Source organism: Polaribacter sp. (assembly GCF_049276715.1).
Taxonomy (GTDB): domain Bacteria; phylum Bacteroidota; class Bacteroidia; order Flavobacteriales; family Flavobacteriaceae; genus Polaribacter.
The window spans coordinates 1-57,671 of record NZ_JBASWY010000026.1 but is presented as its reverse complement, the minus strand read 5'-3'; the positions used below and the strand labels follow the sequence as shown (position 1 = coordinate 57,671).

The 57,671-nt window shown below is 30.9% G+C and carries 66 protein-coding genes, 1 tRNA gene and 1 pseudogene (1 of these 68 running past the window's edge); 16 read left to right on the top strand and 52 right to left on the bottom strand.

What is annotated here, in order from left to right:
* Positions 1–344, bottom strand: partial view of a class I SAM-dependent methyltransferase gene (locus WAO74_RS07040; RefSeq protein WP_422160729.1) — the 5' portion only. The gene continues 322 nt to the left of window position 1, outside the view; the window shows 344 of its 666 coding nt (coding positions 1–344); its start codon is at positions 342–344; its stop codon lies beyond the left edge, outside the window.
* Between the two features lie 122 nt (positions 345–466).
* Positions 467–721 (bottom strand): type B 50S ribosomal protein L31, encoded by a 255-nt coding sequence (locus tag WAO74_RS07035; RefSeq protein ID WP_422160727.1) that lies wholly within the window; start codon positions 719–721, stop codon positions 467–469.
* A gap of 237 nt (positions 722–958) precedes the next feature.
* Between WAO74_RS07035 and WAO74_RS07030 the strand changes: the two genes are divergently transcribed.
* Positions 959–1,996, top strand: a complete 1,038-nt coding sequence (locus WAO74_RS07030; protein ID WP_422160725.1) for a glutaminyl-peptide cyclotransferase — start codon at positions 959–961, stop codon at positions 1,994–1,996.
* Positions 1,997–2,040: 44 nt separating this feature from the next.
* The gene (locus WAO74_RS07025) at positions 2,041–3,549 is read left to right on the top strand and encodes a hypothetical protein (protein ID WP_422160724.1); all 1,509 of its coding nucleotides are present in this window, start codon (positions 2,041–2,043) and stop codon (positions 3,547–3,549) included.
* A 222-nt stretch (positions 3,550–3,771) separates the two neighbouring features.
* Here the strand turns inward: WAO74_RS07025 and WAO74_RS07020 are convergent, their stop codons facing one another.
* On the bottom strand, positions 3,772–5,046 hold the full coding sequence (locus WAO74_RS07020) for an amidohydrolase family protein (RefSeq protein WP_422160722.1): 1,275 nt from the start codon (positions 5,044–5,046) through the stop codon (positions 3,772–3,774).
* Between the two features lie 69 nt (positions 5,047–5,115).
* Between WAO74_RS07020 and WAO74_RS07015 the strand changes: the two genes are divergently transcribed.
* The gene (locus tag WAO74_RS07015) at positions 5,116–5,796 is read left to right on the top strand and encodes an SDR family NAD(P)-dependent oxidoreductase (RefSeq protein WP_422160720.1); all 681 of its coding nucleotides are present in this window, start codon (positions 5,116–5,118) and stop codon (positions 5,794–5,796) included.
* A gap of 67 nt (positions 5,797–5,863) precedes the next feature.
* Positions 5,864–6,454 carry a SprT-like domain-containing protein gene (locus WAO74_RS07010; protein WP_422160718.1) on the top strand — a complete coding sequence of 197 codons (591 nt, stop codon included), beginning with the start codon at positions 5,864–5,866 and terminating at the stop codon, positions 6,452–6,454.
* Between the two features lie 34 nt (positions 6,455–6,488).
* On the opposite strand, the gene WAO74_RS07005 is transcribed toward WAO74_RS07010, so the two are convergent.
* From WAO74_RS07005 to WAO74_RS06985, 5 genes are all read right to left on the bottom strand, one after another.
* On the bottom strand, positions 6,489–7,970 hold the full coding sequence (locus WAO74_RS07005; RefSeq protein ID WP_422160716.1) for a DUF389 domain-containing protein: 1,482 nt from the start codon (positions 7,968–7,970) through the stop codon (positions 6,489–6,491).
* 60 nt (positions 7,971–8,030) lie between these two features.
* Positions 8,031–8,528, bottom strand: a complete 498-nt coding sequence (locus WAO74_RS07000; RefSeq protein ID WP_422160714.1) for a CIA30 family protein — start codon at positions 8,526–8,528, stop codon at positions 8,031–8,033.
* Positions 8,529–8,663: 135 nt separating this feature from the next.
* Positions 8,664–8,736, bottom strand: a tRNA-Lys gene (locus WAO74_RS06995).
* A gap of 58 nt (positions 8,737–8,794) precedes the next feature.
* Positions 8,795–9,559, bottom strand: coding sequence for an ABC transporter ATP-binding protein (locus WAO74_RS06990; protein WP_422160713.1), 765 nt, complete (start codon positions 9,557–9,559; stop codon positions 8,795–8,797).
* Positions 9,560–10,300 carry an MlaE family ABC transporter permease gene (locus WAO74_RS06985; protein WP_422160711.1) on the bottom strand — a complete coding sequence of 247 codons (741 nt, stop codon included), beginning with the start codon at positions 10,298–10,300 and terminating at the stop codon, positions 9,560–9,562.
* Positions 10,301–10,407: 107 nt separating this feature from the next.
* Here WAO74_RS06985 and pafA point away from each other — a divergent pair, with 107 nt between their 5' ends.
* On the top strand, positions 10,408–12,045 hold the full coding sequence (gene pafA, locus WAO74_RS06980) for an alkaline phosphatase PafA (protein ID WP_422160709.1): 1,638 nt from the start codon (positions 10,408–10,410) through the stop codon (positions 12,043–12,045).
* Positions 12,046–12,101: 56 nt separating this feature from the next.
* On the opposite strand, the gene WAO74_RS06975 is transcribed toward pafA, so the two are convergent.
* The 38 genes from WAO74_RS06975 to rpsL form a co-directional block, all read right to left on the bottom strand.
* Complete coding sequence (locus tag WAO74_RS06975; protein WP_422160707.1) at positions 12,102–12,776, bottom strand: PrsW family intramembrane metalloprotease; 675 nt, start codon at positions 12,774–12,776, stop codon at positions 12,102–12,104.
* A 3-nt stretch (positions 12,777–12,779) separates the two neighbouring features.
* Positions 12,780–13,727, bottom strand: coding sequence for a citrulline utilization hydrolase CtlX (gene ctlX / locus WAO74_RS06970; RefSeq protein ID WP_422160705.1), 948 nt, complete (start codon positions 13,725–13,727; stop codon positions 12,780–12,782).
* 152 nt (positions 13,728–13,879) lie between these two features.
* Entirely contained in the window at positions 13,880–14,794 is a 915-nt protein-coding gene (locus tag WAO74_RS06965) for a dimethylarginine dimethylaminohydrolase family protein (RefSeq protein WP_422160704.1), read from the bottom strand.
* Between the two features lie 66 nt (positions 14,795–14,860).
* Positions 14,861–16,147: a citrate synthase gene (locus tag WAO74_RS06960; RefSeq protein ID WP_422160702.1), complete on the bottom strand. Its 1,287-nt coding sequence runs from the start codon at positions 16,145–16,147 to the stop codon at positions 14,861–14,863.
* Between the two features lie 253 nt (positions 16,148–16,400).
* Positions 16,401–17,690, bottom strand: coding sequence for a phosphopyruvate hydratase (gene eno / locus WAO74_RS06955; protein WP_422160700.1), 1,290 nt, complete (start codon positions 17,688–17,690; stop codon positions 16,401–16,403).
* A gap of 272 nt (positions 17,691–17,962) precedes the next feature.
* The gene (carA, locus tag WAO74_RS06950) at positions 17,963–19,081 is read right to left on the bottom strand and encodes a glutamine-hydrolyzing carbamoyl-phosphate synthase small subunit (protein WP_422160698.1); all 1,119 of its coding nucleotides are present in this window, start codon (positions 19,079–19,081) and stop codon (positions 17,963–17,965) included.
* 155 nt (positions 19,082–19,236) lie between these two features.
* Positions 19,237–19,719, bottom strand: a complete 483-nt coding sequence (gene rplQ, locus WAO74_RS06945; protein ID WP_422160697.1) for a 50S ribosomal protein L17 — start codon at positions 19,717–19,719, stop codon at positions 19,237–19,239.
* A 63-nt stretch (positions 19,720–19,782) separates the two neighbouring features.
* Positions 19,783–20,775, bottom strand: a complete 993-nt coding sequence (locus WAO74_RS06940; RefSeq protein ID WP_422160695.1) for a DNA-directed RNA polymerase subunit alpha — start codon at positions 20,773–20,775, stop codon at positions 19,783–19,785.
* A 93-nt stretch (positions 20,776–20,868) separates the two neighbouring features.
* The gene (gene rpsD / locus WAO74_RS06935; RefSeq protein ID WP_422160693.1) at positions 20,869–21,474 is read right to left on the bottom strand and encodes a 30S ribosomal protein S4; all 606 of its coding nucleotides are present in this window, start codon (positions 21,472–21,474) and stop codon (positions 20,869–20,871) included.
* Positions 21,475–21,555: 81 nt separating this feature from the next.
* Positions 21,556–21,939: a 30S ribosomal protein S11 gene (gene rpsK, locus WAO74_RS06930; protein WP_422160692.1), complete on the bottom strand. Its 384-nt coding sequence runs from the start codon at positions 21,937–21,939 to the stop codon at positions 21,556–21,558.
* Positions 21,940–22,026: 87 nt separating this feature from the next.
* Entirely contained in the window at positions 22,027–22,392 is a 366-nt protein-coding gene (gene rpsM, locus WAO74_RS06925) for a 30S ribosomal protein S13 (protein WP_422160690.1), read from the bottom strand.
* On the bottom strand, positions 22,392–22,508 hold the full coding sequence (gene ykgO, locus WAO74_RS06920) for a type B 50S ribosomal protein L36 (RefSeq protein WP_422160688.1): 117 nt from the start codon (positions 22,506–22,508) through the stop codon (positions 22,392–22,394). Before ykgO ends, rpsM begins: the two co-directional genes overlap by 1 nt.
* A 12-nt stretch (positions 22,509–22,520) precedes the next feature.
* Complete coding sequence (gene infA, locus WAO74_RS06915; protein WP_004568721.1) at positions 22,521–22,736, bottom strand: translation initiation factor IF-1; 216 nt, start codon at positions 22,734–22,736, stop codon at positions 22,521–22,523.
* Between the two features lie 3 nt (positions 22,737–22,739).
* Positions 22,740–24,062 carry a preprotein translocase subunit SecY gene (gene secY, locus WAO74_RS06910; protein WP_422160904.1) on the bottom strand — a complete coding sequence of 441 codons (1,323 nt, stop codon included), beginning with the start codon at positions 24,060–24,062 and terminating at the stop codon, positions 22,740–22,742.
* Between the two features lie 13 nt (positions 24,063–24,075).
* Positions 24,076–24,528 (bottom strand): 50S ribosomal protein L15, encoded by a 453-nt coding sequence (rplO, locus tag WAO74_RS06905; RefSeq protein WP_422160686.1) that lies wholly within the window; start codon positions 24,526–24,528, stop codon positions 24,076–24,078.
* A 10-nt stretch (positions 24,529–24,538) separates the two neighbouring features.
* Entirely contained in the window at positions 24,539–24,721 is a 183-nt protein-coding gene (rpmD, locus tag WAO74_RS06900; RefSeq protein ID WP_422160684.1) for a 50S ribosomal protein L30, read from the bottom strand.
* 11 nt (positions 24,722–24,732) lie between these two features.
* A complete protein-coding gene (gene rpsE, locus WAO74_RS06895) occupies positions 24,733–25,257 on the bottom strand; it encodes a 30S ribosomal protein S5 (RefSeq protein ID WP_422160903.1) in 525 nt (174 codons plus the stop codon).
* A 2-nt stretch (positions 25,258–25,259) separates the two neighbouring features.
* On the bottom strand, positions 25,260–25,604 hold the full coding sequence (rplR, locus tag WAO74_RS06890; RefSeq protein WP_422160682.1) for a 50S ribosomal protein L18: 345 nt from the start codon (positions 25,602–25,604) through the stop codon (positions 25,260–25,262).
* A gap of 11 nt (positions 25,605–25,615) precedes the next feature.
* Complete coding sequence (gene rplF / locus WAO74_RS06885) at positions 25,616–26,161, bottom strand: 50S ribosomal protein L6 (RefSeq protein WP_422160681.1); 546 nt, start codon at positions 26,159–26,161, stop codon at positions 25,616–25,618.
* Positions 26,162–26,171: 10 nt separating this feature from the next.
* The gene (gene rpsH, locus WAO74_RS06880) at positions 26,172–26,570 is read right to left on the bottom strand and encodes a 30S ribosomal protein S8 (protein WP_422160679.1); all 399 of its coding nucleotides are present in this window, start codon (positions 26,568–26,570) and stop codon (positions 26,172–26,174) included.
* A 162-nt stretch (positions 26,571–26,732) separates the two neighbouring features.
* Positions 26,733–27,002, bottom strand: coding sequence for a 30S ribosomal protein S14 (gene rpsN / locus WAO74_RS06875; protein WP_422160677.1), 270 nt, complete (start codon positions 27,000–27,002; stop codon positions 26,733–26,735).
* A 3-nt stretch (positions 27,003–27,005) separates the two neighbouring features.
* The gene (gene rplE / locus WAO74_RS06870; RefSeq protein ID WP_422160675.1) at positions 27,006–27,557 is read right to left on the bottom strand and encodes a 50S ribosomal protein L5; all 552 of its coding nucleotides are present in this window, start codon (positions 27,555–27,557) and stop codon (positions 27,006–27,008) included.
* Between the two features lie 8 nt (positions 27,558–27,565).
* Complete coding sequence (rplX, locus tag WAO74_RS06865) at positions 27,566–27,868, bottom strand: 50S ribosomal protein L24 (protein WP_422160673.1); 303 nt, start codon at positions 27,866–27,868, stop codon at positions 27,566–27,568.
* A gap of 14 nt (positions 27,869–27,882) precedes the next feature.
* A complete protein-coding gene (gene rplN, locus WAO74_RS06860; RefSeq protein WP_018943600.1) occupies positions 27,883–28,251 on the bottom strand; it encodes a 50S ribosomal protein L14 in 369 nt (122 codons plus the stop codon).
* A gap of 1 nt (position 28,252) precedes the next feature.
* Positions 28,253–28,510, bottom strand: a complete 258-nt coding sequence (rpsQ, locus tag WAO74_RS06855; protein WP_015482229.1) for a 30S ribosomal protein S17 — start codon at positions 28,508–28,510, stop codon at positions 28,253–28,255.
* Positions 28,511–28,530: 20 nt separating this feature from the next.
* The gene (rpmC, locus tag WAO74_RS06850; RefSeq protein ID WP_299670753.1) at positions 28,531–28,722 is read right to left on the bottom strand and encodes a 50S ribosomal protein L29; all 192 of its coding nucleotides are present in this window, start codon (positions 28,720–28,722) and stop codon (positions 28,531–28,533) included.
* Between the two features lie 11 nt (positions 28,723–28,733).
* The gene (rplP, locus tag WAO74_RS06845; protein ID WP_422160670.1) at positions 28,734–29,165 is read right to left on the bottom strand and encodes a 50S ribosomal protein L16; all 432 of its coding nucleotides are present in this window, start codon (positions 29,163–29,165) and stop codon (positions 28,734–28,736) included.
* Positions 29,166–29,186: 21 nt separating this feature from the next.
* Positions 29,187–29,909: a 30S ribosomal protein S3 gene (gene rpsC, locus WAO74_RS06840; RefSeq protein WP_422160668.1), complete on the bottom strand. Its 723-nt coding sequence runs from the start codon at positions 29,907–29,909 to the stop codon at positions 29,187–29,189.
* Between the two features lie 12 nt (positions 29,910–29,921).
* Positions 29,922–30,326 (bottom strand): 50S ribosomal protein L22, encoded by a 405-nt coding sequence (gene rplV, locus WAO74_RS06835; protein ID WP_422160667.1) that lies wholly within the window; start codon positions 30,324–30,326, stop codon positions 29,922–29,924.
* A 7-nt stretch (positions 30,327–30,333) separates the two neighbouring features.
* The gene (gene rpsS, locus WAO74_RS06830; protein WP_422160666.1) at positions 30,334–30,612 is read right to left on the bottom strand and encodes a 30S ribosomal protein S19; all 279 of its coding nucleotides are present in this window, start codon (positions 30,610–30,612) and stop codon (positions 30,334–30,336) included.
* A 7-nt stretch (positions 30,613–30,619) separates the two neighbouring features.
* Positions 30,620–31,444 carry a 50S ribosomal protein L2 gene (gene rplB / locus WAO74_RS06825; RefSeq protein WP_422160664.1) on the bottom strand — a complete coding sequence of 275 codons (825 nt, stop codon included), beginning with the start codon at positions 31,442–31,444 and terminating at the stop codon, positions 30,620–30,622.
* 11 nt (positions 31,445–31,455) lie between these two features.
* Complete coding sequence (gene rplW, locus WAO74_RS06820; protein WP_422160662.1) at positions 31,456–31,746, bottom strand: 50S ribosomal protein L23; 291 nt, start codon at positions 31,744–31,746, stop codon at positions 31,456–31,458.
* A 9-nt stretch (positions 31,747–31,755) separates the two neighbouring features.
* Entirely contained in the window at positions 31,756–32,385 is a 630-nt protein-coding gene (gene rplD / locus WAO74_RS06815; RefSeq protein WP_422160661.1) for a 50S ribosomal protein L4, read from the bottom strand.
* On the bottom strand, positions 32,385–33,002 hold the full coding sequence (rplC, locus tag WAO74_RS06810; RefSeq protein ID WP_422160659.1) for a 50S ribosomal protein L3: 618 nt from the start codon (positions 33,000–33,002) through the stop codon (positions 32,385–32,387). Before rplC ends, rplD begins: the two co-directional genes overlap by 1 nt.
* Positions 33,003–33,292: 290 nt before the next feature.
* A complete protein-coding gene (gene rpsJ, locus WAO74_RS06805) occupies positions 33,293–33,598 on the bottom strand; it encodes a 30S ribosomal protein S10 (protein WP_004568745.1) in 306 nt (101 codons plus the stop codon).
* Between the two features lie 18 nt (positions 33,599–33,616).
* Positions 33,617–35,734, bottom strand: coding sequence for an elongation factor G (fusA, locus tag WAO74_RS06800; RefSeq protein ID WP_422160657.1), 2,118 nt, complete (start codon positions 35,732–35,734; stop codon positions 33,617–33,619).
* Positions 35,735–35,740: 6 nt separating this feature from the next.
* Positions 35,741–36,220, bottom strand: coding sequence for a 30S ribosomal protein S7 (gene rpsG, locus WAO74_RS06795; RefSeq protein WP_422160655.1), 480 nt, complete (start codon positions 36,218–36,220; stop codon positions 35,741–35,743).
* Positions 36,221–36,246: 26 nt separating this feature from the next.
* Positions 36,247–36,621, bottom strand: coding sequence for a 30S ribosomal protein S12 (gene rpsL / locus WAO74_RS06790; RefSeq protein ID WP_018943587.1), 375 nt, complete (start codon positions 36,619–36,621; stop codon positions 36,247–36,249).
* A gap of 176 nt (positions 36,622–36,797) precedes the next feature.
* Here rpsL and WAO74_RS06785 point away from each other — a divergent pair, with 176 nt between their 5' ends.
* The 5 genes from WAO74_RS06785 (at position 36,798) to rlmB (ending at position 45,068) form a co-directional block, all read left to right on the top strand.
* The gene (locus WAO74_RS06785) at positions 36,798–38,462 is read left to right on the top strand and encodes a POTRA domain-containing protein (RefSeq protein WP_422160652.1); all 1,665 of its coding nucleotides are present in this window, start codon (positions 36,798–36,800) and stop codon (positions 38,460–38,462) included.
* Between the two features lie 142 nt (positions 38,463–38,604).
* Complete coding sequence (locus WAO74_RS06780; protein ID WP_422160651.1) at positions 38,605–41,901, top strand: SusC/RagA family TonB-linked outer membrane protein; 3,297 nt, start codon at positions 38,605–38,607, stop codon at positions 41,899–41,901.
* Between the two features lie 20 nt (positions 41,902–41,921).
* Positions 41,922–43,445 carry a RagB/SusD family nutrient uptake outer membrane protein gene (locus WAO74_RS06775; RefSeq protein WP_422160650.1) on the top strand — a complete coding sequence of 508 codons (1,524 nt, stop codon included), beginning with the start codon at positions 41,922–41,924 and terminating at the stop codon, positions 43,443–43,445.
* Positions 43,446–43,502: 57 nt separating this feature from the next.
* Entirely contained in the window at positions 43,503–44,234 is a 732-nt protein-coding gene (locus WAO74_RS06770; protein WP_422160648.1) for a hypothetical protein, read from the top strand.
* Between the two features lie 75 nt (positions 44,235–44,309).
* A complete protein-coding gene (gene rlmB, locus WAO74_RS06765) occupies positions 44,310–45,068 on the top strand; it encodes a 23S rRNA (guanosine(2251)-2'-O)-methyltransferase RlmB (protein ID WP_422160647.1) in 759 nt (252 codons plus the stop codon).
* A 32-nt stretch (positions 45,069–45,100) separates the two neighbouring features.
* Here rlmB and WAO74_RS06760 read toward each other — a convergent pair whose 3' ends face one another.
* Positions 45,101–45,763: a rhomboid family intramembrane serine protease gene (locus WAO74_RS06760; RefSeq protein WP_422160645.1), complete on the bottom strand. Its 663-nt coding sequence runs from the start codon at positions 45,761–45,763 to the stop codon at positions 45,101–45,103.
* A 76-nt stretch (positions 45,764–45,839) separates the two neighbouring features.
* Here WAO74_RS06760 and WAO74_RS06755 point away from each other — a divergent pair, with 76 nt between their 5' ends.
* The gene (locus WAO74_RS06755) at positions 45,840–47,111 is read left to right on the top strand and encodes a replication-associated recombination protein A (protein WP_422160643.1); all 1,272 of its coding nucleotides are present in this window, start codon (positions 45,840–45,842) and stop codon (positions 47,109–47,111) included.
* On the opposite strand, the gene WAO74_RS06750 is transcribed toward WAO74_RS06755, so the two are convergent.
* The gene (locus WAO74_RS06750; protein WP_422160641.1) at positions 47,108–47,923 is read right to left on the bottom strand and encodes a hypothetical protein; all 816 of its coding nucleotides are present in this window, start codon (positions 47,921–47,923) and stop codon (positions 47,108–47,110) included. The genes WAO74_RS06755 and WAO74_RS06750 overlap by 4 nt on opposite strands.
* 75 nt (positions 47,924–47,998) lie before the next feature.
* Positions 47,999–48,700 carry a YjjG family noncanonical pyrimidine nucleotidase gene (locus WAO74_RS06745; protein WP_422160640.1) on the bottom strand — a complete coding sequence of 234 codons (702 nt, stop codon included), beginning with the start codon at positions 48,698–48,700 and terminating at the stop codon, positions 47,999–48,001.
* Positions 48,701–48,767: 67 nt separating this feature from the next.
* On the opposite strand from WAO74_RS06745, the gene WAO74_RS06740 reads away from it, so the two are divergent.
* Together WAO74_RS06740 and WAO74_RS06735 are read left to right on the top strand one after the other, a co-directional pair.
* Complete coding sequence (locus tag WAO74_RS06740) at positions 48,768–50,027, top strand: oligosaccharide flippase family protein (protein WP_422160638.1); 1,260 nt, start codon at positions 48,768–48,770, stop codon at positions 50,025–50,027.
* Entirely contained in the window at positions 50,020–50,631 is a 612-nt protein-coding gene (locus WAO74_RS06735; RefSeq protein ID WP_422160636.1) for a DapH/DapD/GlmU-related protein, read from the top strand. Before WAO74_RS06740 ends, WAO74_RS06735 begins: the two co-directional genes overlap by 8 nt.
* Here WAO74_RS06735 and WAO74_RS06730 read toward each other — a convergent pair.
* From WAO74_RS06730 to radC, 3 genes are read right to left on the bottom strand one after another with little or no spacing between them, the layout of a single operon-like run.
* A complete protein-coding gene (locus WAO74_RS06730) occupies positions 50,621–51,529 on the bottom strand; it encodes a hypothetical protein (RefSeq protein ID WP_422160634.1) in 909 nt (302 codons plus the stop codon). The two genes, WAO74_RS06735 and WAO74_RS06730, sit on opposite strands and share 11 nt — an antisense overlap.
* A 1-nt stretch (position 51,530) precedes the next feature.
* Complete coding sequence (locus tag WAO74_RS06725) at positions 51,531–52,835, bottom strand: polysaccharide deacetylase family protein (RefSeq protein WP_422160632.1); 1,305 nt, start codon at positions 52,833–52,835, stop codon at positions 51,531–51,533.
* A gap of 38 nt (positions 52,836–52,873) precedes the next feature.
* Entirely contained in the window at positions 52,874–53,560 is a 687-nt protein-coding gene (gene radC / locus WAO74_RS06720; RefSeq protein WP_422160630.1) for a RadC family protein, read from the bottom strand.
* A gap of 175 nt (positions 53,561–53,735) precedes the next feature.
* On the opposite strand from radC, the gene trkA reads away from it, so the two are divergent.
* The 3 genes and pseudogenes from trkA to WAO74_RS06705 all read left to right on the top strand — a co-directional run.
* Complete coding sequence (gene trkA, locus WAO74_RS06715; RefSeq protein WP_422160628.1) at positions 53,736–55,082, top strand: Trk system potassium transporter TrkA; 1,347 nt, start codon at positions 53,736–53,738, stop codon at positions 55,080–55,082.
* Between the two features lies 1 nt (position 55,083).
* The gene (locus WAO74_RS06710) at positions 55,084–56,583 is read left to right on the top strand and encodes a TrkH family potassium uptake protein (protein WP_422160626.1); all 1,500 of its coding nucleotides are present in this window, start codon (positions 55,084–55,086) and stop codon (positions 56,581–56,583) included.
* 194 nt (positions 56,584–56,777) lie between these two features.
* A pseudogene (locus WAO74_RS06705) lies at positions 56,778–57,671 on the top strand (hypothetical protein); the annotation flags it as partial.

The window sequence follows — 57,671 nt, the reverse complement described above, 5'->3', positions numbered from 1 at the left end:
ATGTCTAAACATCGAAATTCTAAATTTTCTGCTTTAAATTTTTCTTTATTGTAAGCAATTAAGTTTTCTACAATATCAACAGCAACAAAGTTTTTGGTATGGATAAAAAGTCGTTTGCCAATATTAAAATCACCACAGCCTAAATCTACAACTGTAATTGGTTCTGCAAACGAAGTTAAAAATTCTTGGACTACCTTTATATAAGGCTCAACCAATTCTGGATAATGAGAACCAGAACCCGAATAAAAATCATCGGAGTTACCTCCCCATAATTTTTGCTCGTAAATCTGCTCCATCGCCTTTTTTGTTGGCCAAGGTTTTTTTAAAGTCTTTTTTTGATTCATTTAAAAGTTTTCAATGATTCTATTATAATTATTATCTTAATAAAAAAGTTGTCCTTTTATCATCATAAAAAAACTCCAACAATTGCTTGTTGGAGTTTCTATTTTTTAAAAAATCAAAGAAATTAGTCTTTCTTAAATTTTGCATATTTGTTTTTAAATTTATCAATACGTCCTGCTGTATCAATTAATTTAGATTTACCAGTGTAAAATGGATGAGATGTTCTAGAAATCTCTAATTTTACTAAAGGATACTCAACACCATCCACTTCTAAAGTTTCTTTAGTGTCTACAGTAGAACGTGTTAAAAATACATCTTCATTAGACATGTCTTTAAAAGCTACCATTCTATAATTTTCTGGATGAATTCCTTTTTTCATTTTATAATATTTTAATACTTTAATGTTATGTTTGCAAAGTAAAATTGGTAAGGCTTTACTTTATCTCTAAAATAATGACTATTACTATTTTGAGGATGCAAATTTAACGATATTTTTTAATTAACAAATAAATAAGTTGCTTTTATTTGTTACAATTAAATTTTAGTACAAAAAATATAATTATATTCAACATATTAAGCCTACGCAAGCGTTAAAGAACTATAAAAATAAAGAACAATGAAGAAAATTGCACTTTTTATAACCCTAATCACATTTTTTCTAATTACTAGTTGTACGAACGATTACAAATTTACGCTAGAGTTATCAAAAAAATCAACTTTAAATGCTGATGTGAACGTTACTATAAAAGAAGAAAACAATAATGCTTTTGAAAAAGTTCAGTTTTTTGTAAATGGTAAAGAAATAACTTCTACTGGAAATTCTGTATCACTAAAAACAAACGATTTTGGAGTGGGTAAACATGTAGTTTCTGCGCTCGTTTTTTATCTTGATAAAACAAAAAAAATAAACAACTCTTTTGAGGTTTTGGCAGACACAGCTCCTTCAATTTACGGCTTCGAAATTATAAATTCGTATCCTCATGATACAAAAGCCTACACACAAGGTTTGGAATATTATAATGGTTTTTTGTATGAAACTACAGGCAGAAGAGGACAGTCATCCTTAAGAAAAGTAGAAATTTCGACAGGTAAAGTGTTGCAAAAAATAGATTTAGATAAACAATATTTTGGTGAGGGAATAACCATTTTAAACAACAAAATTTACTGGTTAACTTGGCAAGCAAAAAAAGGTTTTGTGTATAATTTAGAAACTTTTGAATTGGAAAAAGAATTCAATTACAACAAAAGTAAAGAAGGTTGGGGATTTACAAATAATGGATCAGAATTAATAAAGTCTGATGGAACCAATAAAATTTGGTTTTTAGACCCAGAAACTTTAGAAGAAAAAAGAGCCATACAAGCTTATACTCATGATAGAGCTTTAACTCAGTTAAATGAGTTAGAATTAATAGATGGTAAATTGTATGCAAACTATTATCAAAAACCAATTATCGCTATTATAAACCCTAAAAATGGAGTTGTAGAAGGCTTGATAAACTTAAAAGGTTTAGAAGATGAAATGAAGAAAACGCAAAAATTAGTAAACCAAGATGAAGTTTTAAATGGTATTGCTTATGATAAAGAAAATGACAGAATGTTTGTTACAGGTAAGAATTGGGGAAAATTATTTGAAATCAAATTGATAAAAAAATAATAAACCAACCAATTTAAAGTTCTATTTTTATACAAAATTGACATATGCGTTATTTTATTACCTTTTTAGTTTGTGTTACTCTTATTTCTGTAAGCTCTTGTAGAAAAGATTTCTCTACAATTCCTAGTTTTGGTAGTTTAGAATTCTCTAAAGACACCGTTTTTTTAGATACCGTTTTTACAAACATTGGTTCTGCAACTTATAATTTAAAAGTGTATAACAGAGGCAATAATGCCATTACAATTCCTAGAATTTCTTTAGAAAATGGAACCTCATCTAATTACAGATTAAATGTGGATGGAATTCCTGGTAAAGAATTTAATGATATAGATATCCTTGCAAAAGACAGTATTTTCGTTTTTGTAGAAACCACCATCGATTTTAATTCGGTTACAAATCCTTTATACACAGACAGAATTTTGTTTGATACAGGAACTAATCAGCAAGATGTAGATTTGGTAACTTTAGTACAAGATGCCCATTTTATTTTTCCTGGTAAAGACCCAATTACTATGAAAATTGATAGTTTAACTTTTGATGGACAACCAACTACAATAAAAGGGCGATTTTTAACGGATGCTGAGCTCACAATTACCAATACAAAACCTACTGTAATTTACGGTTATGCAGCAGTTGCAGCCAACAAAACTTTAAATATAAATGCGGGTGCAAAAATTTATTTTCACAACAATTCTGGTTTAATTATAGACGATAAAGCAACTTTAAAAGTAAATGGAACTTTAAGCGAAAAAGTAGTTTTTGAAGGTGATAGATTAGAAAATGGTTTTAGTAAAGTTCCTGGTCAATGGGGAACTATTTGGATGCGTGCAGGAAGTAAAGAAAACGAAATTTATCATGCACAAATTAAAAACGGAATTATTGGTATTTTAGTTGATAGTATTGGGGCTGGTTCTAATCCAACTTTAAAACTTCAAAATACCGAAATTTACAATCATTCTAACTTTGGTATTTTAGCAAGAGAAACTAACATTGAAGCTCATAACATTGTTGTAGGCTCAGCAGGTCAAGCCTCTTTAGCTGCCACTGTTGGTGGTACTTACAACTTTACGCACAGTACTTTTGCCAATTTTTGGAATAACGGAATTAGACAATTACCAGCAGTTTTAGTAAATAATTTCTTTGTTTATAATGATGTTAATAGTAACGAAATTACAGAAACTAGAGAGTTAAAAGCAGCAAATTTTACCAATTGTATTTTTGATGGAAACAATAATATTGAGTTTCTGTTAGACAAAGTAAATGGTAGTAACTTTAATTACAACATTAGCAATTGTATAATTTCATTTACTGATAGCAGCAATTCTTTTGATGGTGTTTTAGAAGTAGATTTTAATAACAATCCAAACTATCAAAATAATATTATAAATGGTATTACTGATTTTAGAAATACCCAAAACGAAGATTTTATTATTGGAGAGAATTCTGAAGCTGTAAATAAAGCAAAAGCAACTTCTTTTTCACAAGATATTTTAGGTGTTGATAGAACTACAAATCCAGATATTGGAGCTTATCAACATATTATTTTTAATTAATTTATTTGTGGTAAAAGACTAAGTATATATTCTTATAAATCAATAGGACATTTTCATATTATTAATAAGTGTCAGTTCGAGTAATTTTGAGGAACGAAAAATTGTATCGAGAACTATTTACAAGCTAAAATTCTTATTCTCGGTACAAATTTTACTCATTTCAATTGTAAAATTCACTCGAAATGACAACATAATATCAAAATATTCAACAGATTTTAATATCTATTTTTTATAAACAACGCCATCTTTCATTACAAAAACAACGTTTTCCATTGTAGCAATATTTTTGGTAGGGTCATCATTTACAGCAATTATATCAGCAAAAAAACCTTTGGAAATTTGCCCAATCTCGTTTTCCATTTTTAATAACATCGCATTTGTAATGGTTGCAGATTGTATACTCTCCATTACTGGCATTCCAGCTTCTACCATAAAACCAAATTCTTTTCCATTATTTCCATGAGCAAAAACTCCAGCATCTGTTCCGAATGCAATTCCTACTCCTTTTTTATAAGCTTTGGCAAAAGTGCCTTGAATTTGTGGCCCAACAGCCAATGCTTTTGGCACTACAATATCTGGGTAAAAACCTGCTATTTTTGCTTTCTCTTCTACTTCTTTTCCTGCAGTGATTGTTGGCACTAAATAAGCATCATATTTCTTCATAAGCTCCATAGTTTCATCGCTCATATAAGTTCCATGTTCAATCGTTTTTACACCACCTATAATGGCTCTTTGCATTCCTTCATCTCCATGTGCATGAGCAGCTACGTGCATTCCATAATCTTTGGCAGTTTCACAAATTGCTTTTATTTCTTCGATGGTAAACTGAGGATTATCACCAGATTTTGCGACACTTAAAACACCTCCAGTAGCCGTAATTTTTATACAATCTGCTCCATTTTTATAACGTTGTCTCACTGCTTTTTTTGCATCATCTAAAGAATTTACAACACCTTCTTTTGGACCAGGATTTCCGATTAATTTTCTACTACTTCCATTTGTAGGATCTGCATGACCACCTGTTGTGGCCAAAGATTTACCAGCAGTAAAAACTCTGGGCCCAGGAATTTTACCTGCATTAATTGCATTTCTAATGGAAATATTTACACCTGTTCCACCTAAATCTCTAACTGTTGTAAAACCATTTAATAAGGTAGTTTTCGCAAAACCTACAGAATTAAAAGCCACATCAGCTTCATTTAAAATAAAACTCTCCAACCTTGTTCTTGCAGAAAATTCTTGTTCTATATGCACATGAAAGTCAATCAAACCTGGCATTACAACTTTATCTCTTAAATCGATTAAAGCCCCTCCTTTTGGCATTATATAACCATCCATAACATCCACAATTTTATTTTCTTTTACCAAAATTGTTTTTTCAGTTTGCACTGTTCCAGATTTTGTATCCACTAATTTTCCACACAAAATATAGGTGGTTTGTGCTATTGTATTCTGCATAAAAATAAATGCTATAAATAGAAATGCTAATTTTTTCATTTGTTTGATTTTATTTCTTAAATGTATGAAAATTTGAGTAGATTGCTGCTGTAAAAATTTTAATTTTAAATGAAAAATATTGTAATTACAGGCACAAGTAGAGGAATTGGTTTTGAATTGGCAAAATTGTTTGCAGATAAAGGACATCATGTTTTGGCTATTTCTAGAAATACCAAACCTTTAGAATCTGTAAATCATAAAAATATTAAAATAATTTCTGTTGATATTTCTAAGGTTTCTGATTTAGAAAAAGTGACGATCTTCATCAAAAACAATTGGAAAAAAGTAGATATTTTGATTAACAATGCAGGTAAATTAATTAACAAACCTTTTACAGATTTAACTTCTAATGATTTTTTAGAAGTATATAAAGTAAATGTTTTTGGAGTTGCAGAATTGACAAAAAATTTAATCCCGTTTTTACAAAAAGGAAGCCATGTGGTTACAATTAGTTCTATGGGTGGTATTCAAGGAAGTATGAAATTTCCTGGTTTAGCAGCATATTCATCAGCAAAAGGAGCTGTTATTACCTTGTCAGAATTATTGGCGGAAGAATATAAAGAACAGCAAATTGCCTTTAACGTTTTGGCAATTGGAGCTGTGCAAACAGAAATGTTAGAAGAAGCTTTTCCTGACTATAAAGCACCTTTATCTGCAATAGAAATGGCAAACTATATTTATGATTTCTCTATTACTGGAAATAAATTTTACAATGGAAAGGTTTTACAGGTTTCATCTACAACACCTTAAAATAGTAGGCAAAACGTCAGTCTTCAGTTGGCAATAAAAAAATATTATTAGAAGGTAAATTATTAAATTGAATTCAGATTATCAAAATTTCGTTCCAATTAAAGCAATTCCTTTTGTTCAGTTTTTAATTGATGTACATTCTTTCGATTTAAAAATAGTAAATCAAAGACAAACAAAACATGGTGATTTTAGAAAATTACCCAATGGACGATTTCAAATTACGGTAAATAATAACTTGAATAAACACCAGTTTTTATTGACTTTAGTTCATGAAATTGCACATCATGTTACACATCAAAAATTTGGGAGAGTTCAACCTCATGGAAAAGAGTGGAAAACAGTTTTTCAACATTTAATGTTGCCTTTTTTACAGCCAGAAATTTATCCTAAAGAAATGCTTTCTTATTTAGCAAACTATTTAAAAAATCCAAAAGCAAGCACAGATGCTGATACGAAATTATCATTGGCTTTAAAAAATGGGGAAGCAGATGATGGAAAATGTTTTGTTTTTGCAATCCCTATTGGCTCTCTTTTTGTTTTTAAAAATAGCGTTTACAAAAGAGGTTATAAACGAAGAACCAGAATAGAGTGTTTACAAATGAGTACCAAAAAAAAATACTTATTCAATCAAAATGCAGAAGTTAAATTATATGAATAATTTAACTTCTGCATTTTGATATGCCTTTAAAAACCTACCTTTCTCTTCTAATAAATAAAGTATCTAATTGCAACTCTTTTTGAAGCCAATTTCTTAGTTCTCGTTCTTTAGGTTTAATGATGCTATCTGTTAATTTTAAGTTCCATTTTATAGTAACTGTAGGTAAAGTATCTATTTTTATAAAATCTTTCGAGTTTAAAATATTTGCAAAACTTATTTCTTGTATATCAAAATATCTTATTTTAGATTCTTTTGCAACCTTGCTAAATGCAATCACTTTTTGATTTTTATTTAATGCATCTTGCTCAATTCTATTATTTAGAGAACTTATTGTTTGTTCTAAATCTGCAATTTGTTTCTGTAAGCCAGAAATAATATTTCTGCTATTTTGCAATTCTTCACGCTTTTCCTTATAGGCAGTAGAAATCATTTCAAAACTTTTTGTATCACTTCCTTTAATGACCAAGTTCATATCAACCAAATTAGGATATACTTTCGTGTTCGATAGTTCGTTTTTTAGATCGTTTTCTGTAGCTTCGGTTATTTCTGTAAAGAAACTTAAAAATATTTCTTTATTATCTTTTATATATTCCCAATCAATAAGCTGTAAAGATTTGTTGCTTTTAATTTCATTTTTTATAAAACTATTAATCTGAGAATTAATTTGATTTTCTTTAAATGCATTTATAAAAGTAAAAATAGCAGGTATCATAACTGCTATTCCAATAACAGTTGCAATTGTTGCGTAACGCTTTCTTTTAGCCGCATTTGCATATTTAAACATTGGAAAACGCAACAGTTTTAAAACCAAAAATGTTGCTAAAGCTATAAAAATTGTATTAATTGTAAACAAATACATAGCTCCTAAAAAATAAGTAAAATTACCTTTTGCCAAACCATAACCTGCTGTACATAATGGAGGCATTAATGCTGTTGCTATGGCAACTCCAAAAATTACAGACGCTATTGTGCCTTTTTTAGTTCTTGCAACCATTAGAGCCAAACCACCAAAAAAAGCAATTAAAACATCTCGAATATCTGGACTAACCCTACCCAATAACTCTGAATTATCTTCACTTAAAGGAAAGAAATAAAAGAATAGAAAAGAGGCAAACAAACTTAAGCCAATCATTATGCCCAAGTTTTTAAGAGATTTTTTAAAAGTTTCTATATCATTTATTGCAAAAGACATACCAATACCTAAAATTGGTCCCATAAGTGGAGAAATTAACATGGCTCCAATAACAACCGCGGTTGAATTTGCATTTAAACCAATTGAGGCTACAAAAACTGCGAATATTAAAATCCAAGCAGTGGCTCCTTTAAAAGAAATATCTGCTTTTATTGCGCTAATAGTTGCTTCATGATCGGTATCATCTCTAAAGTCAAATAAATCTAAAATAAATCTTTTGATGCCAGAAATTAATCCTTGTGCATCTTGTTTAATATTTTCCTTAGAACTTTGTTGACCATCAGAAGTATGAGGCTTTATATTTTTTTGAATGTCTTCTTCCATTATTGAGATTTAACAATTGTGAAAGATACAAAAAATTGACATTTAAAAAAGAATTACACTCTATTGAAGGTATATTTTATCTATCTCCAATTTAAATTTTTCGTTCCTTTTATTTCCGATTAAAATTCTAACCTCTTCTATAAAATTTGATGAAAAATTATCCATTTCTAACTTTCGTCCTCTAAATGTAGGATACATTTCAGATAAGTTAATTTCTATATTCTGCCAAGAGGTGTCCGTAAAAAAATCTTTTACATACGAATAATAGTTCTTTTTTTTGTCCTTAATTCTAAACTGGTATTTTTTTCCATCACCTTTTACTCTTAAAATAATTTTGGAAAATTGTTTTATTTCTATTTTATCAAAATTGTAGCTTAACGAAGAAAATCCTCCGTTATTTTCTAAAGATACTTCACCATAAAAAACACCATTTCCTTTGTCATTCAGAGAGAAATTTCCAATAGATTCTCCTCCCATAACAACATCATCGACAACCTTCCAAGAGGATATATTAGAAACTTTAGTAAAATCGAAAATAATAGTGTCAGAAATATTCATAAAAATTAAAATAAGGAATGAATAACACATTTTGTTTATGAATTAAAAATTATCATGAAACAAAATTAATCAATTTAGGACTTAAGAAGTTATTAAAACCAAAAAACTCTGCAAAATTTGCAGAGTTTTTATTTGTGACCGGGCTGGGGCTCGAACCCAGGACCCTCTCATTAAAAGTGAGATGCTCTGCCAGCTGAGCTACCAGGTCTTTGTTTTTAGCGGGTGCAAATATAGGAGTTTATTTAGAAAAAACAAACCATTTTTTATTAAGTTTCATTTAAATAAGCTTCTCTCACTTTTTTAAATAAATTTGAAGAATAAACAAAATCGACAACTGCCTCATTATCAGTTTTAAATATTTCATCATTGCCTCCTTCCCATGCTTTTATTCCATTTTTTAGAAATAATATTTTTTCACCAATTTCCATCACAGAATTCATGTCATGTGTATTTATGACTGTTGTTATTTTATACTCTTTGGTTATTTCTAGAATCAAATTATCTATAACTGTGGCTGTTTGCGGATCTAAACCAGAGTTTGGCTCATCACAAAAAAGATATTTAGGGTTCATGACTATGGCTCTTGCTATGGCAACTCTTTTTTGCATACCGCCAGATAATTCTGCAGGAAGTTTCTTGTTAGAATTTTTTAAATTTACTCTGTCCAAAACAAAATTCACTCTTTCTAACATTTCCTTTTGAGATTTTTTAGTAAACATTTTCAAAGGAAACATTACATTCTCTTCTACAGTTTGCGAATCAAAAAGAGCTCCTCCTTGAAAAACCATGCCTATTTCTTGTCTCCAAAGTCTTTTTTCTTCGATGGTAAAATTTGTATTAATTCTACCATCAAAAGAAATTGTACCTTTTTCTGGTGTGTAAAGCCCTATCAAAGATTTTAAAAAAACTGTTTTTCCAGATCCACTTTGTCCAATAATTAAACTTGTTTCTCCTGGATGAAAAGTAGTAGAAATACCTTTCAAAACTTCTACATCCCCAAAACCTTTATGTAAATTTATTACCTCTATCATTTAAGTTAACAACATTTGAGTTAAAAAATAATTGGCTATTACTATCAATATTGTTGTCCAAACCACAGACTGTGTACTTGCTTTTCCAACTGCTATCGAACCACCTTTTACATAATACCCATGATAAGATGGCACAGTAGCTATTAAAAAGGCAAAAACCAATGTTTTAATGATTGAATATACAAGTAAAAAAGGCTTAAAATCGGTTTGTAAACCTGTTATATAATCTACACCACTAAATAAACCAGACAATACGCCTGCTAACCAGCCTCCAAAAATGCCTAGAAACATTCCTAGTGTTATTAAAAAAGGATAAAAGAAAACTGTTGCTAAAACTTTTGGAAATACTAGATGGTTTAAGGAATTTATTCCCATAACCTCTAATGCATCTATTTGTTCTGTAACTCTCATTGTACCTATGCTAGACGTAATATAAGAACCTACTTTACCTGCTAAAATAATAGAACAAAAAGTTGGCGCAAATTCTAATATTATAGATCTTTTAGCAGCAAAACCGATTAACGATTTTGGAATAAAAGGACTTTCTAAGTTTAACGCAGTTTGCAGCGCAATTACACCTCCAATAAAAAAGGAAATAAACATAATAATACCCAAAGATTTTAAGCCTAGCTCTTCAATCTCCTTTATCAAAGTATCGTAAAAAACTCTTGATTTTTGAGGCTTTTTAAAAACCTGCTTGAGCATTAAAAAATATTTTCCAATGTGCTCTATGTAATTCATAGAATAAATTTTATGCTAAATTAAGAAATAACATTTACACAATATAAAATAACTGTCATCAAAGTAAAAATTAATTACTTTTGATGTGTCTATAAATATAAAATCTTATGAAAAAAATCATCCTTTTATTATCTGCTTCTTTTCTACTTTTTTTAGGGTTTAGACCTATAGAAAAAATAGAAAGCAAACCAAAATTGGTAATTGGAATCGTAATTGATCAAATGAGGTATGATTATTTAACCAGATTTTATGATAGATACTCAGAGAATGGATTTAAAAAACTACTTAAAAATGGCTTCTCATTAGAAAATGCTCAATATAATTACATCCCTACATACACAGCAGTGGGTCATGCTTCAATTTATACAGGTACAACACCAGATAATCATGGAATAATTTCTAATAATTGGTATGATAAATTCTTAAAAAAATCCATTTATTGTGTGGATGATTCTAATTATAAAACTGTAGGAAATAATTCGAGTGAAGGTGAAAAATCACCTTTTAGAATGTGTACAACTACCATAACAGATCAGCTACGTTTAGCGCAAAACATGAGAAGTAAAACAATTGGAATTGCCATAAAAGATAGGTCTTCTATATTACCTGTTGGGCACACTGCAAACGCAGCTTATTGGTTTGATGGCAAAGACAATGGGCAATGGATTTCTTCTTCTTTTTATATGGATGAATTGCCTAAATGGGCTACTAATTTTAACAACTCTGGTAAAGCGAATGAATATTTAAATTCTTCTTGGAATACTTTGTATGAATTAAAAACATACTCAAATAGCTTGGTTGATGATAATATTTTTGAAGGTAAATTTAAAGGAGAATTAACGCCAACATTTCCACATGATATACCAACTTTAAGAGAAAAAAATGGAAATTTTGATATTCTAAAAGCAATTCCATCTGGTAATTCTTTTACTGCAGATTTTGCAAAAGCAGCTATTTTAGGAGAAAATTTAGGAAAAAGTAACGAAACCGATTTTTTAGCAATTAGTTTTTCATCAACAGATTATGTAGGGCATCAATTTGGACCCAATTCTATTGAAATTGAAGATACTTATTTACGTTTAGACAAAGATCTAGCAGATTTACTAACTTTTTTAGACAAAGAAATAGGTGAAGATAAATATACCATTTTTCTTACTGCAGATCATGCTGCTGTGGAAGTTCCATCATATTTACAATCTTTAAAAATTCCTGCACATTACTTAGATATTAGAAAGTTAAAAGATTCTCTTTCATCAATCACCAAAAAATATTTTAATTCAGAAGAATTGATTGAAAATGTGTCTAATTATCAGATATTTTTAGATAAGGAAAAAATTGAATCCTTAGGGTTAGATAAAAATACAGTAGCAGAAAAACTGGTTGATGAAGTTGTAAACTTAGAAGGAATCTACAAAGCAGTTACTGCGAAAACTTTACAAACTACAAGATTTACAGATGGTATTTTAAATTCCTTGCAAAATGGTTATAATCAAAAATTATCGGGAGATGTAATGCTAATTCCTTATCCAGCAACTTTAACGCAAGGAAGAACAGGAACCTCTCATGGTTCTGCATATTCTTACGATACCCACATACCTATTATTTTTTACGGAAATGGCATTAAACAAGGAGTATCAAAAAAACGCTATAATATTATAGATATAGCTCCAACAATTTCTAACTTGTTAAAAATTGAAACCCCAAATTCTACAACAGGAATAATTATTGAAGAAGTTTTAAAGTAAAAACTAATTTGATTAAAGTTACTTTTAATGATGAGAAAAGCATTTTAAAAAGCTAGTTAAACTCTAAAGTTAGATATTTCTTGATGCTTTCTAATGGCTTTTTTTGCTAAAATAATTCCGATAATTAAGGATAAAATTGCTCCAATAATCATTCCAGGAATAAAATTAATGAACAAAAAGAAATCATAAGCACCATGAAAAATAGTAGCTATTAATAAACCTAACAGATTCAATTTTATTCTATTATTAGAAAACTTTGCCTTTCCCATAAAATAGCCCATTAAAATCCCGAAAGTTGCATGTGCAGGTACTGCAGTAAAAGCTCTCATGATTCCTGTACCAGCTCCAAAATGAAAAACATATAATAAGTTTTCTGAAGCTGCAAAACCCATAGAAATCATTACTGCATAAACAATACCATCAAAAGGCTCATTAAATTCATTATTCTTTTGAGCGTAATATTTTACAATGATATATTTTGAAAACTCTTCTACCAAAGCAACCACAAAAAATGCTTTCACAAACTGCTGAATAACACTTTGTTGCTCTGTTATTGGAAATAAAAAATCTCCTAAAACACCTAAAACCAAAGTAATTAATACGCTAACAAATGCACCTAGTAAAAAATTTTTTAACAAAAAACCTATAGGCTCCTTTTCGAACTTATCTTTTACATAAATAAAGATAATTACTACTAATATTGGAAAAACTGCAATGAATAATAAGCTCATATTTTAAGCAATTTTCATAGTTGCTTTTGGAAGAAAAATTTCAGCCATCATGCATCGTGCACTTCCACCACCACAAGTTTCTATAGTAGTTAAAGAACTAGAAATAATTTTACAGTGATTATTAATTTTTGCTTTTTGGCTAACCGTTAAACAATCGAAAGCAGCTTGACTCATCACTAAAAAAAGCTCGTCGTTTCTACCCTTTACCTGCAGCATATTTCCTGCAAAATTGGTTATTTGTTGTTCTGTAACTTCTATAACTTGTTTTTTATCTTCTTTTAAATGTTTTAAAACATTTTTACGTTCTTGTTTATCATCTATAGAGTCCAAACAAATTACTGCAAATGTTTCTGCAATACACATCATTACATTTGTATGATAAATTGCTTCTCTTGAACCGTTTACGGTTTGGTTGGCTGTAAAAATAACTGGTGTATATTCAAAATCCTCGCAAAATTCGATAAACAATTCTTCATCTGCTCTTGGAGATAATGCACAATATGCTTTTTTGTTTTCTCGATCTAAAATCATACTTCCTGTTCCCTCTAAGAAAACCCCATCTTCTTCTGCAGATGTATAATCTACAATATTTTCTATTAAAAAACCTTTATTTTCTATTGCTTCTAAAATGTCTTCTCGCCTTTCTAAACGTCTGTTTTCTGCAAACATAGGGTACATAGCAACTGTGCCATCTGCATGAAAAGAAATCCAATTATTTGGGAAAATTGAATCTGGAGTATCAAATTCCTCTGTATCAGAAATTACAACAACATATATTCCAAAAGATTCTAAAACAGCCACGTAATCATCAAATTCTTGTTGTGCTTTTTTATTGATTTCAGAGTTTCTTAAATCGATATCTTCTTGATAATAATTATTTACGGCTGTTTGTTCGTTCATCCTGAAATTTATAGGACGAATCATTAAAATAGTATTTGTAGTTTGTTGCATTTTTAATTATTGAGAACTGCAAAATTATGCTTTTTTTTTGATTGCTATAATTAGTTCGTCTTTAAAATAGATTCGTTCGTTTCTGTTTGATAAAAACTTTAAGTTTGTTTTGTTCTAAAATAAAAAATTAAACCAATATAATAAAGTAAGTTTTAATCTCGAATTAAGGGCATTGTAGAGCAGCGCAGCAAACCCTCTTGTTTGGCTATTTCTGCATAAGGAACTTCTTCAACAGTAAAACCTTTTTCTCTTAACCAAACATTTAATCTTATAAAGTTTTTTTCTGATATAATTACTTCTTCAGAAATGGAAAAAACGTTGCTAAACATATTATACATTTCATCTTTCGTAATTTCGAATACATTTTCTTTTCCGAAAAAATTTAAAAGCCATTCATATTCAGATTCTATTAAAAATCCGTTTTTATGTAAAATAGCTTTGTCTTTTCCTATTGGCTGAAAGCAACAGTCCAAATGCAATGCATTTTCTTTTGCATTAGTATTGTGTTTTCTTAACTCAAAAGATTTTACAATTTTATGAGGAAAGAGTTTTTGAAGTTCTTCCACAGCTTCCATATTTGTACGAGCTGTAATAAAATCTGGATAATCATTACCTGAATATGTACCCACAAAAATGAAATTGTTCCAAGGCATTACATCTCCACCTTCTACATGACATTTTTCTGGCAAATGGATTATTTTATCTTTAGAAATGTTATCAAGAACATGTTGTATTGCCAAATATTCTTTTTCTCTATCTGGTAAAATGTTGGCTTTAATAAATTTATCATCAATAACAAACGCAATATCTCTTGCAAAAATTTGATTGTAGTTTTCAAGTACTTTGGGTCTAAAAACTTGAACATCATACTTTTCAAAAATTTTTACGACTTCATCCATTTCAGAAATCATATCCTCTTCTTTTGGATAGGTCCCAGCCAAAACATGTTGTAAACTTTTAGGATCGTAGCAATCTTCTGGTTTTGGAACTGGCCCAATACTTTTTGCAGTTCCTAAAACGACTGCTCTTAATCTGGAAGTTTCATTTTTAATATTTAATTGTATCATATTAAGAGCGCTAAAAAAAGCTTCATAAAATTATGAAGCTTTTATTTTTATACAAAAATACTATTTTTATCTTTTATCTATACTTACAAATGGTCTTTTAGTTTCTCCTACATAAATTTGACGTGGTCTACCAATTGGTTCTTTTGCCAATCTCATTTCTCTCCATTGTGCAATCCAACCTGGTAAACGTCCTAAAGCAAACATTACAGTAAACATATCTACAGGTATTCCCATAGCTCTGTAAATAATTCCTGAATAAAAATCTACATTAGGATATAATTTCCTTTCTACAAAATAAGGATCGTTTAAAGCTTCTTGTTCCAAACCTTTTGCAATTGCTAAAATTGGGTCTTCAACACCTAAATCATTTAAAACTTCATCTGCAGCTTTTTTAATAATTTTTGCTCTTGGATCAAAATTCTTGTATACTCTATGGCCAAAACCCATCAATCTAAAAGGATCGTCTTTATCTTTGGCTTTTGCCATGTATTTTTTAGTATCACCACCATCTGCTTTAATTGCTTCTAACATTTCTAAAACAGCTTGATTTGCTCCTCCATGAAGTGGACCCCAAAGAGCTGAGATCCCTGCAGATAAAGATGCAAATAATCCTGCATGAGAAGAACCCGCAATTCTAACTGTAGATGTAGAACAGTTTTGCTCATGATCTGCATGTAAAATTAATAACTTATTTAAAGCACTTACAACAATATCATTAGTTACAAATTCTTTGTTAGGTTGTTTAAACATCATTTTATACATGTTTTCTACATACCCTAAACTACAATCTCCATAATCTAAAGGTAAACCTTGCTTTTTACGCATTGTCCATGCCACTAATACAGGAAACTTACCTAGTATCTTAACAATTGCTTTGTACATTTCTTCTTCAGAATTAACATTTACAGAAGAAGGGTTAAATGCTGTTAATGCCGAAGTTAATGAAGATATAACACCCATTGGATGTGCAGATTTTGGAAAAGCATCTACAATTTTTCTAACATCTTCATCTAAAATAGACTGCTCACAAATATCTTGCTTAAACTTTTTTAGTTGTTCAGAAGTTGGTAAATTACCAAAAATTAAAGCGTAAGAAACTTCTAAAAAACCTGCTTCTTCTGCTAATTCTTCAATAGGATATCCTCTATATCTTAAAATACCTTTTTCTCCATCTAAAAAAGTAATAGCACTTTCGCAAGAACCCGTGTTTTTAAAACCTGGATCTATGGTAATAATACTATCTGTTTCAGTTCTAAGGTTTTTTATATCAATGGCAATTTCATTTTCAGTTCCTTTAATTAAAGGAAATTCGTACGATTTATTTCCAATTTGCAATTTAGCTACATCTGACATTTACAGTAATTTTATTTATGAATTATATTATTACGAAGATACCAATTTTTACAGTATATTAAAAGAGCTTCTTCATAGATTTTGGATATAAAAAAATAAGAGCATCTTATTTAACAGTTCTTTAATAATAAAAGCATCACAAAAAATTGTGAAGAATATAAATTTATAATTTTTACTAAATATTTATTTATAAAAGAATAAAAAAAAGCCCCACAAAAAATTGTGAGGCTTAATAATTTACTAATCTTTTAAATTATATTTTAAAAGCTTTTTCTTGAGGAAAATAAGCTATTTCTCCTAATTCTTCTTCTATTCTTAATAGTTGGTTGTATTTGGCCATTCTGTCCGAACGTGAAGCAGAACCTGTTTTAATTTGACCACAATTTAAAGCTACTGCTAAATCTGCAATGGTATTGTCTTCTGTTTCTCCAGATCTATGAGACATTACAGAAGTATAACCTGCATTTTTAGCCATATTTACAGCAGCAATTGTTTCTGTTAAAGTACCTATTTGGTTTACTTTAATTAAAATAGAATTCGCGATTCCATTTTTAATACCTCTAGATAAACGCTCTACGTTGGTAACAAATAAATCATCACCCACTAATTGAACTTTATCACCAATTTTATCGGTTAAATATTTCCAACCTTCCCAATCGTTTTCATCCATACCATCTTCAATAGAAATAATTGGATATTTAGCAGCTAATTCTGCTAAATAGTCAGCTTGCTCTTGGCTAGTTCTTACTTTACCAGTTTCACCTTCAAATTTTGAATAATCGTATTTACCATTTACATAAAATTCTGCAGCTGCACAATCTAACGCAATTTTAACCTCGTCACCAAAAGAATAACCTGCATTTTTAACTGCTAAAGCAATTGTTTCTAAAGCATCTTCTGTACCTCCAGCTAAATTCGGCGCAAAACCACCTTCATCTCCAACAGCTGTAGATAAATTTCTGTCGTGTAAAACTTTCTTTAAATTATGAAAAATTTCAGAACCCATTTTCATAGCTTCTGTAAAAGTTTTAGCTTTTACAGGCATTACCATAAATTCTTGAAATGCTATTGGAGCATCTGAATGTGAACCACCATTGATAATATTCATCATTGGTAATGGAAGCGTATTAGCAGAAACACCACCCACATATCTATATAAAGGCATTCCTAATTCGTTTGCAGCCGCTTTTGCTACAGCCAAAGAAACTCCTAAAATTGCATTTGCACCTAAGTTGGATTTATTTGGAGTTCCATCTAAATCGATCATTAATTTATCGATTGTATTTTGTTCGAAAACTGAAACACCTAAAAGTTCTTCTGCAAGAATGGTATTAACATTCTCCACAGCTTTTAAAACCCCTTTACCCATGTAAGCTTTACCTCCATCTCTAAGTTCAACAGCTTCGTGTTCCCCTGTAGAAGCTCCAGATGGAACTGCGGCTCTACCTAAAATTCCACTTTCTGTAGTAACATCTACTTCTACTGTTGGGTTACCTCTTGAATCAAATATTTGACGTGCGTGAACACTAATTATAATACTCATTGTATATAGTTTGTTTAATTAATTAAATTTTAACTAATTGCTAAATTACAAAATGTAATAACCATTTAATAATTTGCATCGTAAAAATTACGAAAACGTTATCTAAAAATAATACTTTAGGCAACAAAAAAACCCACTCAGAAAACTGAGTGGGAAAATTGCTATGAAAAAGAAATGTGATTTTTCAATCACGCTATAAATGTATGATAAATTATTTATTCAAACTATAAAAAAGTTAGATAGTTTAAAATTATAGTTTATTTAACTTAATTTTACGATAATACTTTACTATTCTCTTTAATCATTGAGATAAACTGATCAAATAAATATTCAGAATCATGAGGTCCAGGGCTTGCTTCTGGATGATATTGCACCGAAAATATATTTTTATTTTTTATACGAATCCCTGCTACTGTTTGATCATTTAAATGAACATGGGTAATTTCTACATTTTCATTTTCTTCTGTTTCTTTTTTATTGATTGCAAAACCATGATTTTGGGATGTAATTTCACCTTTTCCTGTTAACAAATTCTTTACAGGATGGTTAATTCCTCTATGTCCATTGTGCATTTTATAGGTTGATATTCCTTGTGATAAAGCAATAACTTGATGCCCTAAGCAAATACCAAATAAAGGCAAATCTCTTTTAATAATCTCTTTCGCAACTTCTTGCGCTTCCATTAAAGGCTCTGGATCTCCAGGACCATTTGAAATAAAATATCCATCAGGACTAAAAGAAGCTAAATCTTCAAACTTAGAATTGTAAGGAAACACTTTTACATAGGCTCCTCTTTTTACTAAATTCCTTAAAATATTTTTTTTGATCCCAATATCTAAGGCAGATATTTTTAATACAGAATTCTCATCTCCAACAAAATAAGGTTCTTTTGTAGAAACCTTTGAAGCCAATTCTAAACCTTCCATGCTTGGCACCTCTGTAAGTTGTTTTTTTAAGGCATCAATATTATTTATATCTGTAGAAATAATTGCATTCATTGCTCCATTATCTCTAATGTAAGAGACCAATGCTCTTGTATCTACATCAGAAATTGCGACTAAATTATGTTTTATAAACCAGTCTTTTAAATTTCCATCAGAATCTACTCTAGAATGTGTAAAACTAAAATTTCTACAAATTAAGCCAGAAATTTTAATTCCATCTGATTCTACTTCTTCATCATTTACTCCATAATTTCCAATATGAGCATTTGTTGCCACCATTAATTGACCATAGTAAGATGGGTCTGTAAAAATTTCTTGATAACCAGTCATACCAGTATTAAAACAAATTTCTCCTGTCGCTGTTCCTTCGATTCCAACAGATTTTCCATAGAAAATAGTTCCATCTGCTAATAATACTAGTGCTTTTTTTCTTTGTTGATATTTCATTGTATTATGATAAGTTTTTTATTGATAAACAAAGTTTTACAAAAATAAGGATTCTTGTCATTTTAAAAGTTATAGAGTTATCAGATTTTATTGACAATAAAAAAGGGATAAACGTAAACGCTTATCCCTTTTTATAATTTATAAAATCATCATTTTTATTCTTCTGATTTCTCTTCTGTTGTTGTTTCTTCAACTTGAGCAGTAGTTTCTTTGCTAGAACCTCCTCTTCTACTTCTTCTAGTAGTTTTCTTAGCTTTAGCTCCATTAGGATTATAAATTTCGTTGTAATCTACTAATTCTACCATTGCCATTGGTGCATTATCACCTTGACGATTGCCCAATTTAATTATACGTAAATAACCTCCTGGTCTGTCTGCTACTTTTACAGATACTTCTCTAAAAAGTTCTGTTACAGCATACTTATCGCGTAGAACAGAGAATACAATACGTCTGTTATGAGTTGTATCTGCTTTGGATTTTGTAATTAAAGGCTCTACAAAAACTCTTAATGCTTTTGCTTTCGCTACTGTAGTGTTAATACGTTTATGTTCTATTAAAGAACATGCCATATTAGCTAACATTGCTTTTCTGTGCGCTGTTTTTCTACCTAAATGATTGTGTTTTTTTCCGTGTCTCATTTTGACGTTTGTTTTATGCTTTCATCTTGCATCAACTCACTTTGAGGAGCAAAATATGAAAGATTAATCTCTATCTAATTTATATTTTGTTAAATCCATTCCGAAACTTAAACCTTTAACAATAACCAGTTCCTCAAGTTCTGTTAATGATTTTTTTCCAAAGTTTCTAAACTTCATTAAATCACTTTTATTAAAAGAAACTAAATCTCCTAATGTATCAACCTCTGCAGCTTTTAAACAATTTAAAGCTCTTACAGATAAATCCATATCGATTAATCTAGTTTTTAACAATTGACGCATGTGCAATGATTCCTCATCATAAGTTTCTGTTTGTGCAATTTCGTCTGCCTCTAAAGTGATACGCTCATCTGAGAATAACATAAAGTGGTGGATTAATATTTTTGCAGCTTCAGTTAATGCATCTTTAGGATTGATTGATCCATCAGTATCTATATCGAAAACTAATTTTTCATAATCCGTTTTTTGCTCTACACGAAAATTTTCAATTGCGTACTTTACATTCTTAATTGGCGTATAAATAGAATCTGTAAAAATTGTTCCTATAGGCGCAGTAGACTTCTTGTTATCTTCTGCAGGTACAAATCCTCTTCCCTTTTCAATAGTAATTTCTGCATTTAACTTTACAGATTTGTCCATGTTGCAGATTACTAAATCTGGATTCAACACTTGAAAACCTGAAATAAATTTCTGTAAATCACCAGCAGTAAATTGTTCTTTACCCGAAACTGAAATAGAAACAGTTTCTCTATCAGTTTCATCTATTTGCTTCTTAAAGCGCACTTGCTTTAAGTTTAAAATAATTTCTGTAACATCTTCTACAATACCCGAAACAGTTGAGAATTCATGCTCTACACCATCGACTCTTAAAGATGTAATTGCAAAACCTTCTAAAGAAGATAAAAGTACTCTTCTTAAAGCGTTACCTACTGTTAAACCAAAACCAGGCTCTAAGGGTCTGAACTCAAATCTACCAGAAAAATCTGTAGATTCAATCATTATAACCTTATCTGGTTTTTGAAAATTTAAAATTGCCATTTTTCTTCGTTTTAATTGTTATCTGGTTGCGCGACTTATTGGTGTGAAGAAATACTAATAAATCCTTTGGCCAAATACCAATATTAATAATTATTACTTAGAATATAATTCTACGATTAATTGCTCTTTAATGTTTTCTGGAATTTGTAATCTTTCTGGTACCTTAACAAAAGTTCCTGTTTTAGTATCATTATTCCAAGTCAACCATTCGTAAACAACACTACTAGATGCTAACGCATCTTCAATAGCTACTAATGATTTAGATTTTTCTCTAACACCAACTACGTCTCCCTCTTTAAGAGTGTAGGATGGTACGTTAAGAATTTCACCATTTACAGTGATATGTCTATGAGAAACTAACTGACGTGCTCCACTTCTAGAATTTGAAATTCCCATTCTGTAAACCACATTGTCTAAACGAGATTCACATAATTGTAATAGAATTTCACCAGTAATTCCAGATGCAGCTTGTGCCCTTTTAAATAAGTTACTAAACTGACGCTCTAAAACACCATAAGTATATTTTGCTTTTTGCTTCTCCATTAATTGAGTAGCATACTCAGATTTTTTCCCTCTTCTACGAGCATTTCCATGCTGTCCTGGAGGATAGTTTCTTTTTTCGAAGTTTTTATCTTCTCCGAAAATTGCTTCGCCAAATTTACGAGCAATTTTAGTTTTTGGTCCTGTATATCTTGCCATCTTTTTTGTTGTTATAGATAGGGATTATGAATTAAGGCTTATCCTTCGCTAATCTGAATCCTATATGATTAAAATATTTAATTATACTCTTCTTCTTTTTGGTGGACGACATCCATTGTGTGGAATTGGAGTAACATCTATAATTTCTGTTACTTCAACACCCGCATTATGAATAGATCTAATTGCAGATTCTCTACCATTTCCTGGTCCTTTTACAAAAACCTTTACTTTTCTCAAACCTGCTTCTTTCGCAACTGCTGTACAATCTTCTGCTGCTAACTGAGCTGCATAGGGAGTATTCTTTTTAGAACCTCTAAAACCCATTTTTCCTGCAGAAGACCAAGAAATTACATCACCTTTTTTATTTGTTAAAGAAATAATAATGTTATTGAATGTTGCGTTTATGTGCGCTTCACCAATTGCATCAATAATAACCTTACGTTTTTTTGAACTTGCTTTTGCCATAATTTTAAATTTTAGTTATCGTTTTCTAGTAAAATGTATTTTAAAAATACGGCACACTAGATATTTATAACTCGTTTAATCTCTAACTTATTTTTTCTTGTTAGCTACAGTTTTTCTCTTACCTTTTCTTGTACGAGAATTATTCTTAGTTCTTTGTCCTCTTAAAGGAAGACCAAGTCTATGACGAATACCTCTTTGACAACCAATATCCATCAAACGTTTGATGTTTATTTGAACTTCAGAACGTAACTCACCTTCAATAGTGAAAGCTCCAACTTGTTCTCTAATCGCTGCAATTTGATCATCTGTCCAATCTTGAACTTTAATACTTTCGTCAACCTTTGCGTCTGCTAAAACTTGTTTAGCTCTACTGTTTCCTATACCAAAGATGTAAGTTAAAGCAATAACTCCTCTTTTATTCTTTGGAATATCAATACCTGCTATTCTTGCCATTACCCTTGTCTTTGTTTAAATCTAGGATTTTGTTTATTAATTACATATAATCTACCTTTTCTGCGTACTATTTTGCAGCCGGCACTTCTCTTTTTAACTGATGCTCTAACTTTCATCTGTTCTATTTTTTAGTATCTATAAGTTATTCTTGCCTTTGACAAATCATAAGGACTCATCTCTAATTTCACCTTATCTCCTGGTAATAATTTAATATAATGCATCCGCATTTTACCTGAAATATGTGCTGTAACAATATGCCCATTTTCTAATTCGACACGAAACATAGCATTTGATAACGCTTCTGTAATAGTTCCGTCTTGTTGAATTGCTGATTGTTTAGCCATATATTATTTATTCGATTTTCTATTGCTATTACCCGCTTTCATTAAACCATCATAATGACGATTTAATAAATACGAATTTATTTGTTGCAATGTATCTATAGCTACACCAACCATAATGATTAATGAAGTTCCACCATAAAACATTGCCCAACTTTGTTGAACCCCAAATTGAACTACAATTGCTGGTAAAATAGATAGGGCTGCCAAAAATAGTGAACCTGGAAATGTAATTCTTGACAAAACAGAATCTAATCGATCTGCAGTATCTTTACCAGGTCTTATTCCTGGTATAAAACCACCACTTCTTTTTAAATCATCAGCCATTTTATTTGTAGGAATTGTAATTGCTGTATAGAAAAAACTGAAAACTATAATTAATAATGCAAAAATAACATTATACCATAATCCATTCATATCTTGTAAACCAGCAATCGCCGGAAATCTTTGAGCCAATGCAACTGGTAAAAACATTATTGCTTGTGCAAAAATAATTGGCATAACACCTGCTGCATTTAATTTTAAAGGAATATAATCCCTAGAACCTGCAACATTCTGAACGTTTCCTGCTACTGTTCTTCTAGCATATTGTACAGCAATTTTTCTTACTGCTGTTACCAATAAAACAGTTAATAAAATTACAACAAACCATACTATAATTTCAATTAAAACCATCATCAAGCCACCTGCACCTGCATTTGTTGTTTTTGCAACAAATTCTTGCAGAAACGCTGCTGGAAAATTAGCAATAATACCAACTGTAATTAAGAGCGATATACCATTACCAACACCCTTGTCAGTAATACGCTCTCCAAGCCACATCGCAAAAATTGTTCCCGCTGTTAAAATAATTATCGATGATATCCAAAAAGTTGGACCGCTAACTAAAAAAGCTTCAGGGCCTAAACCAAACTGAGTTTTAATAGCAGTGATATAGGTTGGTGCTTGAACCAATGTGATTCCAATGGTTAACCATCTTGTTATTTGTGTAATTTTCTTGCGACCACTTTCTCCATCTTTTTGTAATTTTTGTAAATACGGAACCGCAATTCCCATTAACTGAACAACAATAGACGCAGAAATATATGGCATAATTCCAAGTGCCATTACTGACGCTCTAGCAAATGCCCCTCCTGTAAATGCATTCAATAATCCTAAAAGACCACCTGAAGTACTTTCTTTTAAAGCTGCTAGTTGTAAAGGATCTATTCCAGGTAATGGCACAGCTGCCATAAAACGATATACAGCAATTAAACCGATTGTAAGAAGAATCTTGTTTTTCAACTCTTCAATACTAAAAATATCTTTTAATCTATTAATAAAGTTCATCATTTACAATGTCTTATAAAGTAACAACTTCTCCTCCAGCAGCTTCAATTGCTGCTTTTGCTGATGCTGTAAATTTATGCGCAGTTACGTTTAATTTAGATTTTAATTCTCCTCCTCCTAGTATTTTTACTAAGTCGTTTTTCCCAGTTAATCTATTAGCTAATAATACATCTAAATTAACAGTATCAGTAATTTTACCATTATCAACTAAAGACTGTAACTTATCTAAATTGATACCTTGATATTCCTTTCGGTTTATATTAGTGAAACCAAATTTTGGCACACGTCTCTGTAGTGGCATCTGACCACCTTCGAAACCTACTTTTCTAGAATACCCTGAACGAGATTTAGCCCCTTTGTGACCTCTTGTTGAAGTTCCTCCATGACCAGAACCTTCACCACGTGCGATTCTTTTCTCTTTTTTTACAGATCCTTCTGCAGGTGTTAAGTTATGTAAACTACTCATTTTAAATATCTTATTTTAATTCCTCTACCGAAACTAAATGTGAAACTTTATTTACCATACCAATTACAGACGGAGTTGCCTCATGTTCTATAGTTTGGTTCATTCTTTTTAAACCTAATGCCTCTAAAGTTCTCTTTTGACTCTTTAAACGCCCGATTTGACTTTTTACTTGTGTAACTTTAATTTTTGCCATCGTTCTAAGATTTAACCGTTAAATACTTTTTCTAAAGTAATGCCTCTTTGTTTTGCAATTGAAGTTGCACTTCTTAATTGTAACAATGCATTAAAAGTAGCTTTTACAGCATTATGAGGATTCGAAGAACCTTGAGATTTAGATAATACATCATGAACTCCCACAGACTCCAGTACAGCACGAACTGCTCCACCAGCAATTACTCCTGTACCAGCAGAAGCAGGCTTAATAAATACCTTTGCTCCACCATATTTACCTTTCTGTTCGTGAGGTAAAGTACCTTCAAGTATTGGAATTCTTACTAAATTTTTCTTAGCATCTTCAACTGCCTTTGCAATTGCTGATGAAACATCTTTAGATTTTCCTAATCCATGACCAACCACTCCATTACCATCGCCAACCACTACAATTGCAGAGAAACCAAATGCTCTACCACCCTTTGTAACTTTAGTAACACGTTGCACACCAACTAATCTATCTACAAGCTCTAATCCACTTGGTTTAACTCTCTCTACGTTTTTATAACCTTGCATAATTCTTAAAATTTTAAACCAGCTTCTCTAGCAGCATCTGCTAATACTTTAATTCTACCATGGTATAAATACCCATTTCTATCGAAAGCAACTGAATCTAATCCAGCTTTAGTAGCTTTTTCTGCAATTGACTTACCAACTGCTGTTGCTGCTTCTATTTTTGTACTTGCTTTTATATTTCTAGATGAAACCGAAGCTAATGTAACTCCGTTAACATCGTCTACTAATTGAGCATAGATTTCTTTGTTACTTCTATAAACCGATAATCTTGGTTTTGCAGCAGTTCCAGATACTATTTTTCTAATTCTACGCTTAATTCTTACTCTTCTTTGTAGCTTTGATAATGCCATTATATTATATATTATGCAGATTTACCTGCTTTTCTTCTTAATACTTCACCAACAAACTTAACACCTTTACCTTTATAAGGCTCTGGGGCTCTGAAAGAACGAATCTTAGCAGCTATTTGACCAACTAATTGTTTGTCAAAAGAAGATAACTTAATGATTGGGTTTTTCCCTTTCTCTGATACTGTTTCAACAATAACTTCAGGAGCTAATTCCAAAACAATATTATGAGAATATCCTAAAGCTAAATCTAATTTTTGTCCTTGATTAGATGCTCTATAACCCACACCAACCAATTCTAAATTTTTAGTCCAACCTTTACTAACACCCTCAATCATATTATTAATTAAAGATCTCATTAAACCATGTTGAGCTTTATGATTTTTGCTCTCAGAAGCTCTTTCTAAAACAACACTAGAATCTTCAATCTTAACAGTAATTCCCTCAGAAATACTTTGCGATAACTCGCCTAACTTTCCTTTAACAGTTATTACGTTGTCTTTTATACTTACATCTACACCTTGTGTGATGCTAACGGGATTTTTTCCTATTCTACTCATCTTTCAAGATTTAATAAACGTAACATAAAACTTCCCCTCCAACATTATCCTGCTTTGCTTTTTTATTCGTCATAACACCTTTAGATGTAGAAACAATAGCAATTCCAAGACCATTTAATACTCTAGGCATCTCTGAAGAACCTACATATTTACGTAAACCTGGAGTACTGATACGTTGAATTTTTCTAATTACTGATTCTTTAGTTTCTTTATCATATTTTAAAGCTATTTTAATTGTCCCCTGAACTTTATCATCATTGAACTGATAGCTTAAAATATAACCTTGCTCGAACAAAATTTTAGTCATTTCCTTTTTCAAATTTGAAGCTGGAATTTCCACTACTCTGTGTCCTGCAGAAATTGCATTTCTTACCCTTGTAAGAAAATCCGCGATTGGATCTGTATACATACTTATTTATATTGCGATTATGGTTTTCAAATATCTCTATTGATGCTACAGATTACTCTGTGAAATTTGAACCTTTAACCAGTTAATTTTCTAGTACTCAAAAAAAATAGAGCGTGCAAAGGTACACATTCTATTTATATTTTTGTTATTTATTTTTAATTTCTACCAACTTGCTTTTTTAACACCTGGTATTAAACCTTCGTTCGCCATTTCTCTAAAAGTAACACGAGAAATACCGAATTGTCTCATATAACCTCTTGGACGCCCTGTCAATTTACATCTATTATGTAATCTTACAGGAGATGCATTTTTTGGTAATTTTTGTAATGCTTCGTAGTTTCCTGCTTCTTTTAAAGCCTTTCTTTTTTCAGCATACTTCGCAACCGTTTTTTCTCTTTTACGCTCACGAGCTTTCATTGATTCTTTAGCCATTTCTTAATTTTTTGTGAATGGTAAACCTAATTCTTCTAATAATGACTTCGCTTCTTTATCAGTATTAGCAGACGTTACAAAAGCAATATCCATACCGTTAATTTTTTTAACTTGGTCAATATTTATTTCTGGGTATATGATTTGCTCAGTAATCCCTAAATTATAATTACCTCTACCATCAAAACCATTTGCTTTAATACCATTGAAATCTCTAACACGTGGTAACGAAGCTGTTACTAATCTATCTAAAAATTCATACATTTTGTCACCACGTAAGGTTACTTTAACACCAATTGGCATTCCTTTACGTAATTTAAATGATGCAACATCTTTTTTCGATATAGTAGATATTGCTTTTTGACCAGTAATTTTAGTTACTTCCTCTAAAGCATAATCTATTAACTTTTTATCTGCAATTGCAGCACCAACACCTTTAGAAACAACTATTTTTTCTAACTTAGGCACCTGCATAACGTTCTTATAACCGAACTCTTCAGTAAGAGCACTAATTACTCTTCCTTTATATTCCGCTTTTAATCTTGGTACGTAACTCATGATTATTATTATTTTTTAGTTTTTTTAGAGATTCTTGTTTTCGTATCTCCATCAACTTTATAACCTACTCTTACAGCTGCACCACCTTCTACTAACATTACATTAGAAATATGAAGTGAAGCTTCTTTTTTAACAATACCACCTTGAGGACTTTGAGCACTAGGCTTAGTATGTTTAGAAACTAAGTTTACCCCTTCTACTAAAACTCTATCCTTATCTTTAATGATTTGTAAAACTTTACCTTCTGACCCTTTATGATCTCCTGCAATAACCTTTACAGTATCTCCAGATTTTATCTTGAACTTCTTCATCTTACTATATTAATTTAAAGCACTTCAGGCGCTAATGATACAATTTTCATAAATTGCTTCTCACGAAGTTCACGAGCTACAGGTCCAAATACACGTGTTCCTCTCATCTCCTCTGTAGGATTTAAAAGTACACACGCATTATCATCAAACCTAATATAAGATCCGTCTTTACGTCTAACTTCTTTTTTTGTTCTTACAACAACTGCTCTAGATACTTGACCTTTTTTCACAGTTCCGTTTGGAGTCGCAGACTTAATGGATACGACAATCTTGTCTCCAATACTTGCATAACGTTTTCTTGTTCCTCCTAAAACTCTGATTACTAAAACCTCTTTAGCTCCAGTATTATCTGCTACTTTTAATCTTGATTCTGTCTGTAACATATTATTTAGCTCTTTCTAGGATTTCTACTAATCTCCAACGTTTAGATTTACTCATAGGTCTTGTTTCCATGATTCTAACAGTATCTCCTTCGTTGCAATCATTCTGTTCGTCGTGTGCAACATATTTCTTCGTTTTTAAAACGAACTTTCCATACATTGGGTGCTTCACTCTCTTAGTTTCAGATACAACAATAGATTTCTCCATTTTGCTACTCGAAACTACACCAATTCTCTCTTTTCTAAGATTTCTTTTTTCCATCTTTAAAACTGACTATAGAATTATTGTAATTCTCTTTTTGTTAATTCTGTTGCAATTCTTGCTACAGTTCTTCTTAAGCTTCTTAATTGCAACGGATTCTCCAAAGGAGTAATTGCGTGAGCCATCTTAAGATCGGTATAATTCTTTTGCAACGCTCCATGCTTCTCATTAAGATCAGCAATAGATAATTCTTTAATTTCTGATTGTTTCATTTTGTATAGAATTATGCGTTAATATCAAAATCTCTAGCTACAACAAACTTCGTTCTCACAGGAAGTTTTTGAGCTGCTAAACGTAAAGCTTCTTTTGCCACATCAATTGATACTCCTCCAACTTCAAACAAAATTCTTCCAGGTTTAATTACTGATACAAAATGATCTGGAGCACCTTTACCTTTACCCATACGAACCTCTAAAGGTTTCTTAGTGATAGGCTTATCTGGAAATATTTTAATCCATAACTGACCTTCTCTCTTCATGTGACGCGTAGCTGCAATACGAGCTGCTTCAATTTGACGAGATGTAAGTAAATTCTGATCTATAGATTTTATACCAAACATTCCATTAGAAAGCTGATTTCCTCTTTGAGAATTACCAGACATATTTCCTTTGCCCTTCTGTACCTTACGATATTTTACTCTTTTTGGCTGTAACATTTTTAACTTCTAATTTAAAAATTATTTTCTTCTACGAGGTTGACGTTTTGCTCTATCACCACCACCTTTTACACCACCTTGTTTTTTAGACAAACCTACTAAAGGAGATAATTCTCTTTTACCATATACCTCTCCCTTCATAATCCATACTTTAATACCCAATCTACCATAAGTAGTATGAGCTTCTACAAGTGAATAATCAATATCCGCTCTAAAAGTAGATAATGGAATTCTACCTTCTTTAAAATGCTCTGAACGAGCCATTTCTGCGCCATTTAAACGGCCTGAAATTTGAATTTTAATTCCCTCAGCATTCATTCTCATGGTTGCTGTAATAGCCATTTTAATAGCTCTTTTGTAAGAAATTCTATTTTCAATTTGACGAGCCACACTTGTTGCAACTAATTTCGCATCCAATTCTGGTCGCTTAATTTCAAAAATATTTAATTGAACCTCTTTACCTGTTATCTTCTTTAACTCTTCTTTTAACTTGTCAACTTCTTGACCTCCTTTACCTATAATAATACCAGGTCTAGCAGTTGTAATAGTAACAGTTACAAGTTTAAGTGTACGCTCAATGATAACTCTAGAAACACTTGCTTTCGATAACCTAGCGAATATATATTTTCTTATTTTATCATCTTCAGCAATTTTATCTCCATAGTCATTACCACCATACCAGTTAGATTCCCAACCTCTGATGATTCCTAAACGATTTCCTATTGGATTTGTTTTTTGTCCCATTTTCTACTTCGATTAATTACTTAAATTTTTACTACCTAACTCTAAAGTGACATGATTAGAACGCTTACGAATTCTATGAGCACGTCCTTGTGGTGCTGGTCTTAATCTTTTTAACATCCCAGCGCTATCTACACATATAGATTTAACAAACAAACCAGCATCTTCAATTGCTGAATCATCATTTTTAGCTTGCCAGTTTGCAATTGCAGACAACAATAATTTTTCTAAATTTATAGATGCCTCTTTAGGACTGAACTTTAAGATTTGTAAAGCCTTTTCAACCTCAACTCCTCTTACTTGATCTGCAACTAAACGCATTTTTCTCGGTGACGTAGGACAATTAGTAAGCTTTGCAAAAGCACGTTGCTTTCTATCTGCCTTTAATTGATCTGCCATATTTTTTTTACGAACTCCCATTTTCCTACTATTTTTTTCCTTTATTTTTTGCACCAGCATGTCCTCTAAAAGAACGAGTTGGTGAAAATTCGCCTAATTTATGCCCTACCATGTTTTCTGTAACGTAAACTGGTACAAATTGACGTCCATTATGAACAGCAATTGTTTGCCCAACGAAGTCTGGAGAAATCATACTAGCTCTAGACCAAGTCTTGATTACAGTTTTACTCCCAGCTTCTACATTAGCCAACACTTTTTTCTCTAATTTATAGTGAATGAAAGGTCCTTTTTTTAATGATCTTGCCATAACTTAATTATTTCTTTCTACGTTCGATAATGTATTTATTACTAGCCTTAGTCTTAGATCTAGTTTTAAATCCTTTCGCAGGAATACCATTTCTAGATCTTGGATGACCTCCAGAAGAACGTCCTTCTCCACCTCCCATTGGGTGATCTACTGGATTCATTCTTACTGCGTTAACTCTTGGTCTTCTTCCTAACCATCTTCTTCTACCTGCCTTTCCAGAAACTAACAACTGATGATCAGAATTTGAAACTACTCCAATTGTAGCCATACATGTTAACAAAATCAATCTTGTTTCACCCGATGGCAATTTCACAGTAGCGTACTTACCATCCCTAGCCATTAATTGAGCAAAAGAACCTGCAGAACGTGCCATAACAGCACCCTGAGCTGGACGCAACTCTATACAAGATATTGTTGTTCCTAATGGAATTTCACTTAAAGGCATTGCATTACCAATCTCTGGTGCAACACCAATTCCTGAAACAATTTCTTGTCCTACTTGCAAACCATTTTGTGCAATTACATATCTTTTCTCACCATCTGTATAATTAATCAAAGCAATAAATGCTGTACGATTAGGATCATACTCAATGGTTTTCACGGTACCCTTAATATCTTTCTTATCTCTTTTAAAATCTATAATACGATATCTTTGTTTATGACCTCCTCCTATATTACGAGTTGTCATTCTACCCTGACTATTTCGACCTCCAGATCTTTTTTTCGGTGCAAGTAAACTTTTTTCCGGCTTATCAGCTGTAATGGTGTCGAATCCATTTACAACTCTAAAACGCTGACCTGGTGTTATTGGTTTTAATTTTCTAACTGACATACTGTCTTTTCTTAAAGATTGTTATAAAAATCAATACTTTCTCCTTCTGCTAATTGAACTATAGCTTTCTTATACCCACTCTTAACACCAGTTACTAAACCTTTTTTAGTAAACTTAGTATTTCTTTGGATTGGATAATTTAAAGTTTTTATACCTGAAATAGAAACTCCGTAAGCTGACTCAACAGCCCCCTTGATTTCTAATTTATTAGCTTTTTTATCTACAACAAATGCATAACGATTAAATAATTCACTATCATTAGTTGCTTTCTCAGTGATAATAGGTTTTATTAAAATACTCATTTCGAATCCCTATTTGGTTAAATTTGTGTTTATACCTTCTAAAGAACCTTCAGTAATAATAATCTTATTAGCATTTAAAACACCATAAGTATTAATTTCTGAAGCCTTTATTACTTTCGAATTCTTTAAATTACGCGATGACAAATACACATTCGTATTTTCATTACCTAAAACAAATAAAGATTTTTTAGTTTCTAATTCTAAGGCCTTTAAAACATTAGTAAAATTCTTTGTTTTTGGAGATTCAAAATCAAAATCCTCAACAATAACTAAATTACTCGCATTTGCCTGAATACTTAAAGCGGACTTTCGTGCTAATCGCTTTAAATTTTTATTCAATTTAAAAGAATAACTTCTTGGTCTTGGACCAAACATACGTCCACCACCTCTAAAAACTCCAGACTTAATAGACCCTGCTCTTGCAGTACCCGTTCCTTTTTGTTTTTTAATCTTTCTAGTAGAACCTGCGATCTCTGCTCTCTCTTTAGATTTATGCGTTCCTTGACGTTGATTCGCCAAGTATTGTTTAACATCTAAATAAATAGCATGATCATTAGGTTCGATACCAAATACCTCTCCAGAAAGTTCTACTTTCCTTCCTGTATCTTTTCCTGTAATATCTAAAACTGCTACTTTCATTATCTCTGAATAGTTACAAAAGCATTTTTATGTCCAGGAATTGCTCCTTTAACAACAAGTAGATTCTTTTCAGCAACTACCTTTAATACTTTTAAGTTTTGAACTTTCACTCTATCTCCACCCATTCTACCTGCCATACGCATACCTTTAAAAACTCTTGCAGGATAAGACGCAGCACCAATAGAACCTGGAGCTCTTAATCTATTATGTTGACCATGAGTTGCTTGACCAACACCACCAAAACCGTGACGTTTCACAACCCCTTGAAAACCTTTACCTTTTGAAACTCCTGACACATCAACAAACTCTCCTTCAGCAAAATGACTCACTGTAATAGAATCTCCTAATTTGTAGTTTTTCTCAAATCCTTGAAATTCAACAACTTTCTTTTTAGCGCTTGTACCAGCTTTCTTAAAGTGGCCATCTAACGATTTGTTAGAACTCTTCGCTTTTTTGTCATCGAAACCAAGTTGTAACGCATTGTATCCGTCAACCTCTTCGGTTCTGACTTGGGTAACAACGCAAGGACCTGCTTCGATTACTGTACATGGAATATTCTTTCCATTTTCATCGAACAAACTGGTCATTCCAATTTTTCTACCTATTAACCCAGACATTTAGTTAAAATTTTAGACGATTAGATTATCTAGCGCGTCTAATTAATACTTTGTTTTTGAAACAATTGTTTCGTTTTTTTACACTTACGAGATTTTCTTAAAAAAAAACAGCGTAAAACAAATTCAACGCTGATTTTGTTTTTCCGTTTTTCCTTTGCGAAACGCTCTGGACATGTTCCTATTACTGAATTTAAAATCAATAACTAGTGTACCCTACTCTATTTCGGGTTGCAAAATTATAAAAAACTTTCGGTATAAAAAAATTAAACCGAAAGTTTATACAAATTTAATTATACTTTAATCTCTACCTCAACACCACTTGGCAATTCAAGCTTCATTAATGCATCAATAGTCTTAGAAGAAGAACTATAAATGTCTAGTAACCTTTTATATGAAGCTAATTGAAATTGCTCTCTAGATTTTTTATTCACGTGAGGTGAACGTAATACTGTAAAAATCTTTTTATGTGTTGGTAAAGGTATAGGTCCGTTTACAACAGCACCAGTACTTTTAACAGTCTTAACTATTTTCTCAGCAGATTTATCTACCAAATTGTAATCGTAAGACTTTAATTTTATTCTAATTTTTTGACTCATCTTAATCTATTTAGTAAATTAACCTTTAGCTTTCGCAATAACATCTTCTGAAATATTCGATGGAGTTTCTGCGTAGTGAGAAAATTCCATTGTTGATGTTGCTCTACCAGAAGACATCGTTCTTAATGCAGTAACATAACCAAACATTTCTGATAATGGAACAATAGCCTTTACAACTTTTGCACCACCTCGATCTGACATGTTATTAACTTGACCTCTTCTTCTGTTTAAATCTCCAACAATATCCCCCATATTTTCTTCTGGAGTAATTACCTCTAGTTTCATTAATGGTTCCATAATTTTAGCTTTTGCAGATTTCGCAGCCACCTTGTATCCCATTTTTGCAGCTAATTCAAAAGATAATGCATCAGAATCCACTGCATGGAAAGAACCATCTCTTAATGTAACCTTCATAGAATCCATTTCATATCCAGCTAAAGGACCATTCTTCATAGCTTCTTTAAATCCTTTTTCTACAGAAGGAACAAATTCTCTAGGAACGTTCCCACCTTTAATTACAGATTCGAATTGCAACCCTTGAACACCTTCATCAGCTGGCTCTATTGTAAATACTATATCAGCAAATTTACCACGACCACCTGATTGTTTTTTGTAAACTTCTCTATGATCTGCAACTGCTGTAATAGCTTCTTTATACTCAACTTGAGGTTGACCTTGATTTACTTCTACTTTAAACTCACGTCTTAAACGATCTACAATTACATCTAAATGTAATTCACCCATTCCAGAAATAATAGTTTGACCTGAAGCTTCATCAGTTCTAACTGTAAAAGTTGGATCTTCTTCTGCTAGTTTACCAAGCCCAATACCTAATCTATCAACATCTGCCTTTGTTTTAGGTTCTACAGCAATACCAATTACTGGATCTGGAAAATCCATAGATTCTAAAACTATAGGATGTTTCTCATCAGTTAAAGTATCACCTGTCTTAATAGATTTAAAACCTACAGCCGCACCAATATCCCCTGCTTCTATAAAATCGATAGCATTTTGTTTATTAGCATGCATTTGATAGATTCTAGAGATACGCTCTTTCTTACCTGAACGATTATTTAAAACATAGGAACCAGCGTCTAAACGACCAGAATATGCTCTAAAAAAAGCTAACCGTCCTACAAAAGGATCTGTTGCAATTTTAAATGCTAACGCTGCAAAAGGCTCCTTTACACTTGGTTTACGTAATTCTTTTTCCTCTGTATCTGGATTAACACCCACAATACCTTCCTTATCCATTGGAGAAGGCAAATAACGACATACAGCATCTAAAAGAAACTGAACACCTTTGTTTTTGAATGCAGATCCACATATCATAGGAATGATTGCCATATCCATAACAGCAGCTCTCAATGCAGCATGCACTTCGTCTTCTGTTATCGAGTTTTCATCTTCCATAAATTTTTCCAACAAACTCTCGTCATAACTTGCTACTTCTTCGATTAAAAGAGCACGATATTTACGAGCTTCTGCTTTCAAGTCTTCAGGAATTTCGATTTCATCGAAAGTTGCTCCTTGAGTTTCATCATGCCAAACAATAGCACGATTTTTCACTAAATCTATAATACCTTTAAAGTTCTCCTCGTCACCAATATTTAATACAATTGGAACTGCATTAGACTTTAACATATCTTTTACCTGTTGGCAAACCGCCAAGAAATCAGACCCTTGACGATCCATTTTATTAACGAAACCAATTCTAGGTACTTTATAATTGTCTGCTAATCTCCAGTTAGTTTCAGATTGTGGCTCAACACCATCAACTGCACTAAACAAAAACACTAAACCATCAAGAACACGTAAAGAACGGTTTACTTCAACCGTAAAATCAACGTGCCCAGGTGTATCAATAATATTAAAATGATATTCTTTAGAACTTTCTATTGGCTCTCCATCTACTCTTGGAAAAACCCATTCGCAGGTAGTTGCTGCAGATGTGATTGTAATACCACGCTCTTGCTCTTGCTCCATCCAATCCATTGTAGCAGCACCATCATGTACTTCTCCAATTTTATGCGAAACTCCTGTATAATAAAGAATACGCTCTGTTGTAGTGGTTTTCCCTGCATCTATATGTGCAGCAATACCAATATTTCTAGTTAAGGTTAAATCTCTTGCCATTTCTTATTAAAATCTAAAGTGAGAGAATGCTTTATTTGCTTCTGCCATTTTGTGAGTATCTGTTCGCTTTTTAACAGCAGCACCTTCTTCTTTAGCCGCAGCTAAAATTTCAGCAGCTAAACGCTGTGCCATTGTTTTTTCGTTTCTCTTACGAGTATACAAAATCATCCACTTAATAGCCATAGACACTTTACGATCTGGTCTAATTTGCATTGGTATTTGAAAAGTTGCACCACCAACACGTCTAGAACGAACTTCTACGTGAGGCATTACATTAGATAAACCATCTTTCCAAATTTCTAAAGCCGATTTCTCCTCGCCTTCAGCCTTTCTTTCTTCTACGATATCTAAAGCATCATAAAATACTTTAAACGCTACTGACTTCTTTCCACTCCACATCAAGTTGTTCACAAAACGTGTAACTAACTGATCATTAAATTTTGGATCTGGTAGAAGCTCTCTTTTTTTTGCTGCTCTTTTTCTCATGTCTTTACATTAAAAAAGTTACTAAATTACTTTTTTGGGCGTTTTGCACCATACTTAGACCTACGTTGAGTTCTTCCCTCAACACCTGCTGTATCTAATGCTCCACGTACCACGTGATATTTAACACCTGGTAAATCTTTTACCCTTCCACCTCTAACTAATACTATCGAGTGCTCCTGTAAGTTGTGTCCTTCACCTGGGATGTAGGCGTTTATCTCATTACCATTAGTTAATCTAACTCTGGCAACTTTACGCATTGCTGAATTAGGTTTCTTTGGTGTTGTGGTATAAACACGAGTACATACTCCACGTCTTTGAGGACAAGACGACAAAGCAGCCGATTTACTCTTCTTAGTTATTTTGGTTCTTCCTTTACGAACTAATTGTTGAATAGTTGGCATACTAAATTATTACTGTTTTTCGTTTATATTAAACATTACCCTATTTTTAGGGTGTGCAAATGTACAACTAATTTCTAATTATTCAAATATCAACAAGTTATTTTTCTTAATCATTTTTTTTTGAGAATTGATTTTTAGATTTTTAAATTACTTTTGTTATAACAGAAACAGCTATTTTGAATCAAAAAAATAAATCTTATTTCGTTACTTACTTTTTTCTTTTTTTTCTCATAAATTGTTTTTCTCAAGATTTTACACTGCAACTTTCATCAAAATTTGAATCTGAAAAAAAAGTTTTAGAAAAAATTGATTATATAAAGAAACATGCTGATACTATTTCATCAAATCTAGAAATAAAAAGGATTTCAGAATATCTTAAAAATATTGGTTATTTTACAAACACTATTGATAGTGTAAAAAATATTGATAAAGTTAAAATCACTTTTTTTTCATTAAATGAAAAAGTTGAAACAGCAATCATCAGAATAAATAATAAAATAAAATTTAATCTAAAAAACTTTAGAGCCTTAAACGATAACTTTACAGTTGATATTGAAAATTTAACCCAACTTTTAAATCAACTAACAAATCACTTAGATAAAACAGGGAAATCCTTTTCTAAGGTGCAGCTTAAAAATATTAAAATAATAAAATCGAAATTATTCGCTGAAATAGAAATCACTGAGTCTAAAAAAAGAATCATTAATAAAGTCTTTATAAAAGGATATGAAGAGTTTCCAAAGGCGTACATGAAAAATTATTTCAACATCAAGGAAAATACGATTTTTAATAAGGAGAAGATTACAGAAATATCAAAATTAGCAAAAGGTTTATCATTTATAAATGAAATAAAACCTCCTGAAGTTTTGTTTACAAAAGATTCTACCTTTATTTACTTATACTTAAACAAACAACAAAATAATAGTTTTGATGGAATTATTAACTTTGCCTCTAAAGAAAATGGAGGCATTTTATTTAACGGAAATATCGATTTAAAACTAAATAACATTTTAAACACGGGAGAAAGTTTTGAGTTATTTTGGAACAGTGTTGGTAATGAAAGACAAGAATTTAGAATTAGCACAGAAATTCCATACATCTTCAATTCTAAATTAAGCCCAGAAATTTCATTTTCCCTTTACAAACAAGACTCTTCTTTTGTAAACACGAAATTTGAATCTAAAATCAATTATAACTTTAACCCCAAATTAAAACTTGCATTAACCTATGAATCTGAATCTTCTAACACTCTGCAAGAAAGTGTAGATAATTCATTAGCATCTTTTAACACAAACTTTTTAGGAATTCAACTTCAATACAAAGTTCGTAAAAATGACCTATTCTACAATGATAAATTTCTTGCACAAATCAACCCTACTTTTGGAAAAAGATCAAGCAATAATAACCTATCAAATCAATTTAAATTAAAAACCGTTTTATCTTATATAGTAGATTTTAATCTAAGAAATAGCTTATATGTAAAAAATGAGAATGGTCTTTTAAATTCAAGCACATACCTAACGAACGAATTGTACAGAATTGGTGGAGCAAATTCCCTTCGAGGATTTAACGAACAAAGTATCTTTACGAGTAATTATAGTTCTTTTAATATTGAGTACAGATACTTGACCTCAAAAAAATCTTATTTATATACAATTACAGATATTGGATTCATAAAAAATTTAGATTCCAAAAGCACATTAACTGGAATAGGTCTCGGATATTTTTTTAAAACAAACAATTCAATCGTAAATATTGCAATCGCAACCAATAATAAAGCAGAAACTCAACAAAAATTAGAAAGTTTGCAATTAATAATACGTTGGAAAAATATTTTTTAAAAAAAAATAACACAATGCAGTTCAGGGTTTAAAGAAATCAGGAATAGAAAACTGAAATAAATTTGATTTTTTTTGTTAAAAAAATTGTTTAATTAACTTTTATTTAAGACTTTTGGCTTTAATTAATTCAAATAATTATATAATGAAGACAAAGTTTAATGGGATTTTAACGCTATTACTGGCGTTTGTCGTGCAAATTTCTTTTGCACAAGAGAAAACTATTTCTGGAACTGTATCTGATAATTCAGGAAGTTTACCAGGAGTAAGTGTTATAATTAAGGGAAGTACTACTGGTACAGAAACTGATTTCGATGGTAAATATTCTATTAAAGCTAAAGCAGGAGATGTTTTAGTATTTAGATATTTAGGGTATAAAGCCAATGAACAAACAGTAGGAGCTTCCAATGTTATTAATGTAACAATGGCAGAAGATGCTAACGTTTTAGAAGAAATTGTAATTGTAGGTTATGGTACAAGTACAAAAAAATCTTTTACGGGTACTGCTACAACAGTTACTGCAGAAAATTTGGAAGCTAAAAACTTCGCAAACGTTTCTCAAGCTTTAACAGGTGAGGTTGCTGGTGTAACTGTTATTAATTCTTCTGGGCAACCAGGTACTATTGGTACAGTTCGTATTAGAGGTTATGGTTCTCCTTTAGGAAATCGTGCTCCTTTGTATGTAATTGATGGTGTTCCTTTTAACGGAGCTGGAGAATTAAATGCAATTAACCCTGCAGATATTAAATCTACTACCGTTCTAAAAGATGCAACTGCGACTGCTATTTACGGTTCTAGAGGTGCAAATGGTGTAATTTTAATTACTACTAAAAGTGGTTCTTCTAACGAAAAATCGTACATTGAAGTAGATGTTAAAAGTGGTGTAAACTTTCAAGAAATTGATAGATATAATGTACTTTCTTCACCAGAAGAATATGTTGGTTTAGTATGGGAAGGACTTTATAACAGAGGTGTTGTAACTAACAATGCTGATCCAGTTGGTTTTGCAAATGGTAGATTACTTGGCCTTAATGGAATAGGTGATGGTTATAATATTTGGGATGCTACAACTGCAACAGCTCTTATAGACCCAACTACAAGATCAGTAAGATCTGGAGTTAACAGATTATTTACGCCAGAAAGATTCGCTGATATCGCATTTGGAACTGGAATTCGTACTGAAACTAACGTAAGAATGGGTGGTGGTTCAGATAAATCAAAATATTTTTTCTCTGCAGGTTATTTAGAAGACAGTGGATATTCAATAAATTCTGATTACAAAAGATATACAACTAGGCTTAATTTAACTGCGGATGTTAAACCTTGGTTAAAAGTTAGTGCTAATTTTGGTTATGCATATTCTGAAAGCACTAATAATGGTCAGACTAACGGTTCTGAAAACGTATTCGAATTTGCTGATAAAATGGCTCCTTTATATCCTGTATATGCAAGATATCCAAATACAGGAGATTTAGTACCAGATCCTATTTACGGAGGTGCTCAATTTGATTATGGTTCTCCAACAGGACTTACAGCTCCAGTGCCATTTACAAGAGCTAGACCAAATTCTGATTTATTAAACCCTATTGGGTCTGCTACATTAGATTTCGTTGGATCTAACGAGCATGCTTTGAATGGTAATTTTTCTGCTGATTTTAAATTAACAGATTGGTTAACTTTTGAAACTCGTTATGGAGGTCAGTACTCTTTTAATAGAGGTGTTAATGCTGGTAATCATGTATATGGACCTGCTTCTAATTCAAATGGAACTTTAACTGCTTCTGATGCTGTTAACTGGTCAAAAACTTTCTTACAGTTATTACGTTTTAACAAATCTTTTGGAGATCATTCGTTAGAAGTTATTGCTGCACATGAAACATTTGAATCAAGCCTTTCTTTCTCTCAACAATACAAGCAAGAAGTTCTATTACCAGGAGTTTACAACTTATCTAATTATTTATTAAGTCAACAACCAGCTTTTGGTTATGTAAATGAATCTGGTATCGAATCTTATTTTGGTCAAGCAACTTATAACTATGCTAATAAATACTTCTTTAGTGGTTCTCTTAGAACAGATGGTTCATCTCGTTTTATAAATGACAAATGGGGTACTTTTGGATCTGTTGGTGCATCTTGGGTTGTAAGTGAAGAAGACTTTATGAAAGATACATTTTTATCTTACTTAAAAGTAAAAGCTTCTTATGGTGTAACAGGTGATCAACAAGGACCAGGAACATCTACAGCTTTTACAAGATATGGTGTTAGTTATGTTGGTGGTTTAGCAATCTCTGAATCTGTTGTTGGTAACCCAGATTTAACTTGGGAAACTTCTACAATGATTCAAGGTGGTGTGGAAATGAGCTTTGGTAATTATTTAGATGTAAACGTAGATTACTATAGAAAAAATACTGATAATTTATTCTTTAACCAGAGAGTTGGACCTTCTTCAGGAATTTCTTCTATCTTAGTTAACGATGGAGAAGTATTAAACGCTGGTCTAGAATTCGATGTAACCGCTCACATTATTAAAAAAGCAGATTTTTCTTTAGACTTCGCAGTTAACGGAGAAATGATTAGTAACGAAATGGTTACTTTACCTTTAGATGTTACCACTGGTTTACCAAAACTAATTGATGAAAATTCAAGTACAGATGGAGCTTATGCCTTTACACAAGGACGTTCAATTTTCGATTTTTACATGAGAGAATGGGCTGGAGTAGATCCTGCAGATGGAGCACCAATGTGGTACCAATATTATGATGATAAAAACAATAATAATATTTTAGACGCAGGTGAAGGTAATTTTGCTCTTCTAGAAGATGGTTCTGCAAGTTCAACATCTACTTTGTATGAATATCAATTATTAGCACAAAATGCTAATATTAAGAAAACTACAACTAAAACGTATGCTAATGGTACTCAAACGTATATTGGTAAATCATTTATACCAGATGTAAGAGGTGCATTTAGAATTTCTGGAAAAATCAAAAATTTCGATTTTTCAACTCAATTTACTTATAGTTTAGGTGGTTATGCTTATGATGGAAACTATGCTGAGTTAATGAGCGACCGTTTTGGAGCTGCTGGTAATAACTTTCATAAAGATATTTTATTAAGATGGCAAAATCCTGGAGACTTAACTGGCGTTCCAATTTTATCAGATAATGCTGTTGTAAATGCAACATCTCAATCTTCACGTTTTATTACAAGTACAGATTATTTAGCACTTAACAATGCAAGAATTGGTTATACTGTTCCAAGCAGTTTTATAGCAAAATCTGGTGTTGATGCAATTAATTTATGGGTTTCAGGTGACAACCTTTTCCTAAACACTGCTAGAGCAGGATTTAATCCTAACAATAATAGTGAAGCAGGAAACTCAGGTAGACAATTTTATGCTCCAGCAACTACAATTACAATGGGAGTTAGAGTTAAATTTTAATTTAAAAAAGAACAACAATTATGAAAAAAATAATTAAAATATCATTATTTACTGCGTTACTAGGTATTACCTTTAGCTGTAGTGATGATATACTAAATAATAGTGGTGTTTCTGGAGAAAGTAACCAGACACAAACAATAACGAATGCCCAATTAGAGCAAGGTGCATTAACAAACTTAGAAATACCTGCTGCCTTTATTGGAGGTTTGTACTCGCAAGTAATACAAACTGGTACTGGGGGATCTACAAGTCATGATGATTTTGGTCAAAAAGGTTATGACATCTTTTCAGACATGCTTTGTGGAGATATGGCTTTAAGTGGTAGTAGTTATGGTTGGTATCGTGCTGATATTTCAGAATTTCAAGCACCTCTAGATTTTACTAGATCTAGAAATAGATTTGTATGGAGATATTACTACAGATTAATTAGATCTGCTAACAATATCATTCAAAACTTGGGTGGTAATGATGCTGTACCTGCTATTGATGATAACAAATATTCAATGGGTCAAGCAAAAGCAATGCGTGCTAATTCATACTTTTATCTTACTCAATTTTTTCAAAAAGAGTATATAGCAACAGAGGCTATATTACCAATGCCAATAGAACCAATTGGTACTAATTTACCGAAATCTACTGCAGAAGAAGTTTATACTTTAATGGAAAAAGATTTAACTGATGCAATTTCTTTGTTAAATGGCTTTAATAGAGCTACAAAAAACCAAGTGAACCAAGATATAGCAAAAGGTATGTTAGCTTATGTTTTAGGTGCTAAAGGTGGTAGAGATGCAGATGTAGCAAGACTTACACAAGAAGTAATTAATGGAGCTAGATTTACAATGCTTTCACCTAGTGAATTAGTTGCAACTTCTGGTACTGTTAACGGTTTTAAAGATGTTAGTTCTCCTAGTTGGATGTGGGGTGTAGATTTAACACCAGCAATTGGTTTAGGTTTAGTTTCATGGTGGGGTCAAGTAGATGCTTGGTCTTACAGCTATGCTTGGGTTGGTGATTATAAATCTATGGATAAAGGTTTATACGATCAAATTCCTGCTAATGACGCTAGAAAAGCACAATTTTTTGGAAATGCTGCTAGTGGTAGATACTTACAACCATTATTTAAATTTAGAGCTTCTGGTACAATTGGAGGTACATCTACAACTGTTACTGCTGACTACGTTTTTATGAGAATTGAAGAAATGTATTTATTAAATGCAGAGGCAAATGCTAGGGCAAACAATCCAGCAGCTGCAAGAACTAGTTTAAAAGCTTTAATGGCTAGAAGAGTTCCAGATGTATCGTATATTGATGGTTTAAATGGAACACAATTATCAAACGAAATATACAAACAAACAAGAATAGAGCTTTGGGGTGAAGGAAAAAGTTTCTTAGCTATGAAACGTAACAAAGCAACTACTATGAGAGGTACAAACCACTTATCATTTGTTGGTGAGCCAATTCCTTATAATGACGAAAGAATGCAATTTGAAATTCCTTTAGATGAAATTCAAAATAATCCATTCGTAAGCGATCAGAATCAATAAAATAAACAGCTACCATTTTTAAACAAAATGGTAGCTTTTATAAAAATTTAAAAAATCATGAATAAATTAAAATACATATTTTTAGCACTAACAGTATTCGTTTTTGCTAGTTGTGAAGAGGACATTCCTACAGCTGAAGGAACTAACTATGTTACTTTTTCGAAATCTACATATTCTACATCCGTAGATGTAGGCGCTACAAAGTCTTTTGATGTAACAGTTTTTACTGCAAATACTAGTGGTTCTGATAGAACAATTAATCTATCAGTAGATCCTGCTTCAACAGCTGCTGCTGGTTCTTATACTGTACCTACCTCAGTAACAATACCTGGTGGATCAAACGTAGGAACATTAACAGTACAATTATCAGATACCAATTTGGGCATTGGTGTAAATGCGCTAATATTAAAGTTTGATGCTGTAGAAGGACTAGCTAATGGTGGATCTGCAACTTTGAACTATATTCAAAATTGTAGTGAAGTTACTGCTACATTAGCTATTAATTTTGATGGTTATGGTAGTGAAACTAGTTGGGTAATTACAGACTCTTTAGGAGGTGTTGTTGCATCTAAAGCAGCAGGTACTTATGCTGATGGTCAAGCTACTGCAAGTGAAACTATTACATTATGTGCTGGAAGAGATTTCACTTTTACAATAAATGATTCTTTTGGTGATGGTTTAAGTTTTCCTGCAAATGGAACTTACTCTCTTACTATTGGAGGAGTTGTAAAAGCTTCTGGTGGAGGAGATTTTGGATCAACAGAAGCGACTGCTTTTGATACTAAATAAGAACCATAATAATTATATTAAAAAACCACCATTTTGGTGGTTTTTTTTTGCATAAAATTAAAGTACATTTGCAAAATGAAAACAGACACTACAAATATTTTTGGACTTAGAGCTATAATCGAAGCAATAGAAAGCGGATCTACAATTAGCAAAATATATCTACAAAAAGGTTTAAGAGGTGATCTTTACTTTACATTAAATAAAATTATTAAGGAAAAGAATATTACAACTAGCATAGTACCCGTTGAAAAATTAGACAGACTGTCTAAAAATAACAATCATCAAGGAGCAGTAGCTCAGATATCTCCAATTAAGTTTTACGATTTAGAAACATTAATCGAAGAAACAATTCAAAAAAACGAACTACCTCTATTTCTATTGTTAGATCAAATTTCGGATGTTAGAAACTTTGGTGCAATTATTAGAACCGCAGAATGTACTGGAGTAAATGGAATTATTATTCCAAATAATGGAAGCGCTCCTGTTAATGCTGAAACCATTAAAACTTCTGCAGGTGCAGCTTTTAAAGTACCTATTTGCAAAGTAAATCATATTAAAGACGCTTTATTTCTATTAGCAGCTTCAGGGATAAAAACGGTTGCTGCCACCGAAAAAACAGACAACTCTATTTATGATTTAGATTTTAATCAGCCTCTCGCAATTGTAATGGGTTCTGAACATAGAGGAGTTAACCCTTCTGTTTTAAAAATGGTAAAATATACTGCTAAACTTCCACTCTTAGGAGACATTTCTTCTTTAAATGTTTCTGTTGCTTGTGGTATATTTTTGTATGAAACTGTAAGACAAAGAATTTCAGTAAGCAGTAAGCAGTAAGCAGTAAGCAGTAAGCAGTAAGCAAAATTGAATTATTCTAACTCCTCATCAATTTTCGGTGGGTTGAAATTTCCATTTTCATCAAAAAAAGTATCGAATTCTGTTTCTTTAAATTCATAGTGTTCTTTTATCATTCCTTTTTTTCTATATATAAGTGCCAAAAGCAATCCTACTAAAAAACCAGATAAATGTCCTTCCCAAGACATGCCTTCTTTAATTGGTAAAACGTACCAAATCATACTTCCATATAAGAATATAATAATTAAAGAAAGTGCAACTAGCCTATAATGCTTTCTTATAATTCCGCTAAAAAAAACAAAACTAAAAAGCAAATAAACGATTCCACTGGCACCTATGTGATAAGATTCTCTTGCAATAATCCATGTTAAAAACGCAGTTAAAAAGCCACCCATGAACAAAACTTTGTAAGCTATAACTCTATAAAAATAAAAAAGACTACATAATAGCACAAATAACGGAATAGAATTATTGAAAAGGTGATTTGTATTACTATGAATAAAATGTGTAAAAAAAACACCTCTAAAACCAATTAAAGTTCTGGGATAAACTCCGAATTTATTAAAATTTAATCCAAATTGTATTTCTATCCAATAAATAAGCCAAATAACAATGACAAATAGTATTGGAATAAGAAAAATAGACCTCGATATTTTTAAATCATTAGAATCATCCATTAAAACTAAAATTACAAAAATCTAACCAAATAGAATTTTTACAATTTCTGTCAGAAATCTTTATTATTTTTACTAAATGAATGAACCTTTGGCAGAAAGAATTAGACCTAAAAGTCTGGACGATTATATTAGTCAGCAGCATTTGGTTGGCAAAAATGGTGTTTTAACTAATTTAATTAAACAAGGAGTTATTCCTTCCTTAATTTTATGGGGTCCTCCAGGAATTGGTAAAACAACGCTTGCCAATATTATTGCAACCGAATCTAAAAGACCATTTTATACCTTAAGTGCCATTAGTTCTGGGGTAAAAGATGTAAGAGATATTATAGAAAAAGCAAAGAAAGGTGGTGATTTGTTTACAGCTAAAAATCCTATTTTGTTTATTGATGAAATTCATAGATTTAGCAAATCGCAACAAGATTCTTTACTAGGAGCTGTAGAAAAAGGTTGGGTTACATTAATTGGTGCAACCACAGAAAACCCTAGTTTTGAGGTAATCCCTGCCCTACTTTCTCGCTGTCAAGTGTATATTTTAAATTCTTTTGATAAAAATGATTTGATCGCTTTGTTGCACAGAGCAATGGAAAAAGACACTCTTTTATCAACCAAAAAAATTAATTTAAAAGAAACAGATGCCCTGTTACAAGTTTCTAGTGGTGATGCAAGAAAACTATTAAATATTTTTGATTTATTAGTTTCTACAGAAGACGAAATTGAAATTACAAACAAGTTAGTTTTAGAAAAAATTCAAAAAAACACGGTTAGATATGATAAAACCGGAGAACAACATTATGACATTATATCAGCTTTTATAAAATCTATAAGAGGCAGTGACCCAAATGCCGCTGTTTATTGGTTGGCTAGAATGATTGAAGGTGGTGAAGATGTGAAATTTATTGCGAGAAGGTTATTAATTTCTGCATCAGAAGATATTGGAAATGCAAACCCTACTGCGTTAATTTTAGCAAACAATACGTTTCAGGCAGTTTCTGTAATTGGCAATCCTGAGTCTCGTATAATTTTAAGTCAGTGTGCTGTTTATTTAGCAAATTCACCTAAAAGCAATGCTTCTTATCTTGCTATTAAAAATGCCCAAGATTTAGTTAAAAAAACTGGCGATTTATCAATTCCTATTCATTTAAGAAATGCGCCAACAAAATTAATGAAAGATCTAGATTATGGTAAAGATTATAAATATTCTCACGATTTTACAAACAATTTCGTAGTTCAAGAATTTTTACCAGATGAAATTTCGAATACCATTTTGTATGAACCAGGCAACAATGCAAGAGAAAATCAGTTTAGAGAAACTTTAAAAACCAGATGGAAAAACAAGTATAATTATTAGAATTTAATTTGATATTTCTTTGCAATAAGTGTATCATTTTTATAATATTCAGCTACCCAAAAATCTCCGTTTTTGTAAAAAATTCCATTATTATCATTTATTAAAAAGACATCTTTTAAACTTGTTTTTAAAAGTAAAAAAACCACTTCTGGTTTGGTGTTTACCAACTGAAATCCATTATCTTTTGCTTGCGCATATAAAATATCTACAATATCTACAATATCTAAATCAGAAATATTTTTGTTTTTTTCATCAACTTTAATTTCTGGAGTTGGTATTATTACTGGATTTTTTTTAACCGAACTTATTATAACATTGGTGCTATTTTTAGCAATAACAACTTCATTTTTCTCATCAACCATATTTTTAACTAAGTCAGGGTTATAGCTGTAATTAAAATCAGTCATACTATTAAATGCATCTCTTATGGCTTCATGATATGCTTTTTCATACAGTTTTAGTTTACTACTACCAAAACTTGAAGTATATAAAACTTTACCTAAACAATCTTTAATTTCTATTGCATTTTTTGTTGTAAACATACTAGAATCATCTTTTACTGTTGCAACCAAAGCCAAACACCTATTGTTGTTTAATTCATTTGGTAGTGTTTCGCTACTTAAAAAAACTTTAAACCCTTTTTTATTTAATAAAAATTTAGTTAAAGAACTTGTTTGGTATTGATCAGATTCTTTTAAAAAATCGAATCTATCTAGTACAATTATATATTGATACTTATCAAAATTAGTTTCCTGACTTAAAACTGAAGTTATCGTTAAAATTAAAAGTAAAGAGAATATGTTTTTTATCATTTTAATTACATGTTTAAATTAATTCCTTTTTGTAAAGATAAGAATATAGCTTAAAATAATTTCTGCCCAGAAGCGCTACAAATATTGCTTAATTTCTAAAAGAGATCGAACACTTATAATGTTCTCCTCTATTATTTCTGCATTTTCAAAATTGCAATGAATTGCATACATATTTGCATTCATTGCCCCAAAAATATCTGCTTCTAAACTATCTCCAATCATTATTGAATTTTCAGATTTAGCTTGTGCAGCTTCTAATGCATGATAAAAAACTTTAGGATTTGGTTTTTTGACACCCACAGATTCTGAGGTTATAATTGAATTAAAATAATGCAGAATTTTAGAAGATTCCATTTTCTTGGTTTGAATTTCGGCAAAACCATTGGTAATAATATGCAGTTGATATTTATCTTTTAGATAGTCTAAAATTTCGAAAGTACCATCAAATAAATGATTAAAATGGGGCAAATAGTTAATATAATCTATTGCAATTAAATCTATTAAATCATCTGAAATTGTAAAATTAACGCCATCAAAAGCCTTTTTTAATCTTTGGTATCTTAGTTCTTCTTTAGTAATTTTTTCTTCTCTGTACAATCTCCAAAATTCCAGATTTAAAGGCCTGTAAACTTCTAAAAAAGTTTCTAAATTAATTTCTATTTGATGCTCGTTAAATACTTTTTGAAAAGCTAAATCAGAGTTTTTTTCAAAATCCCATAATGTGTGATCTAAATCAAAAAAGACGTGTTGTATTTTGTTATTATTTGTTACCTTCATAAATTAAGTAATAATTGATTTTCTGTTTAAAAGAAACTCATTTTTGTATTTTTGAAAAAAAAAATAATTGACCACTAAAATAAACAAAAAGCCTTTATCTTTTTTCTATAAAAACATTTTAATAATGTTTAGAGGAACTATAATTGCTCAAATTATAGCAATACTAGTAGGGTTTTACCTTGCAAAACTTTATGGTAAAGAGGCTTACGGATTTTTAGGTTTTTTTGTAAGTATTATGAATATAGCTTCTATTATTGGAACTTTACAACTAGATAATTGTATTATTATATCAAAAAATAAGAATGAAAGTATTAATTGGTTTAATTTTATTTTAATCATCATTCTGCCAATTACCCTTTTTATTTTTTTTGTTTTATTTGTTTTTTCAAAATTTATTTTGATTGAAAGATTGGATACATATATGTTTCTATTTTGCTTTTTTGGTTCGGCAATTATTACTTATAATTTAGCTCATCAACGCTTTTTTACTTTTCAGAAAAAGTTTTCTGTAATTTCTAACATAAAAATTTTTATAACAATTTGTGCTGTAATTCTGCAATTTATCTTATTTGAATATTATAAACTATTTGGCTTAATTATTGGCTTTTTAATGGCGCAAATTATTTTACTTCTTTATAACTTTTATAAAAATAAGAGCAACTTAAATAAGGTTAATTTTAATGAAATAAAAAAGGGAATTATATTAAATAAAAGTTTAGTAACATTTTTACTGCCTTCTAATATTATTAATAGCCTAGCAAATAATTTGATGCCTATTTTAATTCTTGCTTTTTTTGGAGCAGAAAAAGCTGGAGTTTATTTTTTTAGTATTAAAATTTTGGCAACTCCTTTGTTCTTAATTTCATCATCAGTTTCTGAAGTTTATTATCAAAAATCATCAGAATTAAAAAGTGAAAATAAAATTGAATTACTTACAGTTACAAAAAAAATTATCAAAAGCAATTTATTAATAATGGTTTTGTTTTTATTGATAATTAATACTTTAGGTATCTACATTTTAGATGTTTTTTTCGAGAATCAATGGGAATACTTAAAAACCTATATTTTAATTTTATCTTTTTTAATTTTAGCTAGAAGTTCGTTTAACCCAATTAGTAGTTTAATTGTTGTTTTAGATAAAAATTTGATTGGATTGATATTTAACTGCTACCTTTTTATCATAAATCTTATTGCCATTTACTTTGGAGTGTTATATAGCAATATTTTATACACTGTTTTTATATTATCTTTATTTGGCGGTATTGGTTACTATATATTATTATATTATTTCTTAAATCATTTAAAAAGAAACCAACTAAATGTTTAAAAAGTTAGATTTCTTATTTTTTGGTTGGATTGTAAACTTCTTTTACCCAGAATATTACAGACCAAAATATGGTTATCAGCGTTATTATATTCTAGTTTTTCATTACTTAATTCCACAAAAATTATTTAGATTAAATCCTAAAGTAAAATGGCCAGTTCATTATACATCAAAAGTATTAGCTCCCAATAACATTACCAAAGGTATTTTGTGCGATCCTGGAGATAACCTCAACAATTATATTCAAGCAAATAATGGAATTATTTTTGGCTCTAATATAGAATTAGGTCCAGGAGTAAATATTATTTCTTCGAATCATAAAAACGATAATTTAAGGGAACACACAAAAGGGAAACCTATTACCATTGGAAATAATGTTTGGATTGGTGGAAATAGCACCATTTTACCTGAAGTTTCTATTGGAAATAATGTAGTTATTGGTGCAAATTCTTTGGTTAATAAAGATATTCCAAGCAATTCTGTAGCTGTTGGAAACCCTTGTGTTGTAATTAAACAAAAAGAGAACTATGCTGAAGATTTATCAAAAATAATTTTCAATAAAAAAGTACCTGCAAAGTTTTTAGAATTCTTACAATCTAGGGTTTAAATAGCTTTATAAAAAAAGGTAAATTATTGTATTTTATTTGCTGATATTCTTCTGTTTCTGCACCAAAACTTAAAAAATAATCAGCTATTGATTTCATGGATGAACCTCCGAAATTAAAGATTTCGAAATTTTGATGATATTGATAAATTGCTCTATCAATTAAAAAAGTATTTTCGCCATTATTTCTGTTTTCAAAATCTGTAGATGAAACTAAAATAGTAATCGTTTTTTTGTGTTTTAAGAAAAAACCAGATGCTACTAATTTATTTTCTTTATTGTAAATAGAAAGGATCTCTCCTACTCTTTTATCAATACAAATTTTTATCAACTTTTCTAAAACCTTATAATCTTTCTCAATAATATTTGGTGTTCTTTGCCCTACGTTATCTTTAAATAATTGAATTAATTTCTCAGGTTTATCATTCCATTTTTCAAGTAAATCTGCTTTTTTTGCCTTGTTTATATCTTTCTTTCGATCTTTTCTGTAAGTATTAAAAATCGCTTCATAATCTTTATCAATAGACAGCTTTTGCATCTGTTTTTTAATCAAAAAAGACTTAGAATTTTTAATGAAATTATCAGTATTTAATCTAGATTCTACAGATTTAAACTGACTAAATAATTCATCAAAAAAAAGAGTGTAATCTTTTAATTCATCCAAAGAAAAAATACCCAATTCTAACAACCAAAAAGGTGGATAGACATATTTTATTCCGAATTTTTTCCGCCAAGGAATTGGCATTACAGCTTTATAATTATCTAAAACCAACACATCCCAATTGTCTGCAACAATGTCTAAATACCAAGAAAATGCATACATTTTAGATTGTAAAGAATTCTCTATGCAAGCATCATATTTAAAAATATCTAAATCTTGTCTTTTAACGTATGTAATCATTTTAAGAAGTTGCTATTTTTAGCATGGATTCGTATAAACGTTTCCAACCTTTCCATCGTAAATAATCGCTTAAATTTTCGTTATGAAACAAGGTAATAAAAGTGCCATTTACTGCTTTTACTTCGTTTCTTAAATCTCTAATTTTACCTAAAGATTGCTTTGGAGTAAGTTTCATGTAATCGTTTAAAGTGGTATCCATCAATGCAAATGAAAACACTTTTAATGGTGTTTGAATTTCAAAATCGATGTCATAAAAATAAAAAGGAGTACAAGTACTAGCCCTAAAACCAACACTGCTAGCATAGCCCATAGAATATTCTTCTTCTATTTCTAAATCAATTAAATTCTGATACGTTTCTGGTAAAGAAAAACGTAAATAATGTTGTCTAGATCTTTTCACAGGAATATTGGTAATATTTTCTAATCTTTCTTTTTCCTTTTTTAAAAGTTGTGCATTTTGCATTGTAAAATAAGATGGATGCAAACCAACCCTGGCATAATCTACCATTTCTTTTATTAACAATCGATATTGGTTTTTTGATGCAGAAACATTGGTGTCATGAGTGGTATAATCTCCCACAAGAAAAAAGAAGATGGTTTTTACATCGAACTCTTTTTTAAGTCTAATAATTTTTTGAAAAGTATCAAAAGGATCTTTTTTAAGATTTAAAAGCACAGCAAGCCTATTCCAAACATTCCCCAATTTTAAGCCAAAAAAGTCTGTAAAAAATCCACCTACACTTCTTATTAAACTCTTGTGTTTATATGCAAAAGCATTGTCTATGTCTATTGTAGAAATATAATTATATTCTCTTGTTTCATAATCGTAATCTGGAAATTTTTCTTTCAAAATTTCTAAAAATTTATACGCCCAAATATCTATTACAGGTTTTTGTAAAAATTTATTTTTATACGCTAAACTTTGGGCTGCTGTAAAGCGTCCATGAATATCTTTTACATGTGGTAAATATTCTTCGTAACGTGTTATTAAATAAAAACTAGCCGCAAAAATATCGAAAGGAATAGCCGATTTTAAATTTGTTACAAAAAAACAAGGAATATTATCCCAATCTTGAATTACAATTTCTAAGTCGTTTACACCTTGTTCAAACAACAAATTGTTACTTTTTATAAAAAACTCGTTCCCTAAAGGTGTTTTTGTATAAGTTAATTTCGGGCCATTATGAGCCACAAAATCTTCGATTTTAGAAGTAAAACTTACAGGTATTAATAAGACTCTAGTTAGTATTTGTTTAAAAATATAACGAACTCTTGGAGTTATTTTATGGGTATATATTAATATCATGTATTAAATTTTGATTGGCATCCTTTTAAAAAATAATCTTAAAAAATGCCCTCATCAGCAAAGCTAAAATACGCTTTTTCAGTAATTATTAAATGATCTAAAACTTTGACATCTAAAGTATTTCCAGCTTGTTTAATTTTTTGAGTTAATTGAATATCTGCATTACTTGGCTTCAATTTTCCTGAAGGATGATTGTGACAAACAATAATAGCAACCGCTGTTAACTCTAAGGCCTGTTTAAAAAGCAATCTCACATCTACAAGGGTTGCAGTTAAACCTCCTTTACTTATTTGGTTTTTTGCTAACACTTTATTAGAATTATTTAAAAATAGCACCCAAAACTCTTCGTGCTCTAAATCGCCAATGATGGGTTGCATAATGGTAAAAGCGTCTTTACTGCTGGTTATTTTTGCTTTTTCGAGAGCAATTTCTGAATGACGTCTTTTACCCAATTCTAAAGCTGTAATGATAGAAATGGCTTTTGCTTCTCCAATACCTTTAAAGGTGGTCAGTTTTTCTATTGATAATTTTGCTAAATTGTTAATATTACCATCCACCGAATTTAAAATTCTTTTCGATAAATCTACTGCACTTTCTTGTCTGTTTCCAGAACCAATTAATATGGCTATTAATTCTGCATCAGACAATGCTAATTTGCCTTTTGCTATTAGTTTTTCTCTAGGCCTGTCATCTAAAGCCCAAGATTTAATGGTTAATTTTTCCATCTCACATTTTTTATAAAAGTACTAAAATCATTATTAATGCTGCATTCTTTGATGTAATTCTAATAATTTATGTTGATAAATATTTGAATCCGAAATCAATATCGTAAAAAATAAAATGTTTTTTACTAGTGTTTATAGACTTTTGTATCTTTGTAGAATATTTCTATTTTAAAATATGAAAATAATCATAGCTGGTGCTGGTGATGTAGGTTTTCACTTAGCCAAGCTACTTTCGTACGAATCTCAAGACACTTACATTATTGATTTTGATGGTGATCGTTTAAATTATATTAATAATCATTTAGATGTAATTACCAAAAAAGGAGATGCTACTTCTATAAAACTTTTAAAGGAAATTGGTATTGATTCTGCAGATTTGTTAATAGCTGTTACAGAAAGCCAAAACACCAACTTTACAATTTCTGTAATTGGTAAATCTTTAGGTGCAAAAAAAACAATTGCAAGGATAGATAATCCAGAATTTTTAAATAATTGTGAAGTAGATTTTACAAAATTTGGGGTAGATTTTATGATTTCTCCTCAAGAATTAGCAGCAAATGAAATTAAAATGCTGTTAAATCAATCTTCTTTTAACGATACAGTAGAATTTGAAAACGGGTTGTTTAATGTTATGGGAACTGTGCTTACTTATAAATCTCCTTTGGTAGATTTAACTGTAAAAGAAGCCAAACAAAAGTTTTCGAATATCGATTTTATCACTATTGCAATTAAAAGAGAAAATGTATCTCAAACCATTATTCCTAGAGGTGATACTACTTATCAATTAGATGACCAAGTTTATTTTTCTGTACCTAATTACAGTATAGATGCCATTTATCCTATTATTGGTAGCAAGCATATTTCTTTAAAAAATGTAATGATTTTAGGAGGAAGTAGTATTGGAGAAAAAACGGCAAGGAATTTATGTCAAAATAATTTCAACGTAAAATTAATTGAAAAAAATAGAGAGAAAGCAGAAGCGTTAGCAGAAGGCTTAACCAATGTTTTAGTAATTAATGCAGATGGTAGAGATTTAGAAGTTTTAGAAGAAGAAAACATTCGAGAAATGGATGCTTTTATTGCAGTTACAGGGAATTCTGAAACCAACATTATGTCTTGTTTAGTGGCTAAATCTAAAGGAGTAAAGAAAACCATTGCCTTAGTAGAAAATATGGATTATATTGATATTTCTCAAACCATTGGTATTCAGTCTCTCATCAATAAAAAATTAATTGCTGCAAGTAATATTTTTAAGCATATTAGAAAAGGAGAAATTTTAGAACTTGCAAATTTGCACAATATAGATGCAGAAGTTTTTGAATTCGAAGTGCAAGCAGATGCAAAGGTTACAGAAAAACCGATTAAAGATTTACGTTTTCCTAGAGAAGCCGTTTTTGGCGGAATTATTAGAGATGGCAAAGCTTTAATGTCTTTTGGAGACATGCAAATTAGAAGTGGTGATAAAGTGATTGTTTTTTGTTTACCAGAAGCTATTTCCACTGTAGAGCGTCTATTTAATTAACATGGCAACTCTTAATTTAAAAATAATATACAGGTTTCTTGGAATTACAGCCATGCTTAATGGCTTGTTTATGTTTATCTCTTTTCCTTTTAGTTATTTTAGTGATGAACCTGAAGCATGGGGTATTTTAAATGCAGGAATCATCACTGTATTTATTGGTTTACTGTTGTTCTATTTTAACAAACCCAAAAATACAAACATTCAAAAAAAGGAAGGATATTTAATAGTAACTTTAGGTTGGCTCATATTATCTTTTACAGGAATGTTACCTTATTTGCTCTCTGGAGCAATTCCATCTATTGCAGATGCTTTTTTCGAAACAATTTCTGGGTATTCCACAACAGGCTCATCCATTTTAACAGACGTTGGTAGCATGCCAAATGGAATTTTATTTTGGAGAAGCGCAACGCATTGGATTGGAGGAATGGGAATTATTGTTCTTACAATAGCCATTCTACCACTTTTAGGAATTGGAGGAATGCAGCTTTTTATGGCAGAAGCTCCTGGACCCTCTGCAGATAAATTACATCCAAGAATTACAGATACCGCAAAACGATTATATCTGATATACTTTATATTAACACTTGCTGAATTTTTTCTACTAAAAATTGCAGGTATGACTTGGTTTGATGCTATAAATCATGCAATGGCCACATTAAGTACAGGAGGTTTTTCTACCAAAACAGATAGCATTTCTTATTATAATGGTAGTCCATTAATTCAATATATTATCATTTTATTTATGTTTATAGCAGGTACAAATTTTGTACTTACTTATTTTGCTTTAAAAGGAAAAATTCAAAAGGTTTTTCAGAGTGAGGAATTCAAATACTATTTCTTCGGAATTTTAGGTATTTCAATCCTAATTGCTATAATCATCCTATTTTTTCAAGACGAGAACTTGGTAACAGTTTTAGCACATCCTGAAGTTTTGGGTAAAACAGAAAGTGCTTTTCGACATTCTTTATTTATGGTAACCTCAGTAGTTACCACAACAGGTTTTGTAAGTGCCGACTTTACTATGTGGAACTTTTTTGCAACAGGAATTTTCTTTGCACTCTTTTTCACAGGAGGTTCTGCAGGTTCTACAAGTGGTGGTGTAAAAATTGTAAGACATATTATAATGCTTAAAAACAGCTTTTTAGAATTTAAAAAAGCATTACACCCAAATGCAATTATACCTGTTCGATTAGATGGAAAAGCAGTAAATCAAAACATTGTATTTAACATTCTTTCGTTCTTTATAATTTACATGCTTATTTTTATAATGGGCTCTGTAGTACTTACTCTTATGGGGTTAGACTTTCTTTCTGCATTGGGTGCAGCCGCCTCTTCTCTAGGTAACATTGGCCCAGCACTTGGTTCTGTAAGTCCAGTAAATAATTTTGCTCATTTAACTGATGCTGCTAAATGGTTTTGTGGCTTTTTAATGTTGGTGGGTAGATTAGAACTGTTTACTGTTTTAATATTATTCACTCCTTTCTTTTGGAGAAAAAATTAATATTTAATTCATTCTTTTTTTACTTTCCTTTTTTAAATTTTCGTTTTCTGATAAAATTTATAAGCATATTTTACCAAAAAACTAAAAATATTATTTCTATTTTATGTTAACATTAACTTACTGTTAAATTGAAAGATACCTTTTTTTGTTTACATTTTTTTTGTAATTTAGAAGCATAAAATATTATATAAATTATGAAACAAAAAAACTTTTTTAAAATTGCTTTTTTTATGTTGTTAGCTATTTCAACATCTTTTTCTATGAAAGCTCAAACAGCAGGTGATATCGCCTTTATTGCTTTAAATGCTGATGGAAATGACGATTTCGCATTTGTAGCATTAGCAGACATCCCTGCAAATACAACTATTTGGTTTACAGATAATGAATGGGATGGAGATTCATTTAATGATACTGGTGAAGGTGAAGTGAGCTGGTCACATACATCAATTCTTCCTGCTGGATCTATAGTAGTTATTGCAGGGAATGTTGGCGGAACAGCTTCACTAGAAAGTGGAAGTGGTTCTGTAAGTGGAAGTGGCATAAATATAGGCGCTTCAAATGAAACCTTGTACGCTCTTTTAAGTGAACCAATAGCAACAACTATGGCAACTCCTGGTTTTCTTGCAGGTATTTCAAGTGATGATGCAGGCAGTGGAGGAACTTTAACAGGAACAGGCTTAACTTCTGGAACAAATTTCATTGATTTTGCAAATGATAGAGATGGTTTTTTATATACAGGTTCAAGATCTAGTGAAATTGCATTCAGCGATTATTTACCATTAATAATGGATATAGTTAATTGGCAGCAAGAAGCTTCTGATGGAACATTAATATTACCAATTTCTACAACCTCATTTACTACGTTGTCTGCTGGAATATTATCACTTGGTAATGCAACTGTAAGTTGTACAACAATAGCTGGTGTTGGTTTAAATGATGATACTTATTCTGTATCCATCCCTTTTACAATAATACTCAATGGTAAAACCTTTGTTTTATCCACAACTGGTAATGTTGGAACAATTAGTGGAGACAGTCCATCAAGTTCAGCTTCAGGAACTATTGTTATTTCTAATATACCAGAAGGT

Coding starts and splice junctions, on each gene's coding strand:
- WAO74_RS07035 (WP_422160727.1), bottom strand. CDS start 721: ATGAAAAAAGGAATTCATCCAGAAAATTATAGAATGGTAGCTTTTAAA.
- WAO74_RS07030 (WP_422160725.1), top strand. CDS start 959: ATGAAGAAAATTGCACTTTTTATAACCCTAATCACATTTTTTCTAATT.
- WAO74_RS07025 (WP_422160724.1), top strand. CDS start 2,041: ATGCGTTATTTTATTACCTTTTTAGTTTGTGTTACTCTTATTTCTGTA.
- WAO74_RS07020 (WP_422160722.1), bottom strand. CDS start 5,046: ATGAAAAAATTAGCATTTCTATTTATAGCATTTATTTTTATGCAGAAT.
- WAO74_RS07015 (WP_422160720.1), top strand. CDS start 5,116: ATGAAAAATATTGTAATTACAGGCACAAGTAGAGGAATTGGTTTTGAA.
- WAO74_RS07005 (WP_422160716.1), bottom strand. CDS start 7,970: ATGGAAGAAGACATTCAAAAAAATATAAAGCCTCATACTTCTGATGGT.
- WAO74_RS07000 (WP_422160714.1), bottom strand. CDS start 8,528: ATGAATATTTCTGACACTATTATTTTCGATTTTACTAAAGTTTCTAAT.
- WAO74_RS06990 (WP_422160713.1), bottom strand. CDS start 9,559: ATGATAGAGGTAATAAATTTACATAAAGGTTTTGGGGATGTAGAAGTT.
- WAO74_RS06985 (WP_422160711.1), bottom strand. CDS start 10,300: ATGAATTACATAGAGCACATTGGAAAATATTTTTTAATGCTCAAGCAG.
- pafA (WP_422160709.1), top strand. CDS start 10,408: ATGAAAAAAATCATCCTTTTATTATCTGCTTCTTTTCTACTTTTTTTA.
- WAO74_RS06975 (WP_422160707.1), bottom strand. CDS start 12,776: ATGAGCTTATTATTCATTGCAGTTTTTCCAATATTAGTAGTAATTATC.
- ctlX (WP_422160705.1), bottom strand. CDS start 13,727: ATGCAACAAACTACAAATACTATTTTAATGATTCGTCCTATAAATTTC.
- WAO74_RS06965 (WP_422160704.1), bottom strand. CDS start 14,794: ATGATACAATTAAATATTAAAAATGAAACTTCCAGATTAAGAGCAGTC.
- WAO74_RS06960 (WP_422160702.1), bottom strand. CDS start 16,147: ATGTCAGATGTAGCTAAATTGCAAATTGGAAATAAATCGTACGAATTT.
- eno (WP_422160700.1), bottom strand. CDS start 17,690: ATGAGTATTATAATTAGTGTTCACGCACGTCAAATATTTGATTCAAGA.
- carA (WP_422160698.1), bottom strand. CDS start 19,081: ATGAAATATCAACAAAGAAAAAAAGCACTAGTATTATTAGCAGATGGA.
- rplQ (WP_422160697.1), bottom strand. CDS start 19,719: ATGAGACACGGAAAAAAACACAATCATTTAGGTAGAAAAACAGCGCAC.
- WAO74_RS06940 (WP_422160695.1), bottom strand. CDS start 20,775: ATGGCAATTTTAAATTTTCAAAAACCAGATAAGGTTATAATGATTGAA.
- rpsD (WP_422160693.1), bottom strand. CDS start 21,474: ATGGCAAGATATACAGGACCAAAAACTAAAATTGCTCGTAAATTTGGC.
- rpsK (WP_422160692.1), bottom strand. CDS start 21,939: ATGGCAAAAGCAAGTTCAAAAAAACGTAAGGTTATTATTGATGCAATT.
- rpsM (WP_422160690.1), bottom strand. CDS start 22,392: ATGGCAAGAATAGCAGGTATTGATATTCCAAAGAATAAAAGAGGAGTT.
- ykgO (WP_422160688.1), bottom strand. CDS start 22,508: ATGAAAGTTAGAGCATCAGTTAAAAAGAGAAGTGCCGGCTGCAAAATA.
- infA (WP_004568721.1), bottom strand. CDS start 22,736: ATGGCTAAACAATCAGCAATTCAACAAGACGGAACTATTACAGAAGCG.
- secY (WP_422160904.1), bottom strand. CDS start 24,062: ATGAACTTTATTAATAGATTAAAAGATATTTTTAGTATTGAAGAGTTG.
- rplO (WP_422160686.1), bottom strand. CDS start 24,528: ATGAGTAGTTTACATAACTTAACACCTGCAGAAGGATCTGTAAAAAAA.
- rpmD (WP_422160684.1), bottom strand. CDS start 24,721: ATGGCAAAAATTAAAGTTACACAAGTAAAAAGTCAAATCGGGCGTTTA.
- rplR (WP_422160682.1), bottom strand. CDS start 25,604: ATGGCATTATCAAAGCTACAAAGAAGAGTAAGAATTAAGCGTAGAATT.
- rplF (WP_422160681.1), bottom strand. CDS start 26,161: ATGAGTAGAATAGGAAAAAATCCCGTTAGCATCACACAAGGTGTAGAT.
- rpsH (WP_422160679.1), bottom strand. CDS start 26,570: ATGTATACAGATCCAATCGCGGATTTTCTTACAAGGGTAAGAAATGCA.
- rpsN (WP_422160677.1), bottom strand. CDS start 27,002: ATGGCTAAAGAATCAATGAAAGCTCGTGAGCGTAAAAGAGAAAAAACG.
- rplE (WP_422160675.1), bottom strand. CDS start 27,557: ATGAGTTACGTACCAAGATTAAAAGCGGAATATAAAGGAAGAGTAATT.
- rplX (WP_422160673.1), bottom strand. CDS start 27,868: ATGAAGAAGTTCAAGATAAAATCTGGAGATACTGTAAAGGTTATTGCA.
- rplN (WP_018943600.1), bottom strand. CDS start 28,251: ATGTTACAGACAGAATCAAGATTAAAAGTAGCAGATAATACTGGAGCT.
- rpsQ (WP_015482229.1), bottom strand. CDS start 28,510: ATGGAAAAAAGAAATCTTAGAAAAGAGAGAATTGGTGTAGTTTCGAGT.
- rpmC (WP_299670753.1), bottom strand. CDS start 28,722: ATGAAACAATCAGAAATTAAAGAATTATCTATTGCTGATCTTAATGAG.
- rplP (WP_422160670.1), bottom strand. CDS start 29,165: ATGTTACAGCCAAAAAGAGTAAAATATCGTAAGGTACAGAAGGGCAAA.
- rpsC (WP_422160668.1), bottom strand. CDS start 29,909: ATGGGACAAAAAACAAATCCAATAGGAAATCGTTTAGGAATCATCAGA.
- rplV (WP_422160667.1), bottom strand. CDS start 30,326: ATGGGAGTTCGTAAAAAAAATATGGCAGATCAATTAAAGGCAGATAGA.
- rpsS (WP_422160666.1), bottom strand. CDS start 30,612: ATGGCAAGATCATTAAAAAAAGGACCTTTCATTCACTATAAATTAGAG.
- rplB (WP_422160664.1), bottom strand. CDS start 31,444: ATGTCAGTTAGAAAATTAAAACCAATAACACCAGGTCAGCGTTTTAGA.
- rplW (WP_422160662.1), bottom strand. CDS start 31,746: ATGAGTATTTTAATAAAACCTATTATCACTGAGAAAGCAACTAATGAT.
- rplD (WP_422160661.1), bottom strand. CDS start 32,385: ATGAAAGTAGCAGTTTTAGATATTACAGGAAAAGATACAGGAAGGAAA.
- rplC (WP_422160659.1), bottom strand. CDS start 33,002: ATGTCTGGGTTAATAGGTAGAAAAATTGGAATGACCAGTTTGTTCGAT.
- rpsJ (WP_004568745.1), bottom strand. CDS start 33,598: ATGAGTCAAAAAATTAGAATAAAATTAAAGTCTTACGATTACAATTTG.
- fusA (WP_422160657.1), bottom strand. CDS start 35,734: ATGGCAAGAGATTTAACCTTAACTAGAAATATTGGTATTGCTGCACAT.
- rpsG (WP_422160655.1), bottom strand. CDS start 36,220: ATGAGAAAAAGAGCAGCAAAAAAAAGAGAGCTTCTACCAGATCCAAAA.
- rpsL (WP_018943587.1), bottom strand. CDS start 36,621: ATGCCAACTATTCAACAATTAGTTCGTAAAGGAAGAACCAAAATAACT.
- WAO74_RS06780 (WP_422160651.1), top strand. CDS start 38,605: ATGAAGACAAAGTTTAATGGGATTTTAACGCTATTACTGGCGTTTGTC.
- WAO74_RS06775 (WP_422160650.1), top strand. CDS start 41,922: ATGAAAAAAATAATTAAAATATCATTATTTACTGCGTTACTAGGTATT.
- WAO74_RS06770 (WP_422160648.1), top strand. CDS start 43,503: ATGAATAAATTAAAATACATATTTTTAGCACTAACAGTATTCGTTTTT.
- rlmB (WP_422160647.1), top strand. CDS start 44,310: ATGAAAACAGACACTACAAATATTTTTGGACTTAGAGCTATAATCGAA.
- WAO74_RS06760 (WP_422160645.1), bottom strand. CDS start 45,763: ATGGATGATTCTAATGATTTAAAAATATCGAGGTCTATTTTTCTTATT.
- WAO74_RS06755 (WP_422160643.1), top strand. CDS start 45,840: ATGAATGAACCTTTGGCAGAAAGAATTAGACCTAAAAGTCTGGACGAT.
- WAO74_RS06750 (WP_422160641.1), bottom strand. CDS start 47,923: ATGATAAAAAACATATTCTCTTTACTTTTAATTTTAACGATAACTTCA.
- WAO74_RS06745 (WP_422160640.1), bottom strand. CDS start 48,700: ATGAAGGTAACAAATAATAACAAAATACAACACGTCTTTTTTGATTTA.
- WAO74_RS06735 (WP_422160636.1), top strand. CDS start 50,020: ATGTTTAAAAAGTTAGATTTCTTATTTTTTGGTTGGATTGTAAACTTC.
- WAO74_RS06730 (WP_422160634.1), bottom strand. CDS start 51,529: ATGATTACATACGTTAAAAGACAAGATTTAGATATTTTTAAATATGAT.
- WAO74_RS06725 (WP_422160632.1), bottom strand. CDS start 52,835: ATGATATTAATATATACCCATAAAATAACTCCAAGAGTTCGTTATATT.
- radC (WP_422160630.1), bottom strand. CDS start 53,560: ATGGAAAAATTAACCATTAAATCTTGGGCTTTAGATGACAGGCCTAGA.
- trkA (WP_422160628.1), top strand. CDS start 53,736: ATGAAAATAATCATAGCTGGTGCTGGTGATGTAGGTTTTCACTTAGCC.
- WAO74_RS06710 (WP_422160626.1), top strand. CDS start 55,084: ATGGCAACTCTTAATTTAAAAATAATATACAGGTTTCTTGGAATTACA.